The organism is Stenotrophomonas sp. STEN009 (assembly GCF_056760395.1).
This window is the reverse complement of the sequence record NZ_JBRRES010000017.1, coordinates 1-54788: the sequence shown is the minus strand read 5'-3', so window position 1 is coordinate 54788 and position 54788 is coordinate 1. Positions and strand designations below refer to the sequence as shown.

The following is a 54788-nucleotide window of genomic DNA, read 5'->3' as shown; positions in this document are numbered from 1 at the left end:
CTGCGGATGCGCTGCAGGCAGCCCACCAGCGTGATCGGCTCGGGCAGATCAACGGCAGCGGAAAGCGCAGCTTCCAACGGCTCTGCCAGTTCGCGGGGCAGGTGCTCGGCGGCATCGCCCAGGGTGGCAAGCAGATAGGGGTAACGGGGTGCGGTCATTGGACATCCTCATGCGGAACAGAGGCGCCACCCGCAGAGGGTGGCGGACGATGCGTGGCTTCCAAGACCGGAGATCGATGAGCCGGCGGGCACAAGGCCCCCACGCACCGCCCGCCGTAGATCGGCAGACGGATTGCCAGCCGGCGCCACCCCGAGACAGGTGGCGCCGACTGACAAAGCGTATACAGCTTCAATCACACGGGCTTGGAAGTCCCGGCCACCCGTTGTCGGTGGCGATTCATCATGCGCACGCGCAAACACCGCCCGCCAGTCATTCTTTCCAATGACTTCGTGCGATTCGAAAGAAAAAATGAATTATCGCTTTTGACCTGTTTCGCGCGATGTAAAGGCAAAAGCGACATCCTGCGCGAGGCCTTTGCCAGGGCGGAATTCCAGTGATCCCACGCGCGGCAATGGACGCGACATACGCGAAGTAAAGCTGGCTTAACCGGTGCGGCAGACGACGGCAGTCACGATGCTAACGGCAATGGCCGGCAAGTGCAGCGCCGATCCTGATGATGCTGAAGGATCGGCGCTGCGGTAGACGCCACAGTGCTGCCATCCGCCCGGCCCGGGCGGCCCTGCCATCTGCGCATGCGTCGTCATGGCCCGTCGCTCACGTGCGGGCTGGCTACATCGCCCATACGCGCCCAGCCGTGCCGATTCCGACACTGCGTTGCCGTGCGGTGTTCCGCCACCGCTGACCGCATCTGCCCTGCTGCACCGCCGCGAGTCGTGTCACACAGCTCTGGCTAGACTGTGCTTCTTTTTCCGTTGCAGGAGGCACCCATGGCCCATCCCATTTCCGTCTCGTTGATCGGCGTCCCCACCGATGTCGGTGCCGGCCATCGGGGCGCGCGGCTGGGGCCGGAAGCGCTGCGCGTGGCGGGCCTGCCGGAGGCGCTGGCGGCGCGCGGCGTGGACGTGCGCGACCTGGGCAACCTGGATGGCCCGCGCAACCCGTGGACCGCGCCGGTTGAAGGCTACCGCCATCTGGACGAGGTGGTGGCCTGGAACCATGCACTGATGGAGGCCAGCTATGCCGAGCTGCAGGCCGGGCGCATGCCGATCATGCTCGGGGGCGACCATTGCCTGGGCATCGGCTCGATCACCGCGGTGGCCCGCTGGTGCCGCGAGCAGGGCAAGACCCTGCGCGTGCTGTGGCTGGATGCACACTCGGACTTCAACACCAGTGATGTCACGCCGTCGGGCAACATCCACGGCATGCCGGTGGCCTGCCTGTGCGGGCTGGGGCCGGAGGCACTGACCCGTCTGGGCGGCAGTGCGCCGGCAATCACGCCCGCCCAGGTGCACCAGATCGGCATCCGCTCGGTGGACCCGGAAGAGAAGCGCCTGATCAAGACCCACAAGGTCGATGTCTACGACATGCGCTACATCGACGAGAACGGCATGAAGCGCACCGTGGAGGCCGCGCTGGCCGGAATCGATGACAGCACCCATCTGCATGTCAGCTTCGATGTCGACTTCCTCGACCCGAGCATCGCACCCGGCGTCGGCACCACGGTGCCGGGCGGGGTGAACTACCGCGAAGCGCAGCTGGTGATGGAGATGATCGCCGACAGCGGGCGCATGGGGTCGCTGGATATCGTCGAGCTCAATCCGCTGCTGGACAAGCAGAACGCCACCGCCGAACTGGCCGTGGACCTGGTGGAAAGCCTGTTCGGCAAATCCACGCTGATGCGCGATTGAGGGCATCCCTGAACGGATCGCCGATCCGTTCACGCCCGCTGCACGCCGCAGCCGCCAGATTGCACCTCACGCGGCGGCGGTGGCTTCGGCCCTGCCTGCCGAGCGACAGAACCCCATCCGCGTTGTAGCGGTGAAGCGGCGAACCCAAGGAGAAGCCCATGAAGCGCGTAGTTGCCCTGATGCTGTTGTCGATGTTCTCGGTGGCCATGCTGGCCGGCTGCAACACCGTTGCCGGTGCCGGCAAGGACGTGCAGAAGGCCGGTGAAAAGGTCGAGGATGCCGCCAAGGGCAACTAAGCCCGACGCGGTGTGGAACAGAAAAAGGCCGGGATCTTCCCGGCCTTTTTTCGTGCGTGTGTATGGCCGCGTAGTCGCCATCGCGTGTGGCGATGGAGTGAACCATTCAAGCACGTGAGCATGTGTTTCATGAGCGGTTGACCGCCTTTCAACAGCGGATGCGGGAAGCTGCAGTCACGGTAAGAACGCCGTTGCAACCAAGGATTCCCAGCAATGAACAAAGACATCATTTCCGGCAAGTGGTCGCAGCTGAAGGGCAAGGCCCAGGCCAAGTGGGGCGATCTGACCAACGACGATTTCGATGTGGCCGAGGGCAATGCCGAATATCTGGCCGGCCGCCTGCAGGAACGGTATGGCTGGGCCAAGGATCGCGCCGAGAAGGAAGTCCGTGACTTTGAAGACAGCGTGCGCAAGGACTACCCGGACTATAAGTAAGCAGCCGGCGGTAAGCGGTTCCCCCACGTCGACGCCCGCACCGTCTGGTGCGGGCGTCGTGCTGTCAGTGACTCAACGTGTCGGCGGATCCGGCACGTAGCGGTTCGGAAACGCCTGCGGCTCGCGCGGCAGGCGCGAAGGCGGGTCGAGCACGATGCCACGTGCGCGCAGCGCGCGTGCGCTGTCGTAACGCAGCTGCACGACCTGCGCCGGCGTGCGGCTGGCCCGTTCGAATGCGGTATCACGCACCGAGGAGCGTTCGCGCGCGCCGTGACCGGTGCCCAGCGACGGTGCCTGCGACCGCGCTGAGTAGCCGTCCACGCGGCTGGCGCTGGCGTCCGCAGCGGATTCCGCAGCGGACGGCGCCGGGGCGCCACGGCGCAGCAGCGGCTCCGGTCGGAGCGGCCAGCGACGGGCCTCCTCGAACACCGCCGCGCCGATCACGCCGATGTTGTCCGCACGGCCGGTACGGCTGGCATAGCTGCCACTGGGGCTGCTGAAGACGAACTGCGCCACTTCATCCTGGCTCTTGCGCCAGCCGGTGATGTCGGCGCGCTGGCCGGGGTTGAGCACATAGCCGGTCTGCGACGGGTCGGCATCTTCGCCGGAGATGGCATTGATGCCATCCACCGAGAGCACCACCAGCACCCGTCGCGGGCTGTCGTTGTACAGGCGTACCGCATAGCGATGGCCGCGCTCGCCCGCCACCCAGCGCTGTCCATCGGCTGCATGGCTGCGCAGTTCGGTGCCGCGGTCGCGGTCGATCAGGGTCATCCGCACAGGGCCATCCTGCGGCATCGGCGGTGGCGGCGGAACCGGGCGGAAGCCGGCCAGGGGCAGGATCAGCAGCAGGGGCAGCAGGCGTTTCATGTGGGAACTCCGGTGGGCTCGGGTGAATGAACGACCCGCAGGCCCTGACGGGGTTGGCCGTGGGCACGGTAAACTGGTTCCGTTCATCGAAGGTTTCCCCACGCAGTCATGACGACCCGAGTCCTTACCGGCATCACCCCCTCCGGCACCCCCCATCTGGGCAACTACGTTGGCGCCATCCGTCCGGCCATCGCGGCCAGCCGCACCCCGGGGATCGAGAGCTTCTTCTTCCTGGCCGACCTGCACAGCCTGATCAAGGCGCAGGATCCGCAGCGCACCCAGCGCGCGACCCTGGAGATCGCAGCCAGCTGGCTGGCCTGCGGCCTGGATCCGGAACACGTCTGGTTCTACCGCCAGAGCGACATCCGCGAAACCACCGAACTGATGTGGTTCCTGACCGCGATCGCCAGCAAGGGCATCCTCAATCGTGCCCATGCCTACAAGGCAGCGGTGGACAAGAACCGCGAGGAAGGCCTGGACGAGGATGCCGGCGTCAGCGCCGGGCTGTTCATGTACCCGGTGCTGATGGCTGCCGACATCCTGATCTTCAAGGCCAACCAGGTGCCGGTCGGTCGTGACCAGATCCAGCACATCGAGATGGCCCGCGACTTCGCCCAGCGCTTCAATCACGTCTACGGCAGGGAATACTTCCCGCTGCCGGAGGTGGTGATCGATGAGCAGGTGGCCACGCTGGCCGGCCTCGACGGCCGCAAGATGAGCAAGAGCTACCACAACACCATTCCGCTGTTCGCGCCGCGCGAGGAGCTGAAGAAGCTGGTGTTCTCGATCCTGACCGATTCGCGCGCACCGGGTGAGCCCAAGGACACCGAGGGCTCGGCGCTGTTCCAGATGTACCAGGCCTTCGCCACGCCGGAGCAGACCGCTGCTTTCGCCCGGGCATTCGCCGAGGGCATCAGCTGGGGCGATGCCAAGCAGCAGTTGTTCGAGCGCATCGACGGTGAGCTGTCACCGTTGCGCGAGCGTTACAACGCGCTGATGGCCGAGCCGGAAAAGATCGAGGCGCTGCTGAAGCGCCGTGGCCAGCAGCTGCGCGAGACGTTCGCGATGCCGCTGCTGGATGAGCTGCGGCACGCCGTGGGGTTGCGCGACCTGTCCACCGCCGGCGACATCGCCAGCGAGGATGCCGGCGCTGCCCGCGTGGCGCCGCCGCAGTTCAAGCAGTACCGCGAGAAGGATGGTCGTTTCTACTTCAAGCTGACCGCCGGCGACGGCACGCTGCTGATGCAGAGCATTGGTTTTGATTCGCCGCGCGATGCCGGCCAGCTGATCGCCGTGATCAAGCAGGCCGAGCAGGGTGATGCGCTGCAGAGCGAGCTGTTCAAGCTGGAGGCGGAGGTTGACGCGGTCCTGGCGGCGCTGGCGGTGCTGCGCGAAGATGCCTGAGCGGACGATGCTGTAACGCCGGGCCCATGCCCGGCGGCGCTACCTGATGCACCCCGCCGGGCATGGCCCGGCGCTACCGGTGGATCTGGAGCCGGGCATGGCCCGGCGCTACCGATGGATGTGGAGCCGGGCATTGGGCCCGGCGCTATGGAAGGAGTCTGCGATGGCGTGGTTGTCGCTGCTGCTTTTCCTGCCCTGGTTCGTCGTGCTGGGCAGCCTGTACTGGCTGTTCCCGCGCCAGCCGCGCACGACGCGGCGGCGCCTGTTCGATGGCCTGGTGCTGCTGCTGGCCTTTGTTCTGAGCATCGTGGCGATGCTGTGGGGCCACCACCTGGGCCTGGTGCAGACCGACGCGGGGCCGATCTGGCCGCAGGTGCTGGCGGTGCTCTATGCCTACGGCGCGTTCCTGGCGGTGCTGGTGCTGGCACTGCTGCTGCGACCGCGATGGTTGTAGTCCCGGGGCAGAGCGCGTGCCTCCGACCAAAGCCGCATCGAACCGGTCCTGCCTGCACGCCTACCATGGACGCCTGATTCCGATTCCGCCAGGTGCGTGCCGATGATCGCCGACCCCAGCATCCACACCATCGATACCGGCTTCCAACGTCCCGACTTCGATGCGGCCTACCTGATCGTCGAGAACGGGCGGGGCGCCTTCGTGGACTGTGGCACCGGCCTGTCCGTGCCGGCGATGCTGCGGGCGCTGTCCGATGCCGGCCTGCAGCCCGACGCGGTGGACTGGCTTCTGCTCACCCATGTGCATCTGGACCATGCCGGCGGTGCGGGCCTGTTGATGCAGCAGCTGCCCAATGCCCGGGCCGTGCTGCATCCGCGCGGTGCGCCGCACATGATCGATCCGACCCGGCTGATCGCCGGCGCCACCGCGGTCTACGGCGCGGAGGAGATCGCACGCAGCTATGGCCGCATCGAGGCGATTCCCGAGCACCGCGTCGTGGTGGCCGAGGATGGCCATCGCCTCGATCTTGCCGGACGCGAACTGCTCCTGCTGCATACGCCCGGCCACGCACTGCATCACTACTGCGTATGGGATGCGCGCAGCCGCAGCTGGTTCACCGGCGATACCTTCGGTATCTCCTACCGCGAACTGGACAGCGCGCAGGGCGCCTTCATCTTTCCTACCTCTTCGCCCGTGCAGTTCGATCCCGAAGCGATGAAGGCGTCGATCCAGCGCATGCTCGACTACGATCCGCAGTCGATGTACCTCACCCACTATGGCCGCGTGGAGCAGGTGCAGCGGCTGGCCGGCGACCTGTTCGAGCAGATCGATGCGATGGCGGCGATCGGCCGCCAGTGCGACGAGCGGCCCGACCGCCATCGCTGCCTGCTGGCGGCGCTGCAGGCCCTGTACCTGGAGCGCGCGCAGCAGCATGGCTGTGTGCTGGATGACGCGGCGGTGGTGGCCGTGCTGGCCATGGACATCGAGCTCAACGCGCAGGGACTGGCCTGCTGGCTGGATCGCGAGCGCCGCTGACGGAGCGGGACTGCGGCCGGCACTGCTGTCACGTTACACTCTGGTGACTTCCCATCCTGCCGTGGTATTGCCGTGAACCCGATGCGCGTGTTGCTGCTGTCGTCCTGCCTGTTCGTGGGTGGCCTGGCCCAGGCGGCCAATGACCTTCCCGGCGGCGGTATCGACCCGCAGGCGCTGTCGCGCCACGTGCGTGTACTGGCGTCGGACGAATTCGAGGGCCGCGCTCCGGCCAGCGAAGGCGAAGAGCGCACCGTGCAGTACCTGATCGAGCAGTTCCGCAGCTATGGCCTGCAACCCGGCGGCGTGGACGGCAGCTGGGTGCAGCCGGTGCCGCTGGTGCGTGCGCAGCTGGAGGGTGCGGCCACGGCCAGCCTGGCGTTGAAGCAGGGCCGCCGCGCCCTGGTCAATGGCGTGGATGTGACCCTGCAGAGCCTGCAGCCGCGCGCCCGGGTGCAGATCAAGGATGCACCGCTGGTGTTCGTGGGCTATGGCATCGACGCACCGGAACGCCATTGGAACGACTACAAGGACATTGATCTGCACGGCAAGATTGCCGTGGTGCTGATCAATGATGCCGATTTCGAGGCCGACGCTCCCGGCGCGTTCGATGGCAAGGCAGTGACCTACTACGGCCGCTGGACCTACAAGTTCGAGGAGGCTGCGCGCCGCGGCGCCGAAGGTGTGCTGATCGTGCACGAGACCGCACCTGCGGCCTATGGCTGGGCGACGGTGAAGAGCTCGGGTACCTCGCCGTTGTTCGATATCGAGCGCAGCCAGGCCGAGGCGATGGCCCAGCACACACCGCTGCGCGGCTGGATGCAGCGCGAGCTGGCCGAGGCGATCTTCGCCGACGCCGGCCTCGATTTCGAGGCGGAGAAGCGCAAGGCGATGCGTGCCGACTTCCGTCCGGTGGCCCTGGACAACGCGCGGCTGAGCGTCGATTTCGCCCTCAAGCGCGAGCAGGTGGTGACCCGCAACGTCGTGGCCAAGCTGCCGGGCGGCGAGCACGGCGATGAAGCGGTGATCTTCTCGGCGCACTGGGACGCTTTCGGCATCGGCCAGCCCGATGCGAAGGGCGACCGCGTGCGCCGTGGCGCCATCGACAACGCCACCGGCGTGGCCACCGTGCTGGAACTGGGGCGGGTGTTCGCGGCCGGCCCGCAGCCGCAGCGCACGCTGTACTTCGTGGCGCTGACGGCTGAAGAAAAGGGATTGCTGGGGGCCAGCTACTACGCCGCGCATCCGCTGGCGCCGCTGGACAAGACCGCTGCCGTACTGAACATCGAGATGTTCAGCCCGGACGGGCCGACCCGTGACATCGCTTCGTGGGGCAAGGGCCGGGTATCGCTGGAAGGCGACCTGGAGCGGGTGGCCAAGGCACGCGGCCGCAGCTACAGCCCGGACCCCAACCTGGAGGCCGGTTTCTTCTACCGCGCCGACCATTTCGCCTTCGCCCGGCTGGGTGTACCGGCGATCACCATCGGCCCGGGCCTGGACAAGCTGGACGGAGGCGTGGAAGCAGGGCGCGCGCTGCGCGAGAAGTACTTCGCCGACTGCTATCACCAGGCCTGCGACGCGTGGACGCCGGGCTGGGATCCCAGCGGTCACGCCGCCGATACGCTGCTGGTCTACGACCTGGGCGCGGAGCTGGCCAACAGCCGGCGCTGGCCGACCTGGGAGAAGGACTCAGAGTTCCGCGCTGCCCGCGACAAGAGCGAGGCGGCACGCCGCTGACGGCTAGCGCCTGCGCAGCAGCGTCCAGGCACCCCATGCACTGGCGGCCAATGCCGCCAGGTAGCAGGTGATCATGGTGCCGAGGCTGACCGTGCGCAGGCCGCTGAAGCGGCCGAGCAGGTTCATCCGCAGCGAGCTGTGACCGCTGCCCAGGTCCACTGCCAGCTGCACTGCCAGCGCGCTGGCGAAGACCAGAAGGGCGATGCCGAAGCCGGTGCGTGGCCAGCGCGCCTGCGCGCCCGGGCGTCGCAGCAGCCAGCCCAGCGTGGTTGCCACCGCCAGCAGCAGGGCGGCCCACATCAGGGGCGTAGCGGGAGTTGCGGCAGCCACCGGCATTGCACCGGTGGCTGCCATCAGCACGGCATCCTTACTTGCGGGTGCCGTCGAGCCAGTTCGGGCCCTTGTTGGTGAGGAAGAACACATAGACCACCAACGATACCGCGATGGTGGCAGTGACATAGATGGCGAACCAGTCCACGTGGCCGGTCTTCAGCGCGCCCTGGTACAGCAGCGGGGCCGTACCGCCGAACAGCGAGTTGGCCAGCGCGTAGCCCAGGCCCACGCCCAGTGCCCGAACGTGTGTCGGGAACAGCTCGGCCTTCACCACGGCGTTGATCGAGGTGTAGCCGGTGAGGATGACGAAGCCCAGCGCCAGGGTGAGGAAGGCGAGGGTGGCATCGTGCTGGTGCGGCAGCTGCGTGATCAGGTACCAGCTGTACAGCACGCCGCCCACGCCGAAGAACACCAGCAGGCTCTTGCGCCCGATGATGTCCGACAGCCAGCCGCCGACCGGCTGCAGCACCATCAGGAAGGCCAGCACCCCCAGGTTGATCAGGGTGCCGGTCATCGGGTCGTCGCCTGCGAAGGCGCTCTGGATCATCTTCGGGCCGTTCACCGAGTAGGTGTAGAAGGCAATGGTGCCGCCGGCGGTGATCAGGAAGCACAGCAGCAGCGGGCGCCACTGGTGCACGAACAGTTCGTACATCGAACCGGATTTCTTGGCCTTGCCTTCGCGCGCGGCCTCGATCGAGGATTCTTCCAGCGACTCATCCATGCCACGGCGCAGCCAGAACACCACGACCGCGGCGATGCCACCGATGCCGAAGGCGATGCGCCAGCCGAACTCGGAGATCTCCGGCTTGCCCCAGACGTTCAGCATCAGGAACAGGGTCAGCTGGGCCAGCACATGGCCGCCGACCAGGGTGACGTAGTGGAAGGAGGACAGGAAGCCACGACGACCCGGAATGGCGGCCTCGGACATGTAGGTGGCGCTCGCGCCGTACTCGCCACCGGTGGCGAAGCCCTGCAGCAGGCGCGCGAACAACAGGATGATCGCCGCCCAGATGCCGATGCTGGCGGCAGTCGGGGTGATGGCGATGATGAAGGAGCAGAACGCCATCAGCGTGACCGATACGGTCAGGGCCAGGCGACGGCCATGGCGGTCGGCGAAGCGGCCGAAGAACCAGGCGCCGATCGGGCGCATCAGGAAGGTCGCGGCGAAGATCGCCCAGACGTACATCGTGGAGTTCTTGTCTTCCGGCGAGAAGAACTGCGACTCGAAGTACACGGCGAACACCGAGTACACGTAGACGTCATACCACTCCACCAGGTTGCCGGCGGAGCCTTTGAGGGTATTGGAGATCGAGCGGCGCAATGCGGCGCCGTCGTTCGCGGGAACAGCAGGGTGGGGCGTGGTGCTCATCTGGGCGGGGATCCTCGATGCGATAGCGTCCGTGCGCGGAAAATACAGCGTCCGACCATGGGGTGGCGCAGCCGGGCAGCCTTCTTGGTACTGCATGACCCGTCAACGCGGGGTGGCAGGCCAGGACAGGGTGCATGGATGGACGACAGCGTGCCACCTTGCGGGGTGCCGGACCATACTCAAAACGTCCTAGAATCCGCCTTCCCCCGGTCCCTTGGTGCGTCATGTCGGCTCCCCCTGTTCCGTCTGCGGCTGCCCCCCGGGGCGGCCTTGTCGTGTTGGCGCTGCTGCTGGTCTACGTGGTCTGGGGCTCGACCTATCTCGGTATCGCCAAGGCCCTGCACGGCGGTGCGCTGCCGCTGACGATGGTCTCCGGCAGCCGCTTCATCATCGCCGGGGGCCTGATGTACCTGGCGCTGCGCCTGTTCTGGAAAATGCCGAAGCCGACGTTGCGGCAGTGGCGCAACCTGGTGCTCATGGGGGTGACCATGCTGGTGCTGGGCAATGGCATGGTGGTGCTGGCCGAACGCGATGTGTCGTCGGGCCTGGCGGCCACGGCGGTGGCGTCGGTGCCCCTGTGGATGGCGCTGTTCTCGGCGCTGCGCGGCCAGCACGCCAGCGGTGGCGAATGGCTGGGCATCGCCATCGGCTTCCTCGGCGTTGTCTGGCTGAATGCGGGCAGCAGCCTGACGGCGACGCCCACCGGGCTGGTGCTGCTGCTGATCGCGCCGATCGGCTGGGCCTTCGGCTCGGTGTGGGCGCGCGGCCTGGACCTGCCTGGCCCGTTCATGACGGCCGCCGGGCAGATGATCTGCGGCGGCGTGCTGCTGGTGCTGATCGGGCTGGCGGTGGGTGAGCGGCCCACTACGCTGCCCGATACCGGTGGCCTGCTGGCCATGGCCTATCTGTGCGTGTTCGGCTCGATCGTCGCGTTCACGGCCTACGTCTGGCTGCTGCAGAACGTACGCCCGGCGCTGGCCGGCAGCTACGCCTACGTCAACCCGGTGATCGCGGTGCTGCTGGGCGCCGCCCTCAACAGCGAACGCTTCGGCTGGCGCGACGTGCTGGCGATGGTGGTGATTCTGCTGGGCGTGGTGGTACTGACAATGGCAAGGACGCGCAAGCGATGAGCATCGACGAGACAGAACAACGCCGGGGCCTGCTGGTCACCGCATCCACCTTCGTGCTGTGGGGACTGGTGCCGGTGTACTGGCACCTGCTCAATGAAGTGCCATCGTTCCAGATCATCGCCCATCGCATCATCTGGAGCACGGTGCTGGTGGTGGCCTGGCTGCTGCTCAGTGCGAAGCTGGGCTGGTGGCGGAAGATCGCCGCGCAGCCGCGCGCGCTGCCGATCCTGGCGGTATCGAGCCTGACCATCGCGTTCAACTGGGGCCTGTACATCTGGGCCGTCAATGCCGGCCACGTGATCGAGACCAGCCTGGGCTACTTCATCAACCCGCTGGTGAACGTGCTGCTGGGGGTGCTGGTGCTGAAGGAACGCCTGCGCCGGCTGCAGTGGGTGGCGGTGGGCATGGCGGCGGTGGGCGTGGCCTGGCTGACTCTCGACGCTGGCACGCCGCCGTGGATCGCGCTGGGCCTGGCCTGTTCGTTCGGCCTGTACGGCCTGCTGCGCAAGCTGGTCTCGGTCGATCCCGTAGCCGGGCTGGGCGTGGAAAGCCTGTATCTGTTCCTGCCTGCGCTGGCGTTCGCGCTCTGGGCCGAGAATGGCCACGGTGGCGGATTCTTCAGCGGCTGGGGCCTGCGCAACGATCTGCTGCTGATCTTCGGCGGCGTGGTCACCGCCGTGCCGCTGATCGGTTTCGCCTACGGTGTGAAGCGCATCGCGCTGTCGCTGGTGGGCATCCTGCAGTACATCGCACCGAGCCTGCAGCTTCTGCTCGGCGTGTTCTTCTTCCACGAATCGTTCGACATGGCCAAGGCCGTCGGTTTTGCAGCGATCTGGGCCGGACTGCTGCTGTTCATCGGTGACAACCTGCGCACGATGCGGGCGGCAAAGCGCTGAGCCGGAAAGCAACGCGGGACGGAGCACCGGCCCCGTCCCGCGTCCGCGCCGCCTCGGATGGCGGCGTACACATCAGGTTTCGCGCAGTGCCGTGGTGATCGGCAGGCGGGCGGCGCGCAGCGCCGGGAACAGGCCACCGACCAGGCCGATGCCCAGCGCCCACTTCAGCCCCGTCCACAGCAGTTCCGGCGATACGTGGAACTTGAACACCACCGCGCTGAAGTTGCTGCCGATGGTGGACACGCTGTAGCCGTTGAACAGCAGCCACGCCACCGTGCAGCCCAGCAGGCCGCCGAGCAGGGCCAGCAGCATCGTTTCCAGCATCACCGCGGTCACCACCGGCAGTCCGCGGAAACCGATCGCGCGCATGGTGGCGATTTCACGCGCGCGCGTGGCCACGGCGGCATACATGGTGTTGAGCGCGCCGAACACCGCGCCCACCGCCATGATGGTACCGATCACCTTGCCGAGGATGTCGATCAGCTTGGTCAGGCCGCCGCCCTGCTTGCTGTAGTACGCGCGGGTGGTTTCCACGTCCAGCTTCAGGCGCGGATCGGCGGCGACGGCGGCCTTGAACTGATCGAAGCCCGGCTTGCCCTCGGTACGCACGCTGATCGACTGCCAGGCACTGCGCTGGTACGTGGTGGCCAGGGTATCGGCGTCGGTCCACAGTTCGGAGTCATGCGCATCACCGGTGGCGAACACACCGACCACCGTCCAGGTCTGGTTGCCCAGGGTGAGCGTCCTGCCGACCTCCATGTCGCGGAACTGGCCCTTGGCGCCCTGGCCGACCACGATCTCGCGCAGGCCGGTGGCGAACTTGCGGCCTTCGATGATCTTGACCTTGTCATGCACCGCCCACGCCTGCGGCCCGACGCCCCGGAACTGCGCGTTGACGTCGGTACCGTCCGATTTGGAGACCAGGTTGACCACCTGCGAGAGTTCAGGCGACAGCAGTGGCCGTCCCTGTGCATCGCGGCTGATGCCGGGCAGGGTGGACAGGGTCGGTACCTGCTCGCGGGTGATGACCGAATTGGTTTCCGCCTGCGAACCACCGCGCAGCACGATGGCGGTGGTGTCATCGCCGGTGTTGCTGAGCGTGGCCTGGAAGCCTTCGCCCATCGCCAGCATCGCCACCAGCACGCCGACCACGCCGGCGATACCCACTACGATCACCGAGGATGCTCCCCAGCGCTGCGGCAGGCTGGCGATGCCGATGCGGGTGGCGGCCAGGGCCAGCCGCCCGCTGCGGGTCAGCGCCAGCCACAGGCCGACCAGCACCGCCACGGCAAGCACGCCCACCCACGGCAGGCCGATCCATACCGCCAGGCCGATTGCCAGCGCCAGCACGGTCACCGTGTTGCCGAACCACTTCTTGAGCTTGTTCTTGAACATGTCGGTGTCCTCCTCAGCGGCCGGCCAGTGCGTCGACGATCTTCAGGCGCTTGGCGCGCAGCGCCGGCAGCAGGCCGACGACCGCGCCGATCACCACGATCAGGCCCAATCCCATCAGCCAGGTCGGGGTGGGGATGTGCGGCGGCAGCAGGCCCATGCTCTTCGGGCCGATGGCGGGCAGGATCAGTGCCGCCAGGCCCATGCCGATCAGGCCACCGAGACCGATCAGCAGCACCGATTCGATCATCACCAGTATCAGCACCGTGCTGTCCTTGAAGCCCAGCGTCTTCAGCGTGGCCAGCTCCGGCACGCGCTCGCGTACGGCCTGCGCCATGGTGTTGCCGGTCAGCAGCAGCAGGGTGAAGAACACCGCGCCCATGATCGAGGTGACGATCATGCCGATGTCGGCAAACTGCTTGACGAAGGCCTGCTGGAACGCCGATTCGGTCTGGGTCTTGGTCTCGTGGTCGGAGTTGGCGGAAATCGCATCGATGGCCTGTGCCACCCGCGAAGAATGGTCGGGGTTGTCGAGCGTCACCGTGTACCAGCTGACCTGGTTCTTGATGTAGTCGTTGGACTCATCGAAGTATTTCCAGTTCATCATCAGCTGGCGCTCTTCGTTGGAGGCCTGCGCCGGATCCTTGGAACGGAAGATGCCCTTCAGTTCCAGCGGCCAGTCGTTGCTGCCGCCGCGCGGGAAGATCGTCGCCTGCAGCGGGATGGTATCGCCGACTTTCCAGCCGAACTGCTTGGCCAGGGTCTCGCCGACGATCGCACCGGTGCGGGTGTTCTTCCAGTCTTCCAGCTGCGCCGGGTCGATCTGCAGTTCGCGGTAGACGTCGAAGTAGTTGGGCGATACCGAGAAGTTCGGGAAGAAGTTCTTCGGATCCTGGTAGATGCCGCCGAACCACATGCCATAGGCCACGTCGCGCACGCCCGCCACCTGGCGGATCTGCGTTTCCAGGCGGATCGGCAGCGACTGGGTGATCGACAGGCGCGAGGCCACCACCAGGCGGTTGGCCCCTTCCACACTGCCACCGGAGGTGAATGCCACGCGCACCGAGTCGAGCATGCCGAACAGGAGGAACGCGGCCACCACCGACAGCAGGGTCAGCAGGGTCCGGGTGCGGCTGCGGAACAGCTGCGCCCAGACCAGAGAGAAGTATTTCATCGCTGTGGCCTCCGTCAGTGGGCCAGCGGCGCGTCGGCCAGCTCGCCCTTGTCCAGGTGCACCGTGTGCGTGGCGTACTCGGCGGCCTTCGGGTCATGGGTGACCATGATGATGGTCTTGCCGTGTTCGCGGTTGAGCTGCTGCAGCAGGCCCAGGATCTCCTCGGCGGACTGGCGGTCGAGATCGCCGGTGGGTTCGTCGCAGATCAGGAAGGTCGGGTCGGAGACGATCGCACGGGCGATCGCCACGCGCTGCTGCTGGCCGCCGGACAGCTCGTTGGGACGATGGTTGCGGCGGTCGGCCAGGCCGACCAGGGTCAGCGCGATCTCGGCGTTGCGGCGGCGCTGCGCGGCATTGAGATGGGTCAGCAGCAGCGGCAGTTCCACGTTCTTCTGCGCGGTCAGCATCGGCATCAGGTTGTAGAACTGGAACACGAAGCCAACGTGGTGGCTGCGCCAGGTCGACAGCTGGCCACCGCTCATCTGATCGATGCGCTCGCCTTCGATGCTGATCTCGCCGCCGCTGGGATTGTCCAGGCCACCGATCAGATTGAGCAGGGTGGTCTTGCCTGAACCGGACGGCCCCATCAACGCGACGAAGTCGCCGCGGGCGATGTCCAGGTCGATGCCGTGCAGCACCTGCACCTTCTCGGGGCCGCGCTGGTAGGTCTTGGTGATGTTGCGCAGTGAAACCAGGGTCGACATGGGTGGTTCTCCACGTAGGCGGGAAACGGTGACGCACCCCGGCTGCCGGCCGGGCATGCGTGGAACGGTGTCGTTGTCGAACGGTGCCGCTGGCGGCGCCCCGGAAGGCGCCGTGCCGCTACTGCGTTTGCTTCTGCTGGACCCGGGTGCCATCGCGCAGGGTGTCCGGCGGGTTGACCACCACCAGCTCGCCGGCATTCACACCCTTGAGCAGCTGGCGATCCTTGCCCATGGCCTGGCCAGCCTGGACCGTGCGCTGCTGCACGCGGTTCTCGTCGCCGAGCACGAAGGCCACCGATGCACCCTCGCGCTCGACCACCGCGCCTGCCGGCACACGCACGCCCTGCGGCTTGGCTTCAGCCTGCGGCGCTGCCTGTTCCAGGAAGCTGACCCGCACGCCCATCTCCGGCACGATGCGCGGGTCCTTCAGCTTCAGGGCCACACGCACCTTCACCGTCGCCTTGCCCCGGTCGGCGGTGGGGATGATGGCGATCACCTCGGCCGGAATCTTCCATTCCGGATAGGCATTGAGGATGGCTTCCACCGGCATCTTCGGTTGCACGCGGCCGATGAAGGCTTCGCCGACCTCGACCTCGATCTCCAGCGAATCCATGTCGACGATGGTGCCGATGCCTGTGCGGGTGAAGCCACCACCGGCCGACAGCGGCGAGACGATCTCGCCCGGCTGTGCCGCCTTGGCCGTGACCACGCCGGAGAACGGCGCACGCACGATGTTGTTGTCCACCCCAAGGTCGGCGATCGCCAGCTGGTCGTTGGCGACCTTCACGTTGCGCTGTGCGGTTTCCAGCTGCGCGCGCAGGCTGTCGCGCTGGGCCACGGCCTGGTCGTACTGCGAGCGCGAGACCAGCTGCTGCCCGACCAGCGCCTGCAGCCGGCTGGCCTCTGCCGCCGCCTGCCTCTGCTGTGCCTCCAGTCCGGCCACCTGGCTGCGTGCGGCCTGCAGCTGCGAGGCATACAGACTGCGCTGCGCGTCGGCATCGATCGGGTCGAGGGTGGCCATGATCTGTCCCGCCTCCACGCGCATGCCTTCCTCGATCATCACCTCGCGCACCTTGCCGGTGATCTTGGCCGACACCGTAGCCATGCGCCGGGCGACGACATAACCACTGGCATCGAGGACCGAGCTGCTGGCGCTGCCCTGCTGGATGGCGACCGCCGGTGCGGTTTCCACCTGCACGGCCGGAGTGCGGCCGAACAACGCGAAGGCGCCTGCGGCCAGGAGCAGCACCACCGCGATCACGGCGATCCACAGCCAGCGGCGACCGCTGCCACCACCACCAGAGGCAGGCGGCGGTGACTTGCGTTCGATACGGAGTTCCTTCAACAGCTCGGCAGAAGCGTTCATTCGTTCCATCACAGGCGTTCGGGCGGGTGTGACCGGAAGGGCGGACAGCGGCGGTTCCGGCAGTGGAGCGTGCGGCACAGCATGACGGCAGGCACGGGGATGGCGGCAGTGACAGCTGTCATCCGATGACCTTGACGGTGGCAACTGCGAAACGTGACCAAGGGGGCGCAGGATGGCAACGTCCCCGCTACCGGTACCGCCCATGGCTCCGATCGCCCCGTCGCTGGCTGGCCTGCAGCAGGTGCAGGTGCGCCGTAACGGCGCCGGCAAGAGTACCGCGATCAGCGGGCTGTTGCGCCTGCGCAGGCCTGGCGGAGGGCAGCGCACGCGGCCGGCAGGGCCGTGCTGGCGCGCCCGCGCCTGCGCAGGATCGGCTGAACTGGCATGATCGGCAGCGATCGTTCCCGCCTGGACCCTCCCGTGTCATCGAGCTGGCTGGCCTCCCTGCTGCGCCCTGCGCCGGACTCGGCGGTCGCCGACACGCTGCGGCGTGGCAAGTCGCCCTGGAGCGAGGCGATCCATCTGCTGTGGTCGGTGTGGATCTTCCTGACCCCGCTGCTCGGCCATGGGTTCACCCTGCGCTGGCTGCTGCTGACCCTGGCCAGCTACCCGCTGTTCCTGCTGCTGTACGCCAAGGTGCTGGTATCGCCCCGCCACCACGCAAGCCGTTATGCGCTGGGTCTGATTGCAATGGCCCTGGTCCTGCTGCCCTGGTATCCGTCCGGGCTGACCTACTTCGTGTTCGGCTGCGTACTGATGCGGGTCAGCGGGCGCGGTGGCTGGTGGCGGTACCTGCTGCAGTTGACCGGTCTGAACATCGTGTTCTGCGTGGTCGCGCTCGCGTTCGAGTATCCCTGGCAGAGCCTGGTGTGGATTCCGGCGGTGTCGTACATCGTCGGCCTGGTCGTCAATGTCGAGGCGCTCAACCAGGAGAAGGAGGCGGCCCTGCAGCTGTCGCAGGAGGAAGTACGTCGCCTGGCGGCGACCGCCGAGCGTGAGCGGATCGGTCGCGACCTGCACGACCTGCTGGGCCACACGCTGTCGCTGATCACCCTGAAACTGGAGCTGGCACGCAAACTGCACGATCGCGGCGACGCGCGCGCGCGGCAGGAGATTGGCGAGGCCGAGGCCATCGCCCGCGAAGCGCTGGCGCAGGTGCGCAGTGCGGTCACCGGCATCCGGGCCAGCGACCTGGCCGGGGAGCTGGCCTCGGCGCGGCTGCTGCTGGAGTGCCAGCAGGTGCATCTGCAGTACGCGCCGCCGCCGCCGATGCCGGTGGAGGTGGAGCGTGGCCTGGCGCTGGTCCTGCGGGAGGCCGCGACGAATATTGCCCGCCATGCACAGGCGACACAGGCGCGGGTGGACTTCATGAAGGAAGGAAAAGTACTGGTGATGCAGATCCGCGATGATGGCCGGGGTGGCATGCAGGCCGAGGGCAATGGGCTGAGCGGGATGCGTGAGCGCACTGCGGCGCTGGGCGGGTATCTCACCGTGCAGTCTCCGCGCGGCGAGGGCACGGTGCTGAGCGTGCGCGTGCCGCTGTCGGCGGCCACTGTCCCGTTGCCGCCCGCTGCACCCGCGCCGGTGGCGCAGGATGGCGCGGCATGATCCGCATCCTGCTGGCGGAAGACCAGGCCATGGTGCGCGGCGCACTGTCCGCATTGCTCAGCCTGGAGGCGGACATCGAGGTGCTGGGCAGCGCCGCCGATGGCGAGGCCGCCTGGCGCATGCTGCAGCAGCTGAAGCCGGACATCCTGGTGACCGATATCGAGATGCCCGGTCTGTCAGGGTTGGAACTGGCCCAGCGCATCGCACGCCACGAACTGCCCATCAAGGTGGTGATCGTGACCACCTTCGCGCGCGCCGGTTTCCTGCGCCGCGCGCTGGACGCAGGCGTGCTCGGCTATCTGCTCAAGGACGCGCCAGCGGAGAACCTGGCCGATGCACTGCGCAAGGTGAAGCAGGGCGTGCGTGCGATCGACCCACAGCTGGCACTCGATGCCTGGTCACAGGCGGACCCGCTGACCGACCGCGAGCGGCGCGTCCTGCGCCTGGCGGGCGAAGGACGGACTGCCAGCGAAATCGCCGAGCAGCTGGGGTTGTCGCACGGCACGGTGCGCAACTACCTGTCCGAGTGCATCGGCAAGCTGGGCGTGGCCAACCGGATCGAGGCGTACCGGCTGGCACGGCAGAAGGGCTGGCTGTAGCGGAGTGGCTCGACCTTTTTGAGCCGAGCCATGCCCGGCGGCTCCCGAGGGGTTCCCTGGCCCACGAGCGATCGACAGGCCGCAGTCGCGTCAGTCCTTCCCGCGCGCCATCGCCTGGAACACGCCATCGCGGCGGACCCACAGGTGGAAGAGGGCGGCACCGACATGCATCAGCACCGTGGCGAACAGCACGTAGGCCAGCAGGCTGTGCGCGCTGCGAAGCGCTGCATACAGTGCCGGTGTGTGCGGCACGATCGGTGGCAGGTGCAGTCCGCCCCCCAGCACGATGGGGTAGCCTCCCGCGGACAGCATTGCCCAGCCCACCAGCGGCATTGCCAGCATCAGCGCGTACAGCATCCAGTGCGATGCCTTTGCCGCCATCACCTGCCACACCGGAAGATCGGCCGGCAGCGGCGGCGGCCGATGGCGCAGGCGGTTGTACAGGCGCAGCAGCACCAGCACGCCGATCGCGATGCCCAGCGGGCGGTGCAGGTCGAGCAGCATCGGCCGCAGGTGCAGCGAGGCGACCATGGTCACGCCGATGAACAGCATGGCGATGATCATCACCGCCATCGACCAGTGCAGTACCCGCGCCAACAGGTTGAAGTGGCCATTGCCGGTACTCATCGTGCAGCCTCCTTCGGTTGCGCTGCCGCTCCGGCCGCGCGCTCGCGCTCGCGCCGGTTGAACGACTGCGAATAGACCGCCGACCGCGCGGCCAGGATCGGATCATCACTGCCGCGGATGCCGCTGGGCAGGATCAGCGGGTCGAAGTTCAGCTCGCCGCAGGCGCCCTGTTCCTGCGACTGCATGCGTTCCAGGCTCAGCACGCCTGCCACCACCGTTTCCCGCGCGTCCGGCCAGGGCACCGACGGATCATCGATGGCGTCCCCCGGTTCGGCGACGCTGACCACCAGGTCCCATTGCACCGGGCCGGCCGCCAGCCGGCGCTGCAGGTCCTGGCTGAGGAAATCGACATCGGCGCGCTTGCGGGCGTCGGCATCAAGCTCGGCGACCGGCGTGCGGGGCTGCCACTGCCAGCGCACGGCGCGTCGCTGGCCCTGCGCATTGGTGAACCAGAAGCTGTTGACGCTGTTGAAGCGGGTATTGGCCCAGCTGTCGGTCCACGGCGCGGTCCGTGCCCATTGCTGGAACGCCTGCGCGCTGGGGTACTTGGCCAGCACCGCCGCCATCTTCTGCGGGTCGGGCTTGCCGGTCGCCGGATCGGGGACCTGCGCCTGCGTCTGTTCGAAGAAGGCCTCCGCCGTCGGCACCGCGAAGAACGGGAAACTGTTCATCGCCATCCGCCATTCCTGGCCATCGTCGCTGACCAGCTGCAGGGCGATGCTGCGCACCCGGGCGCTGCCATCGGCCCCATGGGGATCGCCACCACCGATCGACAGGCGGCCCAGCACCGGTACCCGGGCCTGCGAGAACACGCGCGCGCTGGACAGCGTCGGCGCCTGTGCACTGGGTGCGAACCAGCCACTCACGCACACGCCCTTGCTGTGCGCACGGCGGAACCCGGGATGGGCCGGGCCGGTGGCCTCGATGGTGTCGGTGAAGCGTTGCGCGGTGAGGCGGTGGCCGACCCAGCCGGCCAGCCAGGCAAAGCCCAGCGTGATCCCGCCAAGAATCAGGGCGATCAGCGCGATCCAGGGCAGCGGCGAATGCCTGCGCGGTGTGCGCGGCCCCTGGCCGGCGCGGGTGTAGCGGAAGAGCGACATGGTCGGAGTCCTGCCTTCACGGAATGTGTGGGTGGTCGACCGACACATCCTCGCAGAACCCGACCGTGGCCGGAATTCAATTTTTCGTCACAACCCGGTGGAGCGGACCCCTGTCCGGCTCCACCCGCGCATCGGCTGCGCTCAGGCGTAGCGTGCCTTCAGCATCGCCCAGGCCGAGCGTAGGGCCAGTGCTTCGCCGCCGGCCGGGCGGCCCGGCCGTTCGCCATCGTTCCAGGCGTACACATCCAGGTGCGCCCAGCGCTGGCCATCCTCAAGGAAGCGCTCCAGGTACAGCGCGGCGGTAACCGAGCCCGCCATGCGCGAACCGGCATTGGCCAGGTCGGCGATGCCGCTGCTCAGGTAACGCAGGTAGGGACGCCACAGCGGCATGCGCCAGACCGGGTCGCGCGTTTCATCTCCGGCCTGCAGCCACTGCTGGGCGACGGTGTCATCGTTGCTGAAAAGTGCCGGCAGGTCCGGGCCCAGCGCGATGCGCGCAGCGCCGGTCAGGGTCGCGAAGTCCAGAACCAGGTCCGGCTTCTGCTCAGCGGCGAAGGTCAACGCGTCGCACAGGATCACACGGCCTTCGGCGTCGGTGTTGTCGATCTCCACGCTCAGGCCCTTGCGGGTGGCGATGACTTCGCCCGGACGGAACGCATCCGGGCCGATCGCGTTCTCCACCGCCGGCACCAGCAAGGTCAGGCGCACCGGCAGCTGCTGGGCCATCACCAGTCCTGCCAGGGCCAGCGCGTGCGCGGCGCCGCCCATGTCCTTCTTCATGTTGCGCATGCCATCGGCCGGCTTGATGTCCAGCCCACCGGTATCGAAGCACACGCCCTTGCCGACCAGCACCAGCGCCGGATCCGTCGCCTTGCCCCAGCGCAGCACGACCAGGCGCGGCGCGCGATGCGATGCGCGGCCGACGGCATGGATGGCCGGGAAATTCTGCGCCAGCAGCGCATCACCGGTGATCGCTTCGACCTCGGCGCCGTGCGCCGCTGCCAGCGTGCGTGCGGCCTCTTCCAGCTGCTGCGGACCCATGTCTTCGGTGGGCGTGTTGACCCAGTCGCGCACGCGCAGGCTGGCGGCGATCAGATCCGCCACTTCCCCGGTCGGTGCGGCAACCAGCTGCGCCGGGTGCCGGTTGCGCTTGCGGTAGCGGTCGAAGCGATAGCTGCCCAGGCCCCAGCCCAGCTGCAGCAGTGCCTGCTCGCTGGCCGGCAGCTCACTGGCGAGCTGCCACACGCTGCCTTCGGGCAGGGCGTGCGGCGCGTGCGCATAGCTGTAGGCATCGCCGCGATCGCCCACGCCCATCACCGCACCGGCCAGACCCTCGCTGCCGGGCAGCAGGGCGATGCTGTGCGAGCCGGCAGTGAAGCCCTGCGAGGCCAGCCAGGCCTGCGTGGCGGCGGGCTGTCCGGCGTTCCAGCGGGCGAACTGCTCGCGATCCAGCACGTACAGCGGCAGTGCGGCAGAAGTGTCGGCGGTGAAGCCCGTGATCTCGCTCATGCGTCAATTGCTCCGGGGTGCGGTGGCGCCGAGGTTGGCGTCCAACCAGTCGGCCAGGCCGGTGAGGGTGTCGAACTGCAGGTCGGGCTGCAGCTGCGGATGGGTCCAGGTGGCGGCGTCGCGGTTGATCCAGCAGCCGCGCAGGCCGGCGGCGATGGCGCCGGCCACGTCCATCTCGATGTGGTCACCGACATGCAGCACCTGCGCCGGGGCCACGCCCAGCCGGGCACACGCGGCATGGAAAATGCTCGCCTCCGGCTTCGCCGCGCCATGTTCGCGCGCACCCAGCTGGAAGGCGAAATGATGGGCCAGCCCGATCCGCTGCAGGTCCGCATTGCCATTGCTCAGCGCGGCCACCGGTACCCGCGCGGCGATACGCGCCAGGGCATCGAGGGCATCGGGATAGCACTCCACCTGGTTGCGCGCGGCATAGAACGCTTCGTAGGCCGGCTCCAGCAGGTCCAGGCTGGCGCCGCTGTTCTGCAGCGCCTCACGCAGCGTCAGCCGGCGCAGCGCGCTCAGGTCATGATGCAGATGCGGGTTGTCGCGGAACGAGCGCTCGCGCAGTTCGCGCATCGCCGCCAGCGGATACATCGCGGCGGTGGCCGGGCTGTGTTCACGCATCCAGTCGTGCAGCACCTGGTCGATGCGGGCGCCGATCGGTGCGAACGGCCACAGCGTGTCGTCGAGGTCGAGGGTGATGGCAAGGACGGGGAAATTCACCCGGTCATTCTACGCCTGCCCGCGCGCGCTTTCATTCCAGCAGGCGCGCCCAGCCCTGCATGCCGTCCAGCCGGGCCAGCACCAGCTTGATGCAGACCAGCAGCGGCACCGCCAGCAGCAGCCCGATCATGCCCCAGGCCCAGCCGAACACCATCAGTGCCAGGATCAGGACCAGCGGCGAGAGCTTCATGCGCCGGCCCAGCACGATCGGGGTCACCAGCTGGCCCTCCAGGGTATGCAGGCCCAGATACGCCGCGGCGGGCAGCAGTGCCTGCAGCGGGTCGCGGAATTCGACGAAGCCCATCAGCAGCATCAGCGCTACTCCGATCAACGGGCCCACATAGGGCGCGAAGTTCAGCAGTGCCGCCACCGTCCCCCACAGCAGCGCTTCCTGCAGGCCGATCCCCAGCAGCATCAGCACGCCCGCGAAAACCAGGCCGACCAGCGTGTTGATCACGCTGATGGTCAGCACATAGCGCGACACCTCGCGCTCGATCGAGCGCAGGATGTCGCTGGTGAAGCGCTGTTGCTGGCGGTTCGGGAACAATGCGATCGCCGCGCGCTGCAGGCTTTGCCCATAGATCATGAAGAACAGCGTTAGCAGGACCACGGCCAGTACCGAGGCGGCCAGCCGGGGTGCGCGGGTCAGCATGCGATAGGGATCGTCCAGCTGGGTGCGGATCACCTGCACCTTGCGATTGCTGTCGCCGCCGGCAACGCGGGCGAAGTTCTCGGCCGCCAGATTGGCCTGCTGCACCGGCTTGGTCAGATCCTGTACCTGCCGGGCGACCTTGCGCAGCTGTTGTGGCGCTTCCTGCGCCCATTCCATCGCCGGGCCGATCAGCTGCACGGCCAGCGAGCTGGTCACGCCCAGGCCGGCACCGAGAACCAGCAGCGCTCCCAGCGCCCGCGGAATCCACAGCTTCTGCAGCAGGCGCAGGATCGGGTTGCCGACCAGCGCGAAGAACATCGCCAGCAGTACCGGCAGGATGATGTCCTGTGCGGCCCACAGCGTGTAGGCCACCGCCAGCGTTGCCAGCACCACCAGCGACATCGGCCCGCGCGGGCGGGTGGGCGGCGGAAGGGCGGCAGCAGACGGTGCGGGTTCGGCCGGTGACGGGGACAGGAGGGACTCGCTCATCGACGTACCGACCGGGAAGGGGAGCCTATTATCCGTCCGCCGCGGTCAACGCGGCGGATGCTGTTCGTCAACGTTCGGACAGTTCGGTGGCCGCTTCGGCAGGCCGCGGTTCGCGCGCCTCAGGCTCGGCAGGTGGCGCGGAAGCGGGTGCCGCGGCAGCGGGAGCGACCGGGTCGGCGGCGGCTTCGGCAGTGTCGGCCGCATCATCTGCGGTGTCGGCGGCGTAGGCTGCCACGGCGGCAGCCAGTGCTGCCTGGCCGCTGGCCACCAGGCTGGAGACCGAGCCGATCATCTGCAGCCAGCGCGCACCGTTCACTTTGCCCGGCACTTCCAGCTTGCCGGCCACGAAGCCACCGGCCAGGCCGACCACCACGATGCGCAGGGGAGACCAGCCCCTGCGCCAGACCTCGCTGAGCACGGTCCAGTTGTCCTGGGTTTCACCCATGCGCACGGCCACTACCTGTTCGCAACGTTTCACCCGCCGCTGCAATGCGCCGAACTTCATGGCTTGCCCTCCGGAATCTGTACGCCGGCATCGGGATCGTCTTCGCTGGGCTCGTCGAACAGGCCAAGGCGCGACAGCTGGCGCCGGGTAGCGTGCATGCCGGTGTGGTGGAAGAAGTAGGACACCCGCCAGATCGCATAGCCGGTTACCGCGAGGCTGATCAGCGAGGTGATCAGAAGCGCCTGCAGCCAACTCAGACCCCAGCTCTGCAGCAGGGCGATGAGCGTGGCGGCCATCAGCAGCCAGGCCGAGGCCCCGAACACGATCGCCACGCCCGCCCAGGCCAGGGCCCGGCCGAACGCACTGCGGGCGAGCGCGAAATCCGACGAGGCCAGGCGACGCAGCGAGCGCAGCGTGTGCTTGGCCGAATCGGCGGCGGCGCGACCGGCCGCGCCGACCTGGCGGATGCTCTCGTCCAGCGGCGGGGTGGCCGCCGGATCGGGGCGTTGCGTGTTGTCTTCGCTCACGCCGTGGACTTACTTGTCGCTGCTGCCGCGAGCCAGCTTGGCGATGATCCAGCCAGTGGCGAAGGCAACACCGAACGATGCCAAGGGACGTTCACGGATCAGTTCAGCGGCGCTGTCGATCAGATCCTTGCCCTTGTCCATCAGTGCATCGACCTGTTCCTTGGCGGCAGCGCCGCCGAATTCAGCCGCAGCCAGGCCGGACAGCGCCGTGTCGGACAGCTCGGCCTTGACGTTGGCCTTGCCGATGCGCAGTTCGTCGGTTGCAGCGCCGGTCGCGCCCTTGATCGCACCGCCGGCAGCACTGGCGGCCTGCTTGAGGTGGGAACCGGCTTCACCCAGGTGTTCCTTCAGGTTCTCGGTATTGGTGGGGCTCATCGAATCACTCCTGTTGCGATGGGGGAACGGACGATCGGCTTCAGCCGACAGGGACGTACAGCAATAGCACTGGCCGGGTATAGGGGGTGTTACGGCGGAGCGATCAGCGCATCACCAACTGGCCCTGCTGCTGGCCGTTGTTGCGCAGGATGCGCAGCACCAGGGTCGGTGGCCGCTGCTGGAAATTGGCGCGCCAGCTGGCCAGGTCGGCGAATTCACCCACCGTGGCATCGGTGATGATGTCGCCCTGCTGGAGCCCGTTGCTGGCTGCGCGGCTGCCGCGCTTGACCTCGCTGACCAGCACCCCGCGTACGCCGGACTGGCGCAGCGATTCGGGCAGGTCGACGAAGGTCGCGCCGCCCAGGCGCGGGTCCAGGCTGTCGCCGCTGGCGGCGCGCGCCTGCTCCTTCAGCGTCGCCCGGATCTGCAGCGGCTTGCCTTCGCGGCGCACGTCCAGCGCCAGTACGCTGCCTACCGCTGCCAGGCCCTCCACGTTGTGCAGGGCTTCGGCGCTGTCCACGCGCTGACCGTTGGCGGCAACCACCACGTCGCCCGGCTTCAGCCCGGCCGCCGCACCGGCCGAACCGGCCAGTACCCGGGTGATCAGCGCGCCGCGGGTTTCGCCCAGGCCCAGGCCCTGGGCGATCTGCGCGCTCAGGTTCTGGCTTTCCACGCCCAGGGTGCCGCGCACCACCACGCCATGCTTGACCAGCTGGTCGACCACGCTGCGCGCCAGGTTGGTGGGAATGGCCAGGCCCAGGCCGATGTTGCCGGCCATGCTGCCCTGCGGGTTGAAGCTGGCGGTGTTGATGCCGACCAGCTGGCCCTGCAGATCGACCAGCGCACCTCCGGAGTTGCCCGGGTTGATCGAGGCGTCGGTCTGGATGAAGTTCTGGTAGCCCAGCCCACGGATGCCACTGCGGCCGACCGCCGAGACGATGCCCGAGGTCACCGTCTGGCTGAAGCCGAACGGATTGCCGATCGCCACCACGAAGTCGCCGACCCGCAGCTGGTCGCTGTTGCCGAGCTTGATCTCGGTGAGGTTCTGCGCCGGGATGCGGATCAGGGCGATGTCGGTGTCGCGGTCCGAACCGAGGAATTCCGCCTTGACCGTGCGCCCGTCAGCGAGCGTCACCTGCACGTCATCGGCGTTCTCGATGACGTGGTGGTTGGTCAGCACCAGGCCTTCCTTCGCGTCGATGATGACGCCCGAACCCAGCGATTCGTTGATCCGTTCCTGCGGGATGTCCGGGAACAGGCGGCGGAAGAACGGGTCGTTGAAGAAGGGGTTGCGTACCCGTACCACCTGCTTGGTGTTGACGCTGACCACGGCGGGCATGGTCTTTTCCAGCATCGGTGCCAGCGAAGGCACCGGCTGGCCGGCGACCGAAGCCGGCAATGCGGCGGTGGCCGGAAGGGCAGCCGGCAAGGGCGCGGCGTCGGCGCGGTTGTCCAGGTGGGCGTTGATGCCGGTGGCGACGAATCCACCGAAGGCGGCGGCGATTGCGAGCGTGAGAAGGGTAGGTAGCGGTCGCATGGGAGTCGGTTCGCAGGCGTGGGATGGGGGCCGTTGGCCCATACGGTAAAACAAGCTGAATGAATCTGCCGCGGCGTGGATAAATGCGCGATGAAAGAGACCCTCGTCGATGCGGCGCCCGACGACGGCTGACCCGCCTGCGGTGCGGTCGGCCATCGGCGCTACACCGATAGGGTGTGTCCGCCGGCGTGGCCAGGACACCCTCTGATACTTGCGCAGTTCTGCCGATCCAAGGTGCGCGATGGCACGTCGCGCGTGCAGGTTCCGGCAAGGGGCGTGCAGGCAGCCCGTCGCCGCGACGTGCACCTCAATCCGATGGCGCAGCGCTGAAAAAAAGGGGTTTGCTGCGGATCGACGGTAGCAGCACCAGCCTCCCCCTACACTACTATCGTCGCAGCAGACGCGATTGCAGGCGTACCACCCGTTCCACGATCGTCATTGTCGGTATAGCATCGCCCCGTTTTGACAATCCACGCCCCCAGGAGGGCAACATGAGCAACGGTAATGGTGTGTCGGTCGTGACCGACGCCGTCGAGAACGCGAAAGAAACCGCCACCAACGTCGGCGAGACCATCGCCCACGCCGCTGAAGACGCAGTGAAGTCGGTCAAGAAGACCGTCAAGCGCGCCCGCAAGGCCGCCACCACCCGCGTCGCCAAGGCCAAGAAGGCCGTGGCCAAGGTCGAGAAGACCGTTGCCAAGAAGGCCGAGAAGGCCGCCAAGTCGGTCGGCAAGACGGTCGCCAAGGCCAAGCAGAAGCTGGAAGCCGCCAAGAAGAATGCCAAGGCCGAAGCCGCTGCCCTGAAGAAGGAAGTGGCCAAGAAGAAGGCCGCTGCCGGCAAGACTGTCGCCAAGAAGGCTGCTGCTGCCAAGAAGACCACGAAGGCCGCCACCAAGGTTGCCGGCAAGAAGGTCGCCACGGTGAAGAAGGCTGCGACCAAGAAGGCAGCCGCCACCAAGAAGACGGTTGCCAAGAAGGCCGCCGCCGCGAAGAAGGTTGTCGGCAAGAAGGTGGCCACCGCCAAGAAGGCCGTGGCCAAGAAGACGGTCGCCGCCAAGAAGGTGGCTGGCAAGAAGACCGTGGCCGCGAAGAAGGTTGTCGGCAAGAAGGTTGCCGCTACCCGCAAGGTCGCCACCAAGAAGACGGCTGCCGCCAAGAAGGTTGTCGGCAAGAAGGCCGCTGCCACCCGCAAGACGGTTGCCAAGAAGGCAGCGACCACCAAGAAGGCTGTCGCCCGCAAGGCTGCACCGCTGAAGAAGGCCGCTGCCAAGAAGGCCCCGGCGAAGAAGGCCGTGCGCAAGGCCGCCAAGCGCAAGTAATCGCGCGAGCGGCGAAGGCCCCTCCGCCCTGCCGGGTGGTGGGGCCTTCTGCGTTCATGGGGCGGTACAACGGCCCGGCATGAAGCCTGCGGGGTCGTCCTGGGGCAAGATGAAGTCCCTCCGCTGGAGTTCCCATCATGCGCGGCATCGATTTCAGTTCCTGGCAGGGTGTGCTTTCCACGTTGGCCGGCCTGGTGCTGATAACGCTGCTGGGCGTGGGTATCCGCCTGCTGGTGATGCAGACCCTGCAGCAGCGCCGCGAGCGCGAGAACCGGCAAATCAACGAACGGCTGCGCACGCTGATGGCCGCCTACAAGACCCTGGGCGGTTCGTTCACCGGTGAGCTGGGGGTCGACCCCAGCCATCTGCGCGACCTGCGCCAGCGCGCCCATGAGCAGGGCATCGTCGAACCCGGCTCGGATCGCGCGAGGCGCATCCGCGATGCCGTCGAAGCGGCCTTGTCGGACATCCTGCTGCTGGGTACCGATGAGCAGGTGCGGCTGGCCGCGCGCGCCGCCGATGAGCTGGCGCAGGGACGACCGGTGCACACGCATGAGCTGGTGGTGTCGCTGCGCGATTTTGTCCGCGAAGCCTTGGATCTGGCGCCGATCCCGGCCGATCTGCAGATTCCACGGCAGGGCCCGACCCGGCCCGCAAGCGGCAGCGGGGGCGGCAAAGGCCGCCCTGAAGGCGAAGGCAAGGGCGGCCGTGCGGGCGGCGGCGGAATGGGCATGGGCGCCGGCATGGGCGGGCTCGGCCTGGGGGCCGGCGCCGCCCTGGGCGCCGGCACTGCCGGAGAAGACGACGCAGGTACGCGCTGAGCGCCGCGAAGGCGTCAGCGGGTCAGTTCGTAGATGGGTGTGAAACCGCCATAGATCATCCGCGCACCGTCGAACGGCATCGGGTTCTTAGCGGGGTCAAGGCGCGGGTCTTCCATCATCTTCTGCATGCCCGCATCACGGGTGGCCTTGTCAGGCCACTCGATCCAGGAAAACACCACCGTCTCTTCCGGTGTCGCTTTCACTGCGCCGAAGAAATCCGTCGTCTTGCCATGCGGCACGTCATCGCCCCAGCACTCGACCACGCGCAGCGCCCCGTACTCGATGAAGACCACGTCGCCGCTTCGCGCATGGGCGAGGAACTTTTCCTTGTTGGCGGTGGGAACCGCCAGAACGAAACCATCGATGTAACTCATTGCCTGCCTCCGTGATGGACCGCACTGCATGTGCGGCCTTCTTCTGTTCGACGAACCAGGGCGCCGCAGATCGACACGGCCGCGATCGAAGCATTCAGGACGTACCCGCGCGCCGCGCGTATGCCAGAGACCGCCTGAATCAAGCCAGAAAATTCAGCAATGCGAAGGTTGCTGTTTTCAGGGTGCGTTGTGGCGAATAACGGAGAATTTACATTCCCGATGCGACGGCGCTTCCGCGCTGCTGCTCACCATAAGAAAGTAAAGGTGTACCCCCATGAAGAATTCGCTGATTGCCCTGGCGCTGGCTGCTGCCCTGCCGTTCTCCGCCTCGGCTGCCGAGAACCTGTCCTACAACTATGCTGAAGCCAACTACGCCAAGACCGACATCGACGCGTTCAAGGCCGACGGCTGGGGCGTGAAGGGTTCCTACGGCTTCCTGCCGAACTTCCACGCCTTCGGTGACTACAGCCGCCAGGAAATCGACCACACCAATCTCAAGCTGGACCAGTGGAAGGTCGGCGTCGGCTACAACCAGGAAATCGCACCGTCGACCGACTTCGTGGCCCGCGTGGCGTACCAGAAGCGTGACCTGGAGCATGGCCTGGATTTCAACGGCTACAGCGCTGAAGCCGGCATCCGCACCGCGTTCGGTGCCCACGCCGAAGTCTACGGCATGGTTGGTTACGAAGACTTCTCGAAGAAGCGCGGCATCAATCCGGAAGGCGAGTGGTACGGCCGCCTGGGTGGTCAGGTGAAGCTGAACCAGAACTGGGGCCTGAACGGCGAGCTCAAGATGAACCGCGACGGTGACAAGGAATACACCGTCGGCCCGCGCTTCAGCTGGTAATCGCTGCAGGCGCTCTGCGCCCTGCGTGCATCGACAGGCCCGGCATCTGCCGGGCCTGTTGCGTTCCACCCAACCGAAATGAAATCTGACTGCGGCTGCGCAGTCGATGCTGCATTGCAACGAATTGGATTCCGCCGTTGCAGGGCGCGACCTACGGTGGGCATCCACTTCCGCCGGATCCGACTGATGCCGCCCGCCCCCGCCACCCCGCATACCGGGAAGCTGCGCCGCCTGGCACTGCTGGATCCGCATCCGGTGCTGCGGCTGGGCCTGGAAGTGTTGTTATGTGAGCACAGCGGTCTGCAGGTCCGTGGCAGCTTCGCCAATGAAGCCGACCTGCTGTCGCTGCTGCATCAGCAGCCCGGTTGTGTCGATCTGCTGGTGATCGATGCCCTTCCGCTGGGTGACCAAGGGGTTGGCCTGCAACTGCTGCGCACGCTGTCGCAGCAGTGGCCGTCGTTGCCGGTGCTGGTGCTTTCAGCCCATTGCAACGCCAGCACGGTGGTGACGGCCATGCAGGCCGGCGCGCGCGGCTTCCTGTCCAAGGCGACCGCACCGCGCGTGCTGCTGCGGGCTGTGGAGGTGGTGGCCCGGGGTGGGCGGTTCGTGCCGCCGGAACTGCGCCCGCAGTTGAGCCGCTCGCGGGCGCGCCGCATGCCCTCATTGATGCCGCTCAGCCGCCGCGAGCGCGAGGTGCTGCGCCTGGTGCTGGAAGGCTGCAGCACCGGCGAAGTCGCGCAGCGCTTCGGCCGTTCCGCAAGCACGGTCAGCTCGCAGAAAAAAGCCGCCTACCAGAAGCTCGGCATCCGCAGCGACGGCGAGCTGTTCCGCATCCGCCACCTGCTCGAATGCGGCTGAAACCCGGGCTTATTCCCCCTGGTACTGCTTCTCTTCGACCAGTGCCGACCCCGCAACGCGGTTGATCTCGTTCTTGACCTGCACGCGCTCGCCATTGGTACCGTACACGCCGCGCGCCAGCTGGACGAAGGCATCATCGAACACCTGTGCCGCTTCCTTGTCGCGCAGCTGGTCCTGGATGTCCCACATGCGCTCGTTGATGGCCTTCAGTTGCTGCTTCAGCGCGGCAAGTGCCGGCTGTGCCTGCAGCTGCTGCTGCAGCAACGGCAGCAGGCCGTCCAGCTCGGTGCGCACATTGGCCAGCTTGGTGGCATCGCCGATGCGTTCGGCCTTGATCTCGAGAATGGTGATCTTGTCGATCAGCTCGCCGATCGATACCGGCGTCAGGATGGCGTCCATGGGTGGTTTCCTGGAAACAGGCGGCCATCATACCGCGCCACTGCCAAGCGGTTTTACGCTGATTTTGCGCCCCGGCCACCGCAACGCCATCGAACCGTTACGGCCCGGCCATCGACACTGCCGTCCCGGCGGTTGAGCCGCCATTGGATGAGGAATGATGTGCAGTGAACAGCAAGGGGATGATCGCGGCGGTGGCCGCGGCGTTGGCGGGGCTGCTGGGCGTCGGCACCGCACAGGCACAGGTGAGCGGCAACGCCACGTTGACCAGTGACTACGTCTGGCGCGGCAGTTCGCAGAGTGACGGCGACCCGGCGGTGCAGGCCGGAGCGAAGTTCTCGCTTGCGTCCGGGTGGTATGCCAGCGCGTGGGGCTCGAACGTATCGTTCAAGCCGGACAACGGCGCACGCAGCGAGTTCGATCTGGTGGCCGGCTGGTCCGGCACACCGGCCGCGGACTGGACGCTGGACGCCAACCTGACCCGCTATGTGTATCCGGGGACAGCCCGCGCGCTGGACTGGACAGAGTTCGCTGCCACGGTGGGCTGGAAGCAGCGGACCTGGCTGCAGGTCGCGCATTCCAGCGATGCCCTGGGCGGTGGCCATCGCGGTAGCTACGCACAGTTGGGCGTGCGCCTGCCGCTGCACGAGCGCATCCGGCTTGAAGCGGCCGTGGGCCACTACTGGCTGACGGCCGCGCAGGGGCCGGATTACCTGCACGGGCAGCTCAGCGCCATCGCCACGTTGGCTCCGGCGTGGGAAGTGCGGGCCACCGTGCATGACACCGATACCGCGGCCAGACGCCTGTTCCCGGGCAACGCAGGCGGGCGCTGGGAACTGGCGCTGCAGGGCAGCTTCTAGCGGGCCGGCGCCGCCACGACGGTATCGGCCACCCATGGGCCGGTACCGCGCGGCTCAACCGCGCAGGCGCTGGCTCAGGCCCTTGAGGAAGTTGCGCAGCATCTGATCCAGGCAACGTCGGTAGTTGGCATGCCCGGGTTGGCGGAACAGCGCCCCGATCTCGGACTTGGATACCTTGAAGCCGGCGCTGGCGAAGATGTCCATCAGATCGACGTCGCGCAGCTGGAACGCCACGCGCAGCTTCTTCAGCACGAGGTTGTTGTCGATGCGGGTTTCCACGGCGCGCTGCGGCTGGCTCTCGTCGCGGCCGCGCAGGTGCACGATCAGGCCATCCAGGAAGTGCGCCAGCGCACTGTCGTCCATCGGCACGAAGCCGGCTTCATCCTCGCGCCGCAGCCAGGCCCTGGCCTGCTCGAGATCCACCGTGAAGGTCGGGTCGGCCAGCTGGCACAGGGCCACCACGTGATGGTCGCCCAGGTCCAGGGAGTAGCGCACGCTGCGCAGTACATCATTGTTGATCATGGCCCATTGTAGCGGTCCGGCCGTTGTCACCGGATTGTCACCGGATTGAAGCATCGTGAGCGCTGTTCCGTAGAGACCTCGTCCGATGCGCCGGTACCTCGTTCTCCTCCTGCTGGCGGCCAGCAGTGTTGCCGCCCATGCCCAGGACCGTTTTGTTCCGGTCGAACAGCGGCTCACTGCGGCCCAGCTGGCCGAAGTGGGGCTGAGCCCGGCCCAGCTGCAGGCGTTGAACCGCGTGCTGCGCCAGGCAGAGGCCGCGTCGCCTGCCATTTCCGCGGCCACGGCCGCCCCCGCCGGCGCGCCGCTGCCTGCGAATGTTCCGGCGCCGGCAGCCATGCACCTGGGGCTGGAAGAAGGCCCGTTCAGCGCACGCGTGGTGGGGGAGGTGGCCGGTTGGGCCCCCGGCACGGTGTTCACCCTCGACAACGGACAGCAATGGCAGGTGATGAAGGGACAGATGAAGCTGCGCAGGGCCCTCCAGGCGCCGCAGATCGAAGTGACCCCGGGCATCGCCGGCCGCTGGTTCCTGCAGGTCGACGAGGATCTGCCGAAGGCCCGCGTGTTCCGCCTGCGCTGAGTGTGCCCGGCGCGAAGACCGATCAGGCAAGGCAGGGTCCGGCCGACGGTGCCAGAATGGGGGTCTCGTTCCTCCACGGAGTTGCCTGATGTCCCGCACCGTCCTGATTACCGGCGCCACGTCCGGGTTTGGCGCCGCCGCCGTCCATCGCTTCGCCCAGGCAGGCTGGAAGGTGATCGCCACCGGCCGTCGCAGCGACCGCCTGCAACCGCTGGTCGAGCGCTATGGCAAGGACGTGGTGCACGCAGCGGCGTTTGATGTCCGCGATCCGATCGCAATGGAAGCGGCGCTGCTGGCGCTGCCCCCCGCATTCGGTGAGATCGACCTGCTGGTCAACAACGCCGGTCTCGCGCAGGGCACCGCTCCGGCGCAGAGCGCCCGCCTGCAGGACTGGACGACGATGATCGATACCAACATCACCGCCCTGGTGACGTTGACCCACCGCCTGCTGCCGCAGCTGGTCGAACGCAGGGGTGCGATCATCAACATCTCGTCGGTTGCCGGTGTCTACCCGTACCCGGGCGGCAACGCGTATGGCGGTACCAAGGCGTTCGTCAGCCAGTTCTCGCTGGGCCTGCGTTCGGACCTGCACGGTACGGGCGTGCGTGTGACCACCATCGAGCCGGGCATGGCCGAGACCGAGTTCACGGTGGTGCGTACCCACGGTGACCAGGCCGCGTCGGACAAGCTGTATTCCGGCGCCAACCCGATGACCGCCGAGGACATCGCCGAGCAGATCTTCTGGGTTGCCAGCCTGCCGCCGCATCTGAACATCAACCGCTTGGAACTGATGCCGGTCAGCCAGTCGTTCGCCGGCTTCCAGGTCGCGCGCGAGGGCTGACCTGCGTGCCTTCAGGGCCGCCCGGCGTGGGTCGGCCCTGCGGGGCCCAAAAAAAGAAAGCCGGGCAATGCCCGGCTTCTTCCGTTCAGACCCGAACGATCACTGTGCCTTGATCGCCATCGCCTGCAGGCCGGTGCCATCCAGCTTCTGCTTGGCTTCGGACAGCTCACCGGCGCTGCCGTAGGGCCCCATGCGCACGCGGTACACGGTCTTGCCATTGATCTGCGCCGACTCCACCCGTGCCGCCAGGCCCATCATCGCCAGCTTGGCCTTGGTGGCCTCGGCGTCGCCGGAGGCGCCGAACGCACCTGCCTGCAGGATGTAGCGCGCGTTGTCGCCGGCCACGGCCGGTGCTGCAGCGGCGGCCGGCGGCGCGTCCACGCGGGCGGCCTGCGCGGTCGATGCCGTGCTGGTCGCCGCCGGACTGGTCGTGGCCGGTGCAGCCGTTGCCGGGCGTTCGCTCAGCGGGGCAGGCAGCGGACGGCTGGTCGCGGTCACCGGTGCCGTGCTGGCGACACTGGCCGTTGCGGTCGGTGCCGGCGTTGCGGGGACCGGTTTGCCTTCCAGCGCCGCCTGCGCGCGCTGCGCTTCGGCCTTGGCCCGGCGCTGTTCCTCGGCGCGGGTGCTGGCAGCCAGTTCGGCATCGGACATCTCCACTTCCTTGCCTGGCAGCAGGGTGTAGAAGTCGTACTGGGTCGCCGCCGGCTTCTCGGCTTCGGCCGGTTTCGGCGTGGCCGGTTGTGCGGCCGGCTGCGTGCCGACATCGCTGTCGGCATCGGCGACCGGCGCCGGCTGCGCGTTCGGGTTCGGCTGCGGACCGGCGCGCAGGAAGCCATCGCCCTCGCCCTTGAACAGATTCGGCGCCGCCAGGAACACCACGGCGGCGATGGCCACACCGGCGACCAGCCACACCCATCCCGGGGTGCCCTGGCTGCTGCTGTTGCGTCGTGCCTGGTTTTTGCCGCGTCGTGCTGCCATGTGTACTGCGTCTCCTGATGCTTACATTTTTTCCGGGGCGCTCACGCCCAGGAGGTCGAGGCCATTGGCCAGCACCTGACGCGCCGCGCAGGCCAGCGTCAGCTTGGCGTTGCGATCGTCGGCGTCGTCCACCAGCACCGGTGTCCCGTGATACCACGTGTGGAAGGCATGCGCCAATTCACGCAGGTACTGCGCCACCAGATGCGGCTCCAGCGCCACGCCGGCGGCTTCGACCACTTCCGGATAGCGCGAGATCTCGTTCATCAGCAGCAGCGAGGCGTCATCGGCCAGGCGCACGAGCTGACCCAGGCCACTGCCCTGGTCATAGGCCAGGCCCTTCTCCTGCGCCTGGCGGAGCAGGCTGCACACGCGGGCATGCGCGTACTGCACGTAGAACACCGGGTTGTCGTTGCTCTGCTGGCGGGCCAGATCGATGTCGAAGGTCAGCTGCGAATCGGGCTTGCGCGCGATCAGGAACCAGCGGGTCGCATCGCGTCCAGCTTCTTCGATCAGGTCGCGCAAGGTGAAGTAGCTGCCGGCACGCTTGGACAGCTTCACTTCCTCGCCGCCGCGCATGACGGTGACCATCTGATGCAGCACATACTCGGGCCAGCCCTGCGGGATGCCCACTTCCAGCGCCTGCAGGCCTGCACGCACGCGCGCCAGCGACCCGTGGTGGTCGGCGCCCAGCTCGGTGATCGCGCGCTCGTAGCCGCGCTGCCATTTGGACAGGTGGTAGGCCACGTCCGGCACGAAGTAGGTGAAGGTGCCGTCGGACTTGCGCATCACGCGGTCCTTGTCGTCACCGAAGTCGGTGCTGCGCAGCCACAGTGCGCCGCCTTCCTCGTAGGTGTGGCCGGACGCCTGCAGCTTGGCCACGGTTTCCGCGACCTTGCCATCGGCGTACAGCGAGCTTTCCAGGAAGTAGATGTCGAAATCGACGCCGAACGCGGCCAGGTCCAGGTTCTGCTCGTTGCGCAGGTAGGCCACCGCGAAGCGGCGGATCGCCTGCATGTCGTGCGGATCCTTGGCGCCGACCACGAGGGTGCCTTCCAGGTCGACGCTGGCGCCGGCCATGTAGGCTCGCGCGACATCGGCGATGTACTCGCCGCGGTAGCCGCCTTCCGGCCAGCCCTCCTGGTCGGGGGCGATGCCCTGGACGCGGGCCTGCACCGACAGCGCCAGGTTCTCGATCTGCACGCCGGCGTCGTTGTAATAGAACTCACGCTTGGCGTTCCAGCCGTTGGCGTCGAGCACGCGGGCCACGCAGTCGCCGATCGCCGCAGCGCGGCCATGGCCGACGTGCAGCGGACCGGTCGGGTTGGCCGACACATACTCCACGCCCACCGTGCGGCCGTTGCCGGACAGGTTGCGCCCGTAGTCGTGGCCTTCCTTGATGACCGAGGCGGCTTCGCGCTGGTACGCGGCCGGAGCCAGGTGGAAGTTGATGAAGCCGGGTCCGGCGATCTCGACCTTGCTGACGTCCTCGCTGCGCGGCAGCGCCTCGACCAGTGCCTGCGCCAGCGCGCGCGGGTTGCTGCGCGCGGCCTTGGCCAGCAGCATCGCGGCGTTGGTGGCGAAGTCGCCATGGTCACGGGTCTTCGGGCGCTCGACCACGAAGTCCGGCGGCAGGGAGTCGGCGGGCAGGGTGCCATTGGCGCGCAAGGCTTCGATGCCTTGGCTGATCAGGGCGCGGAGGAGATTTTTCACGAGGCCTGCTGTGAGAATGAGCGGCGGAATCGCCCATTTTAGCGCAGATGCCGGCGGCCACGCTGACCGTTGCCTGCCTGTGCGGTCCCCCCGGGGCGGCCGGGGGGCCGGGGCTCAGCCGAACAGGCGGGCCTGGCGCTGGCCCAGCAGGCCACGTTCAGCAAACGAAACAGGGCGGCCTTCGCCCACTACGAAATGGTCGAGCAGGCGGATGTCGACCAGGGCCAGGGCCTGCTGCAGCTCCTCGGTGATGCGCGCGTCGGCCGGCGATGGCTCCGGGTCGCCGGACGGGTGGTTGTGGCTGATGATCACGGCGGCGGCATTGAGCTGCAGGGCGCGCCGCACGACCTCCCGTGGATAGACCGCCGCTGCGGTGAGGGTTCCGGCAAACAGTTCCTCGCACGCGATCAGCCGGTGGCGGTTGTCCAGGAACAGCACCAGGAACAGTTCGCGGGCCTGCCCGCGCAGACGGTGCTGCAGGTAGCGCCCCACCGCCCCGGGATGTCGCCAACTGCTTCGCCGTGCTGCAGTTCGGCGGCCAGGTACCGGTGGGCCAGTTCCAGGCCGGCGGCCAGGGTGCAGCTGCGGGCCGGCCCCAGCCCGGGCAGCCGTGCCAGCTCGCCGGCAGGCCGGTCCAGCAGTACCCGCAGCGGACCGTGCGCGTGCAGCAGGTCGCGTGCGGTCTGCACGGCATCGCGGCCGCCGACCCCGGAGCCGAGGAACAGCGCCAGCAACTCCGCGTCGGACAGCATGGTGGGACCCCGCGCCAGCAGCTTCTCGCGGGGACGTTCCTGTTCAGGCCAGTCATGGATGGGCATGCCTGCATCATCGCCAGCGGCGCCCGGCGCTCCCATCGGCGCTTGCCGCCGATGACCGTCAGCCGATGCCTCAATCGCGCACGGTCTTCAGGTAGTCGAACAGTTCCTGGTTGCTCTGCAGTCCCAGCTTGCGCTTGGCCTCGGCCTTCTGCCGGCTGATCGTCTTCGGGCTGCGGCCGCAGCGGGCCGCGATGGCGTTGATGTTCAGGCCCTCGGCGAGCAGCTGCAGGACTTCCTGCTCGCGCGCGGAGAGCGAGACCGGTGTGCGCTGGAACAGCAGGTCGCGCGACTGCAGGTGATGACGCAGCTGCTGTGAGACGAAGACCTGGCCGGACATGGCTGCCGCGAGCGCCATCGGCAGTTCGGCGAAGCCGGCGCACTTGTCGACCAGGCCATCGATGCCTTCGCGCAGCAGCCTGTCCAGCAGTCCCGGGTGGCGGGCACCGGTCAGCACCACCACCGGCAGGCCCGGATGACGCTCGCGCAGTGCGCCCAGCAGCGCAGGGCCGTCGGGGCCGGCGCCGGGCATGGACAGGTCGGTGAGGACGGCATGGCAGGTTTCACGCTGCAGCAGGTCGAGCAGCTGGGCACCGTCGGCCGCGCTGCCGGCCACCTGCATCTGGTGAGCCTCCAGCACGATACGGATGCCATGCAGTACAACCGGATGGTCGTCGGCGATGATGATGCGCGGTTGCACGCGGGATCCTCGGGGAAGCGGAGCGGCGCACCGGAGGTGGCCAGTACCGATTCTGCAAAGCCGACCAGGGCACGGGTATAGGAAAGTTCCGAATCATCGGCGGGTGAACCCGGGAACTGCGGTAGTGGAAGTTCCATCTGCTGATAGCTGCCAGCTATGTGCGCTGTGCATCGGGACATTACCGACCATCGGGTAAGCTAGCGCCCTCGTTTGCACAGGAATTCCAGGTGGCTGACTCCCCCAACGCATCCCCCGCGCCGGCCGGCGCGCTGGAAGGCCAGAAACTGCTGTTGTGTGTCGGCGGCGGGATTGCGGCTTACAAGGCCCTGGAACTGGTGCGGCGGCTGCGCGATGCCGGGGCGCTGGTGCAGGTGGCGATGACTGCCGGCGCCCAGCAGTTCGTGACCCCGCTCAGTTTCCAGGCCCTGTCCGGGCAGCCGACCCGCACTACGTTGTGGGACAGCGCCGCAGAACAGGCCATGGGCCACATCGAGCTGGCGCGCTGGGCCGACCGCATCGTGATCGCACCGGGCACCGCCGACCTGCTGGCGCGGCTGGCCCATGGTCACGCCGACGACCTGGTCAGCACGTTGTGCCTGGCCAGTACCGCGCCGCTGACCGTGTGTCCGGCGATGAACCATCGCATGTGGCTGCATCCGGCCACGCAGGCCAACGTCGCACTGCTGCGCCAGCGGGGCGCGCAGGTGATCGGACCGGTCGACGGGCCGTTGGCCGAGGGTGAGTCCGGCCCGGGGCGGCTGGCCGAGCCGGGTGACATCGTTGCCGCGCTGGCGGCCAACGGCAATGCCGTGGCGCCTGCCGCGCCCTCGGCAACCCGCGCGCTGCAGGGACTGCGTGTGCTGATCAGCGCCGGACCCACCTACGAGGACATCGACCCGGTGCGCTACGTCGGCAACCGCAGCAGCGGCAAGATGGGCTTCGCACTGGCCGCGGCCGCGGCGACGATGGGGGCGCAGGTGGTGCTGGTCAGTGGTCCCGTGCAGCTGCCGACGCCGGTCGGCGTGCAGCGCGTCGATGTGCGCTCGGCCGCACAGATGCGCGACGCCGTGCTCTCATCGCTGCCGGCCGACATCTATATCGGTGCCGCCGCCGTGTCCGACTACACCCCACGGCAGGTGGCGCCGCAGAAGCTGAAGAAGACCGCCGACAGCCAGTCACTGGTGATCGAACTGGTGCGTACCCCGGACATCCTGGCCGAGGTGGCCGCGCAGACGCAGTCGCTGAAGCTGGTGGTCGGTTTCGCCGCCGAAACCCACGACGTGGAGAAGTACGCGCGTGGCAAGCTGGTCGACAAACGCCTGGATCTGGTGATCGCCAACCAGGTCGGCATCAGTGGCGGTGGCTTCGAAAGTGACAACAACGCCGCCACGGCCTTCTGGCAGGATGGCGAACAGGTATTCCCGGCGACCTCCAAGCGCGAGCTGGCCGAACAACTGCTGGCGCTGATCGCGCGGAGACTTCAGGCATGACCCAGGTGATTTCATCGCAACCGTTGCAGGTCAAACTGCTCGATCCGCGCTTCGGCGACAGCTGGCCGCTGCCGGCGTATGCCACCGAGGCCAGTGCCGGCATGGACCTGCGCGCAGCGCTGGACACCGCGCTGACTTTGCAGCCGGGCGATACCGCGCTGGTTCCCAGTGGCCTGGCCATCCACATTGCCGATCCGCACCTGTGCGCGGTCATCCTGCCGCGTTCGGGCCTGGGCCATCGCCACGGCATCGTCCTCGGCAACGGCACCGGCCTCATCGACGCCGACTACCAGGGTCCGCTGCTGATCAGCGTCTGGAACCGGGGCCGCGAGGCCTTCACGATCGAGCCGGGTGACCGCATCGCGCAGCTGGTGGTGGTTCCGATTGCCCGCGTCAGCCTGCAGGTGGTGGATACTTTCACCGACAGCGTGCGGGGAACGGGTGGATTCGGCCATACCGGGGTGCGTTGACGGGGGACATTGATGAGCGGCATCGGGGAAAGGCAGCAGGGACGGTCGTTGGGGCGCAGCGCACCGCTGCTGGCAGTGCTGCTCGTGTTGCTGGCCGGCTGGTTCGGCTGGAGCGCCGTGCAGCAGTGGCGCCAGGAGGCAGGTGGCAAGGCGCTGGAAGAGGCGCGTGACCAGGCCGTGCAGGGCCTGCAACAGGCCGCCAGTGGCCAGTTGCAGCAGCTGCAGCAGCAGTTGAAGAACGAGCGCCTGCAGCAGGCGCTGCAGGCCGGCGATGCGTCCGCCGCTGCGCTGGCCCTGCGCGAGAGCTGGTCCGGCGTGGAGCGGGTGGAGGTGCTGGGCGCCGACCTGGCCGCTGCCTACGCCGATCCGGCCACCTTTGGCTATGCGCGCCTGGCCCTGCTGGAGCAGGCATTGGGCGAGGACCGGCCGAGCCTGCGGGTGGTCCGCGATGGGGGAGGCAACCGCCTCGGCCTGGCTGCGCCGGTGCAACTGGGCAGTCTGGGGGCGGCGGTGGTCTACGTCCGTCAGCCGCTGCTGCGCCTGACCGCGCCGCTGGATCAGATCCGCGCACCTGCCAGTGGTTTCCTCGGCCTGCGCCAGGGCACGCACGATCTGGTCACCCAGGGCGATTCCGGCCTGGCGCAGATCGCCGAGGCGCAGGCAAGGCCGATTGCCGGCACCCCGCTGCGGCTGGCAGCGGCCGTGCCCAACGTCGAACCCGGCCCGCTCGGTCTGGGCGCGCTGGCCAGCGGCATCGTCGCGCTGCTGCTGGCCTTCATCGCCGTGCTGCTGCTGGTCGGTCGCGACCGCCTGCCGAAGCACCTGCCGCTGCCGCGGCGCACGTCCGCCGTCGAGGTGGATGAGGGCCCGACGCTGCGCGAGAGCCTGCAGATGGCGCCGCCACAGGCCGCCGAAGCTGCCGCCGACGCCACAGTGGCCCCTCCGCCGCCGGTCCCGGCGGAAGCGCTGGCAGCGGGCATCTTCCGGGCCTACGACATCCGCGGTGTGGTGGGCAGCGAACTGACGGCAAAGACCGCCGCGCTGATCGGCCAGGCCATCGGTACCGCTGCGCTGGAACAGGGCCTGCGCGAGGTGGTGATCGGCCGTGACGGGCGCCTGTCCGGCCCCGAGCTGGCAGCCGGCCTGGCCGAAGGCCTGCGCCGTGCCGGCTGCGCGGTCATCGACATCGGCCTGGCGCCCACGCCGGTCGTCTATTACGCCGCATTCCACCTGCGTACCGGCACCTGCGTGGCGGTGACCGGCAGCCACAATCCTCCCGAGTACAACGGCTTCAAGGTCGTCATCGGCGGCGAAACGCTGTCCGGCGATGCCATCACCGGCCTGTACCAGCGCATCGTCGAGGGTCGCCTTGTGCAGGCGGCCGAACCGGGTGACTACCAGCAGCGCGATGTCGGCGCCGATTACATCCAGCGGATCGCCGACGATGTGCAGCTCGACCGCCCGCTGAAGGTGGTGGCCGACGCTGGCAACGGGGTTGCCGGTGCGCTGGCCCCGCAGCTGCTGGAAGCGATCGGTGCCGAGGTGATTCCGCTTTACTGCGATGTTGATGGCACCTTCCCCAATCATCATCCCGACCCCAGCGAGCCGGACAACCTGCAGGACCTCGTACAGACGGTCAAACGCTTTGGCGCTGATCTCGGCGTGGCCTTCGACGGTGACGGCGACCGCCTGGGCGTGGTCACCGGTGAGGGCAGGATCATCTACGCCGACCGCCTGCTGATGCTGTTCGCCGCCGATGTGCTGATGCGCAATCCCGGGGCGATGGTGATCTACGACGTGAAGTGCACGGGCAAGCTGTCCGACCACGTGCTGCGCAACGGCGGCAGCCCGCTGATGTGGAAGACCGGGCACTCGCTGATGAAGGCGAAGATGCGCGAGACCGATGCCGAGCTGGCGGGCGAGATGAGCGGCCACTTCTTCTTCAAGGAACGCTGGTTCGGCTTCGATGACGGGCTGTACGCCGCCGCGCGCCTGCTGGAGATCCTGGCCCAGCGCGAGGAAACCCCGGATGAGGTGCTGTCCGGACTGCCGGAGATGGTGGCCACACCGGAGCTGAAGGTGCCGGTGTCCGAGGGTACGCCGCACGCCCTGGTGGCGATGCTGGTGGCGGCAGCGCAGTCGCCGGACAACCCGTATGTGGGTGGCCGCCTGTCGACCATCGACGGCCTGCGTGTGGATTTCCCCGACGGCTGGGGACTGGTGCGCGCCTCCAACACCACCCCGGTACTGGTGCTGCGCTTCGAGGGCGACGACGAGGCGGCGCTGGAGCGCATCCAGGCACTGTTCCGCAGCCAGTTGCAGCCGATCGTCGGCGACACCCCGCTGGGGTTCTGATCGATCCGGGTGGGTGCCGACCGTTGGTCGGCACACCCTCACCCCTTGAAACGCAATCCGACGCCAGGTTCGGTGAACAGGTAGCGTGAATCCAGCGCCGAATCGCCCAGCTTGTGCCGCAGCTTGCCCACCAGGATGCGCAGATAGTGCGTGTCGTGCTGGTGGGTGGGTCCCCAGATCTCCTGCAGGATCTGCGGCTGGGTGACCACCCGGCCGGCATTGCGCAGCAGCAGCGACAGCAGCGCGTACTCCTTGCGGGTCAGCGCCACCGGTTCGCCCGCGATCGCCACCTCCCGGCGCACCAGGTCCACATGCAGATGGCCGTCGTCGAATACCGGAGGCGTGCCATCGGTCGGCACGCTGCGTGTCCGCAACAGCGCGCGCACCCGCGCCATCAGTTCCTGCGTGCCGAAGGGCTTGGTCACATAGTCGTTGGCACCGTTGTCCAGCGCCCGCACCTTTTCCGCTTCTCCGGCACGTACGGTCAGCATGATGACCGGGACCTGGCTCCATTGCCGCAGCTGCTCCAGCACCTGGTGGCCCTCCATGTCCGGCAGGCCGATATCCAGGATCACCAGGTCCATGTCCTCGCTGGCAGCCAGCTGCAGGCCTTCCTGGCCGGTCGCGGCCTGCCTGACCTGATAGCCCTGCGCCCGCAGGCTGATATCCAGGAAACGGCGGATCTGGGTCTCGTCATCGATCACCAGCACGCGCGGGGCCGGTACGCTCGCATCAATCGGGGTCGGGCTCATCGTGGGAGGCTGGCTTGAGCAGGGGCAGGGTGATGCGGATCAGGGTACCGCGACCGTCACGTCCCGGCAGCGCCTGCACGCTGCCGCCATGCGCGCCGATCATTCCCTGGCAGATGGTCAGGCCCAGACCGGTACCATGGCTGCCACGGTCGCCACGCTCGACGCTGTAGAACATGTCGAAGATGCGTGCCCGCTCTTCGTCGGGGATGCCGGGACCGGCATCGATCACGTCGATGCGCAGTTGGCCGTCCAGTTCGCGCGCCTGCACCTGTACCGCGGCATCGGCGGGGGAGAACTTGGCCGCATTCTCCATGACATTGAATACCGCCTGCTCGACCAGCGCCGGATGCACCCAGATCGGCGCCAGGGTCGGCGGGATATCCAGTTCCAGCCTCACGTTGGGCTGGTAGCGCTGCAGCCGTCGCGCGGCCGACCCGATCAACTCGTCCACCCCGATCCAGTCGCGGTTGATCTTCAGGCCTTCGTGGCCCAGCCGGGTCATGTCCAGCAGGTTCTGGATGTAGCGGTCCAGCCGTTCGCCTTCGACCAGGATGGTGTCCAGCAGCGCGCGGCGGTCAGCCACGTCCATCGCCGTGCCATAACTGGCCAGGCTGTCGGCCGATCCGATCATCGCCGCCAGCGGCGAGCGCAGATCGTGCGATACCGAAGACAACAGAGCAGAGCGCAGGCGCTCGGTCTCGTTGCTGACGTGCGCCCGCTCCAGCTCGGCCACCAGCCGCGTGCGCAATGCCGCCTGGGCAATGTCGTCCACCATCGCTTCGGCGAGCTGGCGCTGCTCGGGCAGCAGGCGTGCACCTGGCAGATACAGGCCGGCCACGCCGATTGCACGGTCCTCGCCATCAAGCAGGGGCAGGAACCACCATTGCGCGCCGGCCAGCGTATCGGTGAAACGCCCGCTGGGCTGGCCGTGGCGCAGTGCCCAGTCGGCGGCAGCCAGGTCGGTGTCGCCGGGCAGGGTGCGGCCGCCGGCGGTGGTGTCCACGCCGATCCGCAGCCATGCCGGCACGTCCATCGCCTGCTCCAGCGCATGGCGGCCGGCCAGTGCCACCTCGCCATCGCCGGCAGCGCTGGCCAGCTGTCGCCCCAGCTGCTGCCGCGCGCGCGCATGCCGGTTGGCGGCCCGCAGGGCGATCACCTGCATGCGCAGCCGTGATGCCAGGCGCCCGGCCACCAGTGCCGCTGCCAGGAACAGGAACACGGTGATCACGCCTTGGCGTGCGCCGATGGCGAAGGTGAAGCGTGGTGCGATGAACAGGAAGTTGTAGGCGAGGAAGCACAGGATCGCGGCCATGACCGCCACGCTGGCGCGGGTGCGGGCTGCGACCAGCACGACCGCCACGATGAACACCATCGACAGGTCGGCCATGCCCACCCAGCGTTCAACCAGCCACGCGACCAGGCAGGCCAGCGCGGTGGCGAGCAGGGCCTGCAGTGGTTCGTGGTTGATACCGCGCGCCGGCGGCAACAGGCCTTCGCGGCGCGAACGCGCACGTGCCTGCGGCGTGCTGATGATGGTGATTTCGTAGTGCGCACCGCGCTGGATCAGCTGCTGGGTCAGGGTGCGGTTGAACATCCGTGCCAGCGGCCGCTCGCGGGTGCGGCCCAGCACCAGGGTCGAGACACCGTTGTGCGCGGCGTGGTCGAGCAGGGCATCGGCGATGCTGGAGCCATGCAGCAGTTCGGCATCGCCGCCCAGGCGACGTGCCAGCGCGAACGCCGCGTCGATCTCGCGTCGGGTCGCTTCGTCCTGGCGTCGTCCCTGCACCGTCACCACCGTCCACGGCGCATCGCGCCGTTCGGCAATGCGGCGCGCGACCCGCACCAGATACTCGCTCTGCCCGCCACCATCGATCGCCACCAGTACGCCGCGGCGCAGCGGCAGGTTGCCCTCGCCGCGTGCGGCACGGGTCTCGCGCAGGCTGCTGTCGACGCGATCAGCGGCTTCCTGCATGGCCAACTCGCGCAGTGCGGTCAGGTTGGCCGGCGAGAAGAACGCCTGCAGTGCCTGTGCCGCCTGCTCCGGCACGTACACCTTGCCCTGCTGCAGGCGGGCGATCAGTTCGCGTGGCGGCAGGTCCACCAGCACGATGTCGTGCAGGCGGTCGAGCACACCGTCCGGCACGGTTTCGCTGACCCGCACCCCGGTGATGCGCATCACCACGTCATTGAGGCTTTCCAGGTGCTGGATGTTGACCGTGGTCCAGACATCGATGCCCGCATCCAGCAGCTCCATGACATCCTGCCAGCGTCGCTCGTGGCGGCTGCCCGGTGCATTGCGATGTGCCAGTTCGTCGACCAGCACCAGCGCCGGGCGCCGCGCCAGCACGGCATCCAGGTCCATTTCCTGCAGGGCGTGGCCGTGGTAGGCCACGTCCTTCAGCGGCAGCCGTGGCAGTCCTTCCAGCAACGCCTGGGTATCGGCACGGCCATGCGTCTCCACCAGCCCCACCACCAGGTCGACCCCCCGGCGCAGCTGTTCCTGCGCGCGGTTGAGCATCGTGTAGGTCTTGCCCACGCCCGGCGCCGCGCCGAGGAATACCGTCAGCTTGCCACCGGCTTCGCGTTGCAGGCCTTCCACCAGGGCGTCGGCCTGGCGGGTTCGCAGGTCAGTCATGGCGGCCATTGTGCGCGCAGCGGGTGCACGATCGCATCACGGCCTGGCGGCTGCGTGGTCCAGCGCGAAGTTCAGCGTCACCACGTTCACCCGCGGCTGGCCGAACAGACCCCATTGGCGTCCCTCGGTGTGGGCCTGCAGCAGCGCCTGCACACGTTCCACCGGCAGGCCCCGGGCACGCGCCACGCGGGCCACCTGCAGCTGCGCCGCCGCCGGCGTCAGCTGCGGATCGAGCCCGCCGCCGGATTGGGTGACGAGGTCTGCCGGCACCTGGTCCGGTGCGACGCCTTCGCGCGCTGCGACCGCAGCCGTGCTTGCGGCGACGCGCTCGGTCAACGCAGGGTTGCTGCGTGCCAGGTTGGAGCCGGCCGCCGCCATCGGGTCATAGTTGGCGGCCGATGGCCGCGCCTGGAAGTAGCCATCGCCAGTGAACGGCTGCGCCAGCCACGCCGACGCACGCACCTGGCCGCTGCCATCGCGCAGCAGGCTGCCTTCGGCCTGCATCGGGTACGCCAGGCCGGCAAAACCGGTGGCGATGCCGGCGTAGACCGCACCGGCCAGCAGCAGGGTCGCCACACCCAGGCCGATCGCCGGGCGCCAGCTGGCGTCGTCCTGCAGGCGCGCCATGCGGGATGCGGCCTTTGCTTCGCGCGGAAGGGAAGAAGAAGTGGAAGCAGAGCGGTTCATGAGCCGGATACCAGGACAAGAAGGAGGTCGATCGCCTTGATCGCCGCGAACGGCAGCAGCACGCCACCCAGGCCGTACACCAGCATGTTCCGGCGCAGCAGCGCGGTGGCCGTGGCCGGGCGGAAGCGCACGCCCCGCAGAGCCAGCGGAATCAGAGCGGGAATCACCAGGGCGTTGAAGATCAGCGCGGCCAGCACCGCGTTGCGCGGACTCGACAGCTGCATCACGTTCAGCGCCGCCATCGCCGGCACCGCCGCGGCGAACAGCGCCGGCAGGATCGCGAAGTACTTGGAGACATCGTTGGCCAGCGAGAAGGTGGTCAGCGCGCCGCGGGTGATCAGCTGCTGCTTTCCTACCTCCACCACCGCCAGCAGCTTGGCCGGATCCGAATCCAGGTCGACCATGTTGCCGGCTTCCTTGGCGGCCTGCGTGCCGGAGTTCATGGCCAGCCCGATGTCGGCCTGGGCCAGCGCCGGCGCATCGTTGGTGCCATCGCCGACCATCGCCACCAGACGGCCCCCGGCCTGTTCCTGGCGGATGCGTGCCAGCTTGTCCTCGGGCCGGGCTTCGGCGATGTAGTCGTCGACGCCGGCTTCGGCAGCGATGGCGGCCGCGGTCAGCGGGTTGTCACCGGTGATCATTACCGTCCGGATGCCCATCGCCCGCAGCTGTGCGAACTTCTCGCGCATGCCGTGCTTGACCACGTCCGACAGTTCGATCACGCCCAGCACATGGCGACCTTCCGCCACCACCAGCGGCGTGGCGCCGTTGCGGGCGACCTGTTCGACGCGCCCGCCCAGCTCGGCCGGCACCACGCCTCCCTGCGCCTGCACATGGTTGCGGATCGCATCCAGCGCACCCTTGCGGATCTGCCGGCCATGGGCAAGGTCAACGCCGGACATGCGGGTCTGCGCACTGAAGGCCAGGTAGACGGCCTGCTCCGGCTCGGCGGTGGTGCACCCCTGCTCGCGTGCCAGGCGCACGATCGACTTGCCTTCCGGGGTCGGGTCGGCCAGCGAGGACAACAGGGCCGCGTCGCGCAGCTGGCTGGCGTCGATTCCCGCCAACGCATGGAAGTGGCTGGCCTGGCGGTCGCCGTAGGTGATGGTGCCGGTCTTGTCCAGCAGCAGCACATCGACGTCGCCGGCCACTTCCACCGCCTTGCCCGACTTGGCCAGCACGTTGGCCGCCAAGGCGCGGTTCATGCCGGCGATGCCGATGGCCGGCAGCAATCCGCCGATCGTGGTCGGGATCAGGCAGACCAGCAGTGCGATCAGCAGCAGTGGATCGACCTGGACGCCGACATGGGCGCCGATGGCCGGCAATGTCGCCACCACCACCAGGAAGGTCAGCGTCATCGCCGCCAGCAGCAGGGTCAGGGCGACCTCGTTCGGTGTCTTCTGCCGGTTGGCGCCTTCCACCAGCGCGATCATCCGGTCCAGGAAGCTGTGGCCCGGCTCGGCGGTCACACGCACGACGATCTGGTCGGACAGCACCTTGGTACCGCCGATCACGCCGGAGCGATCGGTACCCGCTTCGCGCAGCACCGGTGCCGATTCGCCGGTTACCGCCGCTTCGTTGATGGTGGCCAGGCCCTGCACGATCTCGCCATCGGCTGGCACCAGCTCGCCGGCACTGACGATGACGTGGTCGCCCGGGCGCAGTTCGGCGGCCGGCACCTGCGTTTCTGCGGCCCCTGGCTGCGGGGCGGCCAGTCGGCGCGCCACCAGGTCCTGGCGGGCACGGCGCAACGATGCGGCCTGGCCCCGGCCGCGTGCTTCGGCGACGGCCTCGGCGAAGTTGCCGAACAATACGGTGACCAGCAGGATCGCGGTCACCGCCAGGCCGAAGCCCAGTGGAGCGTTGCCGGTCAGGGTGATGATCGCGGCGACGATCGTGCCGGCCATCACCACCGCCATCACCGGGCTGCGCACCAGATGCATCGGTGAAAGCTTGCGTACGGCGTCGACCAGTGCGCGGCGCAGGCCGGCCGCATCGAGCAGGGCAGGGCGTGACGCAAGCGGGTTACGGGTTGAGGTTGCGTGGCTACTCATGGGGGTGTCCTCAATGCAGTCCCAGGCTCAGGTGGTCGGCGATCGGGCCAAGCACCAGCGCCGGCATGAACTGCAGCACGGTCAGGATGACGATCACCGACACCAGGGTCAGGGCGAACGTCGGGGTTTCGATCTGCAGGCTGCCCGCTGATTCCGGTGCCTGCCGCTTGGCGGCGAGCTGGGCAGCAACCACCAGCGGAATCACCAGCAGCGGAAAGCGACCCAGCAGCAGCACCAGCGAACAGCTCAGGTTCCACCACGGCGTGGCATCACCCAGTCCCTCGAAGCCCGAACCGTTGTTGGCGTAGGCCGATACGTATTCGTAGAACACCTGGCTGATGCCGTGGAAGCCGGGATTGGAGGTGCCGGCCAGGCCGGGCACGGCCAGAGTGACCGCGGTGAACACCAGCAGGGTGATGGGCTGCAGCAGCACCAGCAGGGCCAGCAGGCGCACCTGCGGGGTCTCCAGCTTGCGACCGAACAGTTCCGGCGTCCGGCCCGTCATCAACCCCGCCAGGAACACGCCCAGCAACAGGTAGACGATGAACTGCTGCAGGCCGCAGCCGATGCCACCCCAGATCGCACTGACCAGCATGTTGACCAGGGCAATGCCACCGCTCAGCGGGGCCAGCGAATCGTGCATGCCGTTCACCGAGCCATTGGACACCTGCGTCGTCACCGCCGCCCACAACGCGGTGCCGTCGGCGCCGAAACGTACTTCCTTGCCCTCCATCAGCAGGGGCGTGGCCGCACTGGCACTGTGGCCTTCGCTCCACACCATGGCGCCGGTGGACAGCAGCGACATTCCCAGCATGCAGACGAACACCAGCGCGCCGAAGCGACGTCGCCCGGTGAATGCCCCGATCATGAAGATCACCGCCATCGGTACCAGCAGGATGCCGATCACTTCGAGAAGGTTCGAAACCGGCGTCGGATTCTCCAGCGGGAAGCTGCTGTTCGGGCCATACCAGCCGCCGCCGTTGGCGCCCAGCTGCTTGGCGGCGACCATCGCCGCGACCGGACCCAGCGGCAGCTTCTGCGTCGTCATGCCGGCGGAGGCATCGATCGGCGTAGCCTGCGGCCCCGCCGCCAGCGTCGACGGCACGCCCTGGCTGGTCAGCAGCAGTGTCCACAGCAGGCACAGCGGCAACAGGACGCGCACGCACAGGCGCACCACGTCGGTGTAGTAGTTGCCCACTGCAACCTGGCGGTCATCGCCGGCGCTGCCTGTGGCCGACTGCGGCGCCGGCGCGAACAGCGCGCGCAGTGTGGCCACCGCCAGCGCCAGGCCCATCATCGGGGTCACCACCTGCAGACCGGTGATCCCGGTCATCTGCGAGAGGTAGGACAGCTGCGCCTGGCCCGAATAGTGCTGCTGGTTGGTGTTGGTCAGGAACGAGATCATCGTGTGCAGCGCGGTGTCCCAGCGCATGTTCGGGATCTGGTCCGGATTCAGCGGCAACCACGCCTGGGTCATGAACACCGCCAGGGTCAGCACCGCCACCACCCCATTGCTGAGCAGGAATGCCAGCACGTAGCCACGCCAGGACATCGAGCGTGCGGGATCGACGCCGAAGACCTTGTACAGCGGCGTTTCGATCCAACGGAACAGCACGTCGACCTTCATCGGCGTGCCGCGCATCACGCGCGCCAGGTACAGTCCCAGCGGCCATGCCAGCGCGACGCTGGCAGCAAGAATGACAAGAATTTCAATCATGGCCGGCTCCGCTCAGAACGACTCGGGCCGCAGCACGACATACAGAAGATAGGCGGCGGCGATCAGCACCAGCACGCCACACACCAACGACAGCCAGGGGGACATGGGAATTGCGTCCTGGTGGAACCCCTCCACCTCAGGCCGTCATGGTCGGCCTGCGCCCCGTAAACGCACTACCCGGCGGACCGGGCCGGCGCGTAAAGACTGCATAAATTCCGCGCGTCAGGCCGTAACCTGGCCACGGGTAGCGCCGGGCCATGCCCGGCGGCAGGAGCGTTTTCAGCCAGCCGGGGCAGCCGGCGCCAGGCCCTTCAGCTCGCGATAGCGCTGCAGGGTGCTTTCGATCTCCGCCTTCAACGCCTGCTGCTGCTGCAGGAAGCCGGACTGCAGGCGCTGCTGCGACTGCAGCTGTACGTGCCGCTGGCGGATCGCTTCGGCCTGCGGGTCGCCCACCTTGGCGCCCGCCAGCTCGCGGTCGCCGGCCGCCGACAGCAGCGCGACCAGCGATTCACGCAGGCTGGCCACGTTGTACTGGGCGGTCTTGAGGTTGTTGTCGAGCACTTCCTGGCGCTCGGCGAACACCCGCCGCAGGTCGTCTTCGCTGCCGTAGGTGGTCAGCATCGCCTGCTCGGTGCGCTGGCGGGTCTGCTCGGCCATCCGGTCCAACTGCTGCTGTGCCGCCGCGGTACTGGCGGCGGCACGTTCTTCGTCGGTCAGCGCGCGCTGCACCTGCGCATTGCGCAGCCCACTGCGGGCATTGAACTCGTCGCGCGCGTGGTTGACCGCATCGGCAGGAAGCGCATCGCTGCAGATCCGCTCCTGGCCCTCGTTCCAGCAGTACAGCTTCTTCTCGACCTTGTCGCCGCCCCGCGACTGCCCCGCCACGGTGAACGGCAGGGCCAGCAGCAGGCCGGCGAAGAGAACAGCAGGAATTCGGGACATGCGACCTTCCCCCTGGCGGTCAGCGTGTGGAGCGGACGCCGTACTGGGCCCGATAGGCTTCCAGCGGCTGCCGGTAGCCGACAAGTTCCGGGTTTCCCGAGGCGAAATCAAGCAGGTCGCCCAGCGAAGCCACTGCGATCACCGGGATGCCGGCTTCCTCGGCCACTGCCTGCGCCGCGGAGCGGCGATCGGCTTCCGAAGCGATCTCCTGGCGATCCAGAGCGACCACAATGCCGGCCGGAGTGCCGCCTGCCGCGCGGATGATGGCCAGCGCTTCGCGGATTGCAGTACCCGCAGTGATCACGTCATCGACGATCAGCACGCGCTTGCCATTCATGTCGGCGCCGATCAGCTGGCCGCCTTCGCCATGGTCCTTGGCTTCCTTGCGGTTGAACGACAGCGGCAGGTCGCGGCCACGCTGGGCCAGCTCGCAGGCCATTGCCGTGGCCAGCGGAATGCCCTTGTAGGCCGGGCCGAACACCACGTCGTACTTGACCCCGCTGGCGTCGATGGCATCGGCATAACAGGCGCCGAGCTGGGACAGCAGCGAGCCGGAGTCGAAGCGACCGGCGTTGAAGAAATAGGGGCTCAGCCGGCCGGACTTGAGGGTGAACTGGCCGAAGCGCAGGGCGTCGGCGGTCAGGGCCAGCTGCAGGAAACGGTGACGGTGGTCGCTCATCAAAACTCGATTCATCTTCATTTGGAGCACAAATCCTAATGCAGCCGGGCCTTCCGCGCTCGTCGGCGCTCTTCCGGGGGGCCGTCCGGCCGCGTCCGCCGGACTGCGCAGCCCAGCAGCCAACCGGTATGCTTGCCCGGTTTCCCGCCGTAGGTCCCCCGCATGCGCATCATCAGTTTCAACGCCAATGGCATCCGTTCCGCCGCGACCAAAGGCTTCCTCGACTGGTTCCGCGCCCAGGACGCCGACGTCCTGTGCCTCCAGGAGACCAAGGCCCAGGAAGACCAGCTGACCGACCCGATGTTCCGGCCCGACGGACACCATTGCTTCTACCGCGATGCCATCACCAAGAAGGGCTACAGCGGCGTGGCGATCTACAGCAGGCGGGAGCCGGACCAGGTCATCACCTCGCTGGGCTGGGCGCCGTTCGACGATGAGGGGCGCTATATCGAGGCGCGCTTCGGCAACCTCAGCGTGGTGTCCTTCTACATTCCGTCCGGCAGCTCCGGCGACCTGCGCCAGGGATTCAAGTTCGAAGTGATGGAGTGGCTGCGGCCGATCCTGGAGGAGTGGGCGCGCAGCGGTCGCGACTACGTGCTGTGTGGCGACTGGAACATCGTGCGGTCGGCGCTGGACATCAAGAACTGGAAGTCCAACCAGAAGAATTCCGGCTGTCTGCCCGAAGAGCGCGACTGGCTCAACGCGCTGTGCGCTGATCATGGCCAGGCCACCGACGTGGCGGCCGGTCGTGGCTGGGCCGATGCGTATCGCCTGCTCAATCCCACCGGGGAGGACTACACCTGGTGGAGCAACCGCGGGGCGGCCCGCGCCAACAACGTGGGATGGCGCATCGACTACCAGTTCATCACGCCGGGCCTGCGCGACAAACTGCGTGGCTGCTCGATCTACCGCGAAGAGCGCTTCTCCGACCACGCCCCGTTCACCGTGGACTACGACCTGTGAGCGAGGCGGCCAGGCCGGTCAGCTACAAAGGCTGGGCAGGAATCAAGCGCGCCTTCGGTACACCGTCGGCGCTGACCATGGCCATGCTGGGTTTCGGCAGTGGCCTGCCGTTCCTGCTGATCGCGTCGCAGACCTTGTCCACGCGCCTGCGCGATGTGGGGCTGGACCTGGGCAGCATCGGCCTGATCAGCCTGGCCAGTTTCTTCTACCTGCTCAAGTTCCTGTGGGCACCGCTGCTGGATCGGTATGCCTTCCCGTTGCTGGGCCGGCTCGGCCGTCGTCGCTCCTGGCTGCTGGTATCGCAGGTCATGGTGCTGGTCGGACTGATCGCGCTGGCCTTCGTGCGCCCCGAACAGGGCGTCTGGCCCCTGGTGATGTGGGTGCTGGTGGCGTCCTTTGCCGGCGCCACCCAGGATTCGGCCGTGGATGCCTACCGTATCGAGATCGCGCCGCAGACCGCTCAGGCCGCGCTGGCGGCCACCTATACGTTGGGTTACCGGATCGGCCTGATCCTGGCCGGTGCCGGCGCGCTGTATCTGGCCCAGTTTGAAGGCTGGGTCATCGCGTATCTGGCAATGGCCGCCCTGATGCTGCTGCCGATCATCACCACGCTGCTGTGCGCCGAACCGGAGCGTCCCGCCACCGCCGTGCAGCGCCGCATCGATGTCGCCGAAGCCTTCGTCCAGCCGATCACAAGTTTCTTCAGCCGCAACGGCGTGGCATTGGCGCTGGTGCTGCTGGCCTTTGTCGGCCTGTTCAAGTTCCCTGACCAGGTGATCGGGGTGATGGCGGGGCCGTTCTACCTCGATTCCGGCTTCGACAAGGCCGACATCGCCACGGTCTCCAAACTGTTCGGGGTGTGGATGGGCATCGGCGGTGCCTTCCTGGGAGGCATCGCGGTGGCCGCGTTTGGCTTCCGGCGCATGCTGCTGGTGGCGGCACTGGGCGTGGCGCTGTCCAATCTGGCCTTCCTGCTGATGGCGCACAACCCGGGCAAGCTGTGGGCGTTCTATGCCGCCCTCAGTGCCGACAACCTGTTCCAGGGCTTTGCAGGCACCGTGCTGGTCGCCTTCATGTCGTCGTTGACGGACCGCAACTTCACCGCTACCCAGTATGCGCTGCTGGTCTCGCTGGCCAACCTGCCCGGCAAGTTCGTCGGCGGTGTGTCGGGCTACATCGTCGAGGCCACCTCCTACAGCACGTTCTTCATCCTCAGCTCGGTCACCGTGGTACCGACCCTGCTGCTGCTGGTCTGGCTGTGGCCGCGCATCGTTGACCGCGGGCCACCACCGGCCGCCTGATTGCCTGCCCGCCCGGTCTGCGGGATCATCGCCCCCGACGCGCCGAGGGGGCGGTGCCTTGCGAACGGGGAAGTGAGCATGGCTGATGTTGTGCTGCGGGACCTGGACCCGCTGCTGCTGGAACGCATCCGGCGGGTCGCGGTTGCCCGTGGCTGGAGCCACGAACAGACCTGTGCGGCGTTGCTGGAACAAGGGTTGTTCAGCAGCGAGCTGGAGGTCCGCTCCGGTTTTGGCGATACCGAGGTCGATGCGCTCGCTGCGGCCATCATCGCGCTGCAGGCGCTGCCGGCCGGGCAGGGCTTCGATTGATCTGATACCTCACCGCCGGGGGGGGGGGGGGGGCGGGCGCGGGCGGGGCGCGGCGGCGGGGGGGCGGGGGCCGCGCCGGCGGGGGGGGGGGCGGGGCGGGGGGGGGGGCGGGGGGGGGAGGGCGGGCGGCGCCGCCCGCCGGGGCGCGCGGGGGGGGGGGGGGGG

At 67.9% G+C, this 54788-nt stretch carries 55 protein-coding genes and 2 pseudogenes (1 of these 57 running past the window's edge); 25 read left to right on the top strand and 32 right to left on the bottom strand.

Annotation, left to right across the window (positions count from 1 at the left end; genetic code table 11):
* Positions 1-158, bottom strand: a pseudogene (locus ACVOMM_RS09990) (hypothetical protein) (it extends 243 nt beyond the left edge of the window).
* Between the two features lie 789 nt (positions 159-947).
* Between ACVOMM_RS09990 and rocF the strand changes: the two are divergent.
* From rocF to ACVOMM_RS09975, 3 genes are all read left to right on the top strand, one after another.
* Positions 948-1868: an arginase gene (rocF, locus tag ACVOMM_RS09985; protein WP_053520148.1), complete on the top strand. Its 921-nt coding sequence runs from the start codon at positions 948-950 to the stop codon at positions 1866-1868.
* A 158-nt stretch (positions 1869-2026) separates the two neighbouring features.
* On the top strand, positions 2027-2164 hold the full coding sequence (locus tag ACVOMM_RS09980; RefSeq protein WP_053520147.1) for an entericidin A/B family lipoprotein: 138 nt from the start codon (positions 2027-2029) through the stop codon (positions 2162-2164).
* Positions 2165-2377: 213 nt separating this feature from the next.
* A complete protein-coding gene (locus ACVOMM_RS09975) occupies positions 2378-2599 on the top strand; it encodes a CsbD family protein (RefSeq protein ID WP_019661831.1) in 222 nt (73 codons plus the stop codon).
* Between the two features lie 72 nt (positions 2600-2671).
* On the opposite strand, the gene ACVOMM_RS09970 is transcribed toward ACVOMM_RS09975, so the two are convergent.
* Positions 2672-3469 (bottom strand): hypothetical protein, encoded by a 798-nt coding sequence (locus tag ACVOMM_RS09970; RefSeq protein WP_481526174.1) that lies wholly within the window; start codon positions 3467-3469, stop codon positions 2672-2674.
* A 108-nt stretch (positions 3470-3577) separates the two neighbouring features.
* Between ACVOMM_RS09970 and ACVOMM_RS09965 the strand changes: the two genes are divergently transcribed.
* The 4 genes from ACVOMM_RS09965 (at position 3578) to ACVOMM_RS09950 (ending at position 8096) form a co-directional block, all read left to right on the top strand.
* Positions 3578-4873, top strand: coding sequence for a tryptophan--tRNA ligase (locus ACVOMM_RS09965; protein WP_197572246.1), 1296 nt, complete (start codon positions 3578-3580; stop codon positions 4871-4873).
* Between the two features lie 163 nt (positions 4874-5036).
* On the top strand, positions 5037-5327 hold the full coding sequence (locus ACVOMM_RS09960; RefSeq protein ID WP_053520144.1) for a hypothetical protein: 291 nt from the start codon (positions 5037-5039) through the stop codon (positions 5325-5327).
* A 102-nt stretch (positions 5328-5429) separates the two neighbouring features.
* The gene (locus ACVOMM_RS09955) at positions 5430-6362 is read left to right on the top strand and encodes an MBL fold metallo-hydrolase (RefSeq protein ID WP_053520143.1); all 933 of its coding nucleotides are present in this window, start codon (positions 5430-5432) and stop codon (positions 6360-6362) included.
* Between the two features lie 81 nt (positions 6363-6443).
* Entirely contained in the window at positions 6444-8096 is a 1653-nt protein-coding gene (locus tag ACVOMM_RS09950) for a M28 family metallopeptidase (protein ID WP_128987916.1), read from the top strand.
* Between the two features lie 3 nt (positions 8097-8099).
* Here ACVOMM_RS09950 and ACVOMM_RS09945 read toward each other — a convergent pair whose 3' ends face one another.
* Together ACVOMM_RS09945 and ACVOMM_RS09940 are read right to left on the bottom strand one after the other, a co-directional pair.
* The gene (locus tag ACVOMM_RS09945; protein WP_231108646.1) at positions 8100-8450 is read right to left on the bottom strand and encodes a hypothetical protein; all 351 of its coding nucleotides are present in this window, start codon (positions 8448-8450) and stop codon (positions 8100-8102) included.
* A gap of 13 nt (positions 8451-8463) precedes the next feature.
* Entirely contained in the window at positions 8464-9798 is a 1335-nt protein-coding gene (locus ACVOMM_RS09940) for an MFS transporter (RefSeq protein WP_111186492.1), read from the bottom strand.
* A gap of 224 nt (positions 9799-10022) precedes the next feature.
* Here ACVOMM_RS09940 and yedA point away from each other — a divergent pair, with 224 nt between their 5' ends.
* Positions 10023-10928, top strand: a complete 906-nt coding sequence (gene yedA, locus ACVOMM_RS09935) for a drug/metabolite exporter YedA (RefSeq protein ID WP_481526173.1) — start codon at positions 10023-10025, stop codon at positions 10926-10928.
* Positions 10925-11824, top strand: coding sequence for an EamA family transporter RarD (gene rarD, locus ACVOMM_RS09930; protein WP_481526172.1), 900 nt, complete (start codon positions 10925-10927; stop codon positions 11822-11824). The genes yedA and rarD overlap by 4 nt, the downstream gene beginning before the upstream one ends.
* Before the next feature lie 72 nt (positions 11825-11896).
* Here rarD and ACVOMM_RS09925 read toward each other — a convergent pair whose 3' ends face one another.
* The 4 genes from ACVOMM_RS09925 to ACVOMM_RS09910 all read right to left on the bottom strand — a co-directional run bounded on the left by ACVOMM_RS09925 (position 11897) and on the right by ACVOMM_RS09910 (position 16460).
* Positions 11897-13219: an ABC transporter permease gene (locus ACVOMM_RS09925; protein WP_128987897.1), complete on the bottom strand. Its 1323-nt coding sequence runs from the start codon at positions 13217-13219 to the stop codon at positions 11897-11899.
* A 13-nt stretch (positions 13220-13232) separates the two neighbouring features.
* Positions 13233-14390 (bottom strand): ABC transporter permease, encoded by a 1158-nt coding sequence (locus ACVOMM_RS09920; protein WP_053516548.1) that lies wholly within the window; start codon positions 14388-14390, stop codon positions 13233-13235.
* Positions 14391-14404: 14 nt separating this feature from the next.
* Positions 14405-15094: an ABC transporter ATP-binding protein gene (locus ACVOMM_RS09915; protein ID WP_053516547.1), complete on the bottom strand. Its 690-nt coding sequence runs from the start codon at positions 15092-15094 to the stop codon at positions 14405-14407.
* 118 nt (positions 15095-15212) lie between these two features.
* Positions 15213-16460 carry an efflux RND transporter periplasmic adaptor subunit gene (locus ACVOMM_RS09910; RefSeq protein ID WP_065174211.1) on the bottom strand — a complete coding sequence of 416 codons (1248 nt, stop codon included), beginning with the start codon at positions 16458-16460 and terminating at the stop codon, positions 15213-15215.
* Between the two features lie 202 nt (positions 16461-16662).
* Between ACVOMM_RS09910 and ACVOMM_RS09905 the strand changes: the two genes are divergently transcribed.
* The 3 genes from ACVOMM_RS09905 to ACVOMM_RS09895 are packed head-to-tail and all read left to right on the top strand — an operon-like array spanning position 16663 to position 18667.
* On the top strand, positions 16663-16848 hold the full coding sequence (locus ACVOMM_RS09905; protein WP_065182016.1) for a hypothetical protein: 186 nt from the start codon (positions 16663-16665) through the stop codon (positions 16846-16848).
* Complete coding sequence (locus tag ACVOMM_RS09900; protein ID WP_053516543.1) at positions 16845-18068, top strand: sensor histidine kinase; 1224 nt, start codon at positions 16845-16847, stop codon at positions 18066-18068. Before ACVOMM_RS09905 ends, ACVOMM_RS09900 begins: the two co-directional genes overlap by 4 nt.
* Positions 18065-18667 (top strand): response regulator transcription factor, encoded by a 603-nt coding sequence (locus ACVOMM_RS09895; protein WP_053516542.1) that lies wholly within the window; start codon positions 18065-18067, stop codon positions 18665-18667. Before ACVOMM_RS09900 ends, ACVOMM_RS09895 begins: the two co-directional genes overlap by 4 nt.
* Positions 18668-18757: 90 nt before the next feature.
* Here ACVOMM_RS09895 and ACVOMM_RS09890 read toward each other — a convergent pair whose 3' ends face one another.
* The 9 genes from ACVOMM_RS09890 to ACVOMM_RS09850 form a co-directional block, all read right to left on the bottom strand.
* Entirely contained in the window at positions 18758-19294 is a 537-nt protein-coding gene (locus ACVOMM_RS09890; RefSeq protein ID WP_065182014.1) for a cytochrome b, read from the bottom strand.
* Entirely contained in the window at positions 19291-20394 is a 1104-nt protein-coding gene (locus ACVOMM_RS09885; protein WP_481526171.1) for a catalase family peroxidase, read from the bottom strand. Before ACVOMM_RS09885 ends, ACVOMM_RS09890 begins: the two co-directional genes overlap by 4 nt.
* 141 nt (positions 20395-20535) lie before the next feature.
* Entirely contained in the window at positions 20536-21903 is a 1368-nt protein-coding gene (locus ACVOMM_RS09880; RefSeq protein WP_053516540.1) for a leucyl aminopeptidase family protein, read from the bottom strand.
* Between the two features lie 3 nt (positions 21904-21906).
* Positions 21907-22626 carry an HAD family hydrolase gene (locus ACVOMM_RS09875; RefSeq protein WP_065174216.1) on the bottom strand — a complete coding sequence of 240 codons (720 nt, stop codon included), beginning with the start codon at positions 22624-22626 and terminating at the stop codon, positions 21907-21909.
* 31 nt (positions 22627-22657) lie between these two features.
* Positions 22658-23767, bottom strand: a complete 1110-nt coding sequence (locus tag ACVOMM_RS09870) for an AI-2E family transporter (protein WP_053516537.1) — start codon at positions 23765-23767, stop codon at positions 22658-22660.
* A 67-nt stretch (positions 23768-23834) separates the two neighbouring features.
* Positions 23835-24272: a hypothetical protein gene (locus ACVOMM_RS09865; RefSeq protein WP_053516536.1), complete on the bottom strand. Its 438-nt coding sequence runs from the start codon at positions 24270-24272 to the stop codon at positions 23835-23837.
* The gene (locus ACVOMM_RS09860) at positions 24269-24739 is read right to left on the bottom strand and encodes a phage holin family protein (protein ID WP_053516534.1); all 471 of its coding nucleotides are present in this window, start codon (positions 24737-24739) and stop codon (positions 24269-24271) included. The genes ACVOMM_RS09865 and ACVOMM_RS09860 overlap by 4 nt, the downstream gene beginning before the upstream one ends.
* A 9-nt stretch (positions 24740-24748) precedes the next feature.
* Entirely contained in the window at positions 24749-25114 is a 366-nt protein-coding gene (locus ACVOMM_RS09855; protein ID WP_053516533.1) for a hypothetical protein, read from the bottom strand.
* Between the two features lie 103 nt (positions 25115-25217).
* On the bottom strand, positions 25218-26651 hold the full coding sequence (locus tag ACVOMM_RS09850) for a Do family serine endopeptidase (protein ID WP_053516532.1): 1434 nt from the start codon (positions 26649-26651) through the stop codon (positions 25218-25220).
* A gap of 491 nt (positions 26652-27142) precedes the next feature.
* On the opposite strand from ACVOMM_RS09850, the gene ACVOMM_RS09845 reads away from it, so the two are divergent.
* Both ACVOMM_RS09845 and ACVOMM_RS09840 read left to right on the top strand, forming a co-directional pair.
* A complete protein-coding gene (locus tag ACVOMM_RS09845; protein WP_180876926.1) occupies positions 27143-27970 on the top strand; it encodes a histone in 828 nt (275 codons plus the stop codon).
* Positions 27971-28107: 137 nt separating this feature from the next.
* The gene (locus tag ACVOMM_RS09840; RefSeq protein WP_277381309.1) at positions 28108-28791 is read left to right on the top strand and encodes a hypothetical protein; all 684 of its coding nucleotides are present in this window, start codon (positions 28108-28110) and stop codon (positions 28789-28791) included.
* A 14-nt stretch (positions 28792-28805) separates the two neighbouring features.
* Here ACVOMM_RS09840 and ACVOMM_RS09835 read toward each other — a convergent pair whose 3' ends face one another.
* A complete protein-coding gene (locus ACVOMM_RS09835) occupies positions 28806-29165 on the bottom strand; it encodes a DUF1428 domain-containing protein (RefSeq protein ID WP_053516528.1) in 360 nt (119 codons plus the stop codon).
* A 274-nt stretch (positions 29166-29439) separates the two neighbouring features.
* On the opposite strand from ACVOMM_RS09835, the gene ACVOMM_RS09830 reads away from it, so the two are divergent.
* Entirely contained in the window at positions 29440-30012 is a 573-nt protein-coding gene (locus ACVOMM_RS09830; protein WP_053516527.1) for an OmpO family porin, read from the top strand.
* A 186-nt stretch (positions 30013-30198) separates the two neighbouring features.
* A complete protein-coding gene (locus tag ACVOMM_RS09825) occupies positions 30199-30870 on the top strand; it encodes a response regulator transcription factor (protein WP_053516559.1) in 672 nt (223 codons plus the stop codon).
* Positions 30871-30879: 9 nt separating this feature from the next.
* On the opposite strand, the gene ACVOMM_RS09820 is transcribed toward ACVOMM_RS09825, so the two are convergent.
* Positions 30880-31269 carry a DUF6165 family protein gene (locus ACVOMM_RS09820; RefSeq protein WP_065174221.1) on the bottom strand — a complete coding sequence of 130 codons (390 nt, stop codon included), beginning with the start codon at positions 31267-31269 and terminating at the stop codon, positions 30880-30882.
* Positions 31270-31433: 164 nt separating this feature from the next.
* Here ACVOMM_RS09820 and ACVOMM_RS09815 point away from each other — a divergent pair, with 164 nt between their 5' ends.
* Entirely contained in the window at positions 31434-32126 is a 693-nt protein-coding gene (locus ACVOMM_RS09815; protein ID WP_481526170.1) for a TorF family putative porin, read from the top strand.
* A gap of 54 nt (positions 32127-32180) precedes the next feature.
* Here the strand turns inward: ACVOMM_RS09815 and ACVOMM_RS09810 are convergent, their stop codons facing one another.
* Positions 32181-32648 (bottom strand): YehS family protein, encoded by a 468-nt coding sequence (locus ACVOMM_RS09810; protein WP_481526169.1) that lies wholly within the window; start codon positions 32646-32648, stop codon positions 32181-32183.
* Positions 32649-32733: 85 nt separating this feature from the next.
* Here ACVOMM_RS09810 and ACVOMM_RS09805 point away from each other — a divergent pair, with 85 nt between their 5' ends.
* Together ACVOMM_RS09805 and ACVOMM_RS09800 are read left to right on the top strand one after the other, a co-directional pair.
* On the top strand, positions 32734-33225 hold the full coding sequence (locus tag ACVOMM_RS09805; protein WP_481526168.1) for a hypothetical protein: 492 nt from the start codon (positions 32734-32736) through the stop codon (positions 33223-33225).
* 88 nt (positions 33226-33313) lie between these two features.
* On the top strand, positions 33314-34066 hold the full coding sequence (locus ACVOMM_RS09800; RefSeq protein ID WP_283218946.1) for an SDR family NAD(P)-dependent oxidoreductase: 753 nt from the start codon (positions 33314-33316) through the stop codon (positions 34064-34066).
* 99 nt (positions 34067-34165) lie between these two features.
* Here the strand turns inward: ACVOMM_RS09800 and ACVOMM_RS09795 are convergent, their stop codons facing one another.
* From ACVOMM_RS09795 to ACVOMM_RS09780, 4 genes and pseudogenes are all read right to left on the bottom strand, one after another.
* Entirely contained in the window at positions 34166-35044 is an 879-nt protein-coding gene (locus ACVOMM_RS09795; RefSeq protein ID WP_065174226.1) for an SPOR domain-containing protein, read from the bottom strand.
* A 21-nt stretch (positions 35045-35065) separates the two neighbouring features.
* Positions 35066-36754, bottom strand: coding sequence for an arginine--tRNA ligase (gene argS, locus ACVOMM_RS09790; protein ID WP_053516518.1), 1689 nt, complete (start codon positions 36752-36754; stop codon positions 35066-35068).
* Between the two features lie 114 nt (positions 36755-36868).
* A pseudogene (gene radC, locus ACVOMM_RS09785) lies at positions 36869-37572 on the bottom strand (RadC family protein).
* Positions 37573-37642: 70 nt separating this feature from the next.
* Complete coding sequence (locus ACVOMM_RS09780) at positions 37643-38269, bottom strand: response regulator (protein ID WP_065182003.1); 627 nt, start codon at positions 38267-38269, stop codon at positions 37643-37645.
* A 227-nt stretch (positions 38270-38496) separates the two neighbouring features.
* Between ACVOMM_RS09780 and coaBC the strand changes: the two genes are divergently transcribed.
* From coaBC to ACVOMM_RS09765, 3 genes are read left to right on the top strand one after another with little or no spacing between them, the layout of a single operon-like run.
* Positions 38497-39759, top strand: coding sequence for a bifunctional phosphopantothenoylcysteine decarboxylase/phosphopantothenate--cysteine ligase CoaBC (gene coaBC / locus ACVOMM_RS09775; protein WP_053516507.1), 1263 nt, complete (start codon positions 38497-38499; stop codon positions 39757-39759).
* Positions 39756-40229 (top strand): dUTP diphosphatase, encoded by a 474-nt coding sequence (gene dut, locus ACVOMM_RS09770; protein ID WP_053516506.1) that lies wholly within the window; start codon positions 39756-39758, stop codon positions 40227-40229. Before coaBC ends, dut begins: the two co-directional genes overlap by 4 nt.
* A 12-nt stretch (positions 40230-40241) precedes the next feature.
* Positions 40242-42584, top strand: coding sequence for a phosphomannomutase/phosphoglucomutase (locus ACVOMM_RS09765; RefSeq protein ID WP_180876933.1), 2343 nt, complete (start codon positions 40242-40244; stop codon positions 42582-42584).
* A gap of 38 nt (positions 42585-42622) precedes the next feature.
* Here the strand turns inward: ACVOMM_RS09765 and ACVOMM_RS09760 are convergent, their stop codons facing one another.
* The 8 genes from ACVOMM_RS09760 to pyrE all read right to left on the bottom strand — a co-directional run bounded on the left by ACVOMM_RS09760 (position 42623) and on the right by pyrE (position 52050).
* Positions 42623-43336, bottom strand: a complete 714-nt coding sequence (locus ACVOMM_RS09760; RefSeq protein ID WP_053516504.1) for a response regulator transcription factor — start codon at positions 43334-43336, stop codon at positions 42623-42625.
* Positions 43317-45971: a sensor histidine kinase gene (locus ACVOMM_RS09755; RefSeq protein WP_180876934.1), complete on the bottom strand. Its 2655-nt coding sequence runs from the start codon at positions 45969-45971 to the stop codon at positions 43317-43319. Before ACVOMM_RS09755 ends, ACVOMM_RS09760 begins: the two co-directional genes overlap by 20 nt.
* Before the next feature lie 36 nt (positions 45972-46007).
* Positions 46008-46658 carry a potassium-transporting ATPase subunit KdpC gene (kdpC, locus tag ACVOMM_RS09750; RefSeq protein ID WP_065182000.1) on the bottom strand — a complete coding sequence of 217 codons (651 nt, stop codon included), beginning with the start codon at positions 46656-46658 and terminating at the stop codon, positions 46008-46010.
* On the bottom strand, positions 46655-48712 hold the full coding sequence (gene kdpB, locus ACVOMM_RS09745) for a potassium-transporting ATPase subunit KdpB (RefSeq protein WP_053516502.1): 2058 nt from the start codon (positions 48710-48712) through the stop codon (positions 46655-46657). Before kdpB ends, kdpC begins: the two co-directional genes overlap by 4 nt.
* Before the next feature lie 10 nt (positions 48713-48722).
* On the bottom strand, positions 48723-50429 hold the full coding sequence (gene kdpA, locus ACVOMM_RS09740; protein ID WP_065181998.1) for a potassium-transporting ATPase subunit KdpA: 1707 nt from the start codon (positions 50427-50429) through the stop codon (positions 48723-48725).
* Between the two features lie 12 nt (positions 50430-50441).
* Complete coding sequence (locus ACVOMM_RS09735; protein WP_053516498.1) at positions 50442-50534, bottom strand: potassium-transporting ATPase subunit F; 93 nt, start codon at positions 50532-50534, stop codon at positions 50442-50444.
* A gap of 174 nt (positions 50535-50708) precedes the next feature.
* On the bottom strand, positions 50709-51371 hold the full coding sequence (locus ACVOMM_RS09730; protein ID WP_065174232.1) for a hypothetical protein: 663 nt from the start codon (positions 51369-51371) through the stop codon (positions 50709-50711).
* Positions 51372-51390: 19 nt separating this feature from the next.
* A complete protein-coding gene (gene pyrE / locus ACVOMM_RS09725; RefSeq protein WP_065174233.1) occupies positions 51391-52050 on the bottom strand; it encodes an orotate phosphoribosyltransferase in 660 nt (219 codons plus the stop codon).
* Positions 52051-52212: 162 nt separating this feature from the next.
* On the opposite strand from pyrE, the gene ACVOMM_RS09720 reads away from it, so the two are divergent.
* The 3 genes from ACVOMM_RS09720 (at position 52213) to ACVOMM_RS09710 (ending at position 54623) form a co-directional block, all read left to right on the top strand.
* Positions 52213-53013, top strand: a complete 801-nt coding sequence (locus ACVOMM_RS09720) for an exodeoxyribonuclease III (protein WP_065174234.1) — start codon at positions 52213-52215, stop codon at positions 53011-53013.
* Positions 53010-54314, top strand: a complete 1305-nt coding sequence (locus ACVOMM_RS09715; protein WP_053516490.1) for an AmpG family muropeptide MFS transporter — start codon at positions 53010-53012, stop codon at positions 54312-54314. Before ACVOMM_RS09720 ends, ACVOMM_RS09715 begins: the two co-directional genes overlap by 4 nt.
* 78 nt (positions 54315-54392) lie before the next feature.
* The gene (locus tag ACVOMM_RS09710) at positions 54393-54623 is read left to right on the top strand and encodes a hypothetical protein (RefSeq protein WP_053516488.1); all 231 of its coding nucleotides are present in this window, start codon (positions 54393-54395) and stop codon (positions 54621-54623) included.
* Positions 54624-54788: the final 165 nt, after the last annotated feature.

Bases quoted from the DNA above. Each gene is read 5' to 3' on its own strand.
- dut (WP_053516506.1), top strand. From the start codon at position 39,756: ATGACCCAGGTGATTTCATCGCAACCGTTGCAGGTCAAACTGCTCGAT.
- ACVOMM_RS09850 (WP_053516532.1), bottom strand. From the start codon at position 26,651: ATGCGACCGCTACCTACCCTTCTCACGCTCGCAATCGCCGCCGCCTTC.
- ACVOMM_RS09795 (WP_065174226.1), bottom strand. From the start codon at position 35,044: ATGGCAGCACGACGCGGCAAAAACCAGGCACGACGCAACAGCAGCAGC.
- ACVOMM_RS09730 (WP_065174232.1), bottom strand. From the start codon at position 51,371: ATGTCCCGAATTCCTGCTGTTCTCTTCGCCGGCCTGCTGCTGGCCCTG.
- ACVOMM_RS09830 (WP_053516527.1), top strand. From the start codon at position 29,440: ATGAAGAATTCGCTGATTGCCCTGGCGCTGGCTGCTGCCCTGCCGTTC.
- ACVOMM_RS09895 (WP_053516542.1), top strand. From the start codon at position 18,065: ATGATCCGCATCCTGCTGGCGGAAGACCAGGCCATGGTGCGCGGCGCA.
- ACVOMM_RS09940 (WP_111186492.1), bottom strand. From the start codon at position 9,798: ATGAGCACCACGCCCCACCCTGCTGTTCCCGCGAACGACGGCGCCGCA.
- ACVOMM_RS09975 (WP_019661831.1), top strand. From the start codon at position 2,378: ATGAACAAAGACATCATTTCCGGCAAGTGGTCGCAGCTGAAGGGCAAG.
- ACVOMM_RS09735 (WP_053516498.1), bottom strand. From the start codon at position 50,534: ATGTCCCCCTGGCTGTCGTTGGTGTGTGGCGTGCTGGTGCTGATCGCC.
- ACVOMM_RS09710 (WP_053516488.1), top strand. From the start codon at position 54,393: ATGGCTGATGTTGTGCTGCGGGACCTGGACCCGCTGCTGCTGGAACGC.
- ACVOMM_RS09845 (WP_180876926.1), top strand. From the start codon at position 27,143: ATGAGCAACGGTAATGGTGTGTCGGTCGTGACCGACGCCGTCGAGAAC.
- yedA (WP_481526173.1), top strand. From the start codon at position 10,023: ATGTCGGCTCCCCCTGTTCCGTCTGCGGCTGCCCCCCGGGGCGGCCTT.
- ACVOMM_RS09915 (WP_053516547.1), bottom strand. From the start codon at position 15,094: ATGTCGACCCTGGTTTCACTGCGCAACATCACCAAGACCTACCAGCGC.
- ACVOMM_RS09950 (WP_128987916.1), top strand. From the start codon at position 6,444: ATGCGCGTGTTGCTGCTGTCGTCCTGCCTGTTCGTGGGTGGCCTGGCC.
- ACVOMM_RS09825 (WP_053516559.1), top strand. From the start codon at position 30,199: ATGCCGCCCGCCCCCGCCACCCCGCATACCGGGAAGCTGCGCCGCCTG.
- ACVOMM_RS09820 (WP_065174221.1), bottom strand. From the start codon at position 31,269: ATGGACGCCATCCTGACGCCGGTATCGATCGGCGAGCTGATCGACAAG.
- ACVOMM_RS09755 (WP_180876934.1), bottom strand. From the start codon at position 45,971: ATGACTGACCTGCGAACCCGCCAGGCCGACGCCCTGGTGGAAGGCCTG.
- ACVOMM_RS09810 (WP_481526169.1), bottom strand. From the start codon at position 32,648: ATGATCAACAATGATGTACTGCGCAGCGTGCGCTACTCCCTGGACCTG.
- ACVOMM_RS09760 (WP_053516504.1), bottom strand. From the start codon at position 43,336: ATGAGCCCGACCCCGATTGATGCGAGCGTACCGGCCCCGCGCGTGCTG.
- ACVOMM_RS09720 (WP_065174234.1), top strand. From the start codon at position 52,213: ATGCGCATCATCAGTTTCAACGCCAATGGCATCCGTTCCGCCGCGACC.
- ACVOMM_RS09980 (WP_053520147.1), top strand. From the start codon at position 2,027: ATGAAGCGCGTAGTTGCCCTGATGCTGTTGTCGATGTTCTCGGTGGCC.
- ACVOMM_RS09855 (WP_053516533.1), bottom strand. From the start codon at position 25,114: ATGAGCCCCACCAATACCGAGAACCTGAAGGAACACCTGGGTGAAGCC.
- ACVOMM_RS09905 (WP_065182016.1), top strand. From the start codon at position 16,663: ATGGCTCCGATCGCCCCGTCGCTGGCTGGCCTGCAGCAGGTGCAGGTG.
- ACVOMM_RS09885 (WP_481526171.1), bottom strand. From the start codon at position 20,394: ATGTCGCTCTTCCGCTACACCCGCGCCGGCCAGGGGCCGCGCACACCG.
- ACVOMM_RS09805 (WP_481526168.1), top strand. From the start codon at position 32,734: ATGCGCCGGTACCTCGTTCTCCTCCTGCTGGCGGCCAGCAGTGTTGCC.
- kdpA (WP_065181998.1), bottom strand. From the start codon at position 50,429: ATGATTGAAATTCTTGTCATTCTTGCTGCCAGCGTCGCGCTGGCATGG.
- ACVOMM_RS09920 (WP_053516548.1), bottom strand. From the start codon at position 14,390: ATGAAATACTTCTCTCTGGTCTGGGCGCAGCTGTTCCGCAGCCGCACC.
- pyrE (WP_065174233.1), bottom strand. From the start codon at position 52,050: ATGAGCGACCACCGTCACCGTTTCCTGCAGCTGGCCCTGACCGCCGAC.
- ACVOMM_RS09800 (WP_283218946.1), top strand. From the start codon at position 33,314: ATGTCCCGCACCGTCCTGATTACCGGCGCCACGTCCGGGTTTGGCGCC.
- ACVOMM_RS09960 (WP_053520144.1), top strand. From the start codon at position 5,037: ATGGCGTGGTTGTCGCTGCTGCTTTTCCTGCCCTGGTTCGTCGTGCTG.
- ACVOMM_RS09910 (WP_065174211.1), bottom strand. From the start codon at position 16,460: ATGAACGCTTCTGCCGAGCTGTTGAAGGAACTCCGTATCGAACGCAAG.
- kdpC (WP_065182000.1), bottom strand. From the start codon at position 46,658: ATGAACCGCTCTGCTTCCACTTCTTCTTCCCTTCCGCGCGAAGCAAAG.
- ACVOMM_RS09890 (WP_065182014.1), bottom strand. From the start codon at position 19,294: ATGAGTACCGGCAATGGCCACTTCAACCTGTTGGCGCGGGTACTGCAC.
- ACVOMM_RS09900 (WP_053516543.1), top strand. From the start codon at position 16,845: ATGATCGGCAGCGATCGTTCCCGCCTGGACCCTCCCGTGTCATCGAGC.
- ACVOMM_RS09945 (WP_231108646.1), bottom strand. From the start codon at position 8,450: ATGGCAGCCACCGGTGCAATGCCGGTGGCTGCCGCAACTCCCGCTACG.
- rocF (WP_053520148.1), top strand. From the start codon at position 948: ATGGCCCATCCCATTTCCGTCTCGTTGATCGGCGTCCCCACCGATGTC.
- ACVOMM_RS09865 (WP_053516536.1), bottom strand. From the start codon at position 24,272: ATGAAGTTCGGCGCATTGCAGCGGCGGGTGAAACGTTGCGAACAGGTA.
- kdpB (WP_053516502.1), bottom strand. From the start codon at position 48,712: ATGAGTAGCCACGCAACCTCAACCCGTAACCCGCTTGCGTCACGCCCT.
- ACVOMM_RS09970 (WP_481526174.1), bottom strand. From the start codon at position 3,469: ATGAAACGCCTGCTGCCCCTGCTGCTGATCCTGCCCCTGGCCGGCTTC.
- ACVOMM_RS09840 (WP_277381309.1), top strand. From the start codon at position 28,108: ATGCGCGGCATCGATTTCAGTTCCTGGCAGGGTGTGCTTTCCACGTTG.
- ACVOMM_RS09925 (WP_128987897.1), bottom strand. From the start codon at position 13,219: ATGTTCAAGAACAAGCTCAAGAAGTGGTTCGGCAACACGGTGACCGTG.
- rarD (WP_481526172.1), top strand. From the start codon at position 10,925: ATGAGCATCGACGAGACAGAACAACGCCGGGGCCTGCTGGTCACCGCA.
- ACVOMM_RS09955 (WP_053520143.1), top strand. From the start codon at position 5,430: ATGATCGCCGACCCCAGCATCCACACCATCGATACCGGCTTCCAACGT.
- ACVOMM_RS09765 (WP_180876933.1), top strand. From the start codon at position 40,242: ATGAGCGGCATCGGGGAAAGGCAGCAGGGACGGTCGTTGGGGCGCAGC.
- ACVOMM_RS09835 (WP_053516528.1), bottom strand. From the start codon at position 29,165: ATGAGTTACATCGATGGTTTCGTTCTGGCGGTTCCCACCGCCAACAAG.
- ACVOMM_RS09965 (WP_197572246.1), top strand. From the start codon at position 3,578: ATGACGACCCGAGTCCTTACCGGCATCACCCCCTCCGGCACCCCCCAT.
- ACVOMM_RS09880 (WP_053516540.1), bottom strand. From the start codon at position 21,903: ATGAGCGAGATCACGGGCTTCACCGCCGACACTTCTGCCGCACTGCCG.
- ACVOMM_RS09870 (WP_053516537.1), bottom strand. From the start codon at position 23,767: ATGAGCGAGTCCCTCCTGTCCCCGTCACCGGCCGAACCCGCACCGTCT.